Source organism: Massilia sp. LjRoot122 (genome assembly GCF_964252725.1).
In the GTDB taxonomy this organism is placed as follows: Bacteria; Pseudomonadota; Gammaproteobacteria; order Burkholderiales; family Burkholderiaceae_D; genus Telluria.
Genome location: NZ_CAXUPB020000001.1, coordinates 1,700,656 through 1,756,569, shown reverse-complemented (window position 1 = coordinate 1,756,569; position 55,914 = coordinate 1,700,656). Strand labels below are relative to the sequence as shown.

General features: G+C 65.0%; 50 protein-coding genes, 3 tRNA genes and 1 pseudogene (2 of these 54 cut by a window edge). 22 read left to right on the top strand and 32 right to left on the bottom strand.

The genetic code is table 11. The annotated features are described in order from the left end of the window. Together ACSQ25_RS07730 and ACSQ25_RS07725 are read right to left on the bottom strand one after the other, a co-directional pair. On the bottom strand, window positions 1-719 hold the 5' portion of the coding sequence (locus ACSQ25_RS07730) for an ABC transporter substrate-binding protein (RefSeq protein ID WP_436105120.1). 274 nt of this gene lie to the left of the window's left edge; the window shows 719 of its 993 coding nt (coding positions 1-719); it begins with the start codon at window positions 717-719; its stop codon lies beyond the left edge, outside the window. A 26-nt stretch (window positions 720-745) separates the two neighbouring features. Then, window positions 746-1,621: a TauD/TfdA dioxygenase family protein gene (locus ACSQ25_RS07725; protein WP_436105119.1), complete on the bottom strand. Its 876-nt coding sequence runs from the start codon at window positions 1,619-1,621 to the stop codon at window positions 746-748. Between the two features lie 213 nt (window positions 1,622-1,834). On the opposite strand from ACSQ25_RS07725, the gene ACSQ25_RS07720 reads away from it, so the two are divergent. From ACSQ25_RS07720 to ACSQ25_RS07700, 5 genes are all read left to right on the top strand, one after another. Continuing rightward, a complete protein-coding gene (locus ACSQ25_RS07720; RefSeq protein ID WP_436108039.1) occupies window positions 1,835-2,404 on the top strand; it encodes an RNA polymerase sigma factor in 570 nt (189 codons plus the stop codon). Further along, a complete protein-coding gene (locus tag ACSQ25_RS07715) occupies window positions 2,401-2,802 on the top strand; it encodes a DUF3619 family protein (RefSeq protein ID WP_436105118.1) in 402 nt (133 codons plus the stop codon). The genes ACSQ25_RS07720 and ACSQ25_RS07715 overlap by 4 nt, the downstream gene beginning before the upstream one ends. After that, complete coding sequence (locus ACSQ25_RS07710) at window positions 2,799-3,551, top strand: DUF3106 domain-containing protein (protein ID WP_436105117.1); 753 nt, start codon at window positions 2,799-2,801, stop codon at window positions 3,549-3,551. Before ACSQ25_RS07715 ends, ACSQ25_RS07710 begins: the two co-directional genes overlap by 4 nt. Next, window positions 3,529-4,047: an RDD family protein gene (locus tag ACSQ25_RS07705; RefSeq protein WP_436105116.1), complete on the top strand. Its 519-nt coding sequence runs from the start codon at window positions 3,529-3,531 to the stop codon at window positions 4,045-4,047. Before ACSQ25_RS07710 ends, ACSQ25_RS07705 begins: the two co-directional genes overlap by 23 nt. A gap of 98 nt (window positions 4,048-4,145) precedes the next feature. Further along, window positions 4,146-5,117 (top strand): SDR family oxidoreductase, encoded by a 972-nt coding sequence (locus ACSQ25_RS07700; RefSeq protein WP_436105115.1) that lies wholly within the window; start codon window positions 4,146-4,148, stop codon window positions 5,115-5,117. 145 nt (window positions 5,118-5,262) lie between these two features. Here ACSQ25_RS07700 and ACSQ25_RS07695 read toward each other — a convergent pair whose 3' ends face one another. From ACSQ25_RS07695 to ACSQ25_RS07640, 12 genes are all read right to left on the bottom strand, one after another. Next, complete coding sequence (locus ACSQ25_RS07695; RefSeq protein ID WP_436105114.1) at window positions 5,263-5,994, bottom strand: rRNA pseudouridine synthase; 732 nt, start codon at window positions 5,992-5,994, stop codon at window positions 5,263-5,265. Further along, on the bottom strand, window positions 5,994-7,022 hold the full coding sequence (gene ltaE, locus ACSQ25_RS07690; RefSeq protein WP_436105113.1) for a low-specificity L-threonine aldolase: 1,029 nt from the start codon (window positions 7,020-7,022) through the stop codon (window positions 5,994-5,996). The genes ACSQ25_RS07695 and ltaE overlap by 1 nt, the downstream gene beginning before the upstream one ends. Before the next feature lie 8 nt (window positions 7,023-7,030). Continuing rightward, entirely contained in the window at window positions 7,031-7,909 is an 879-nt protein-coding gene (locus tag ACSQ25_RS07685) for a class I SAM-dependent methyltransferase (protein ID WP_436105112.1), read from the bottom strand. Next, the gene (gene iscX, locus ACSQ25_RS07680) at window positions 7,896-8,090 is read right to left on the bottom strand and encodes a Fe-S cluster assembly protein IscX (protein ID WP_436105111.1); all 195 of its coding nucleotides are present in this window, start codon (window positions 8,088-8,090) and stop codon (window positions 7,896-7,898) included. Before iscX ends, ACSQ25_RS07685 begins: the two co-directional genes overlap by 14 nt. Window positions 8,091-8,103: 13 nt before the next feature. Then, window positions 8,104-8,445, bottom strand: a complete 342-nt coding sequence (gene fdx / locus ACSQ25_RS07675) for an ISC system 2Fe-2S type ferredoxin (protein WP_159703604.1) — start codon at window positions 8,443-8,445, stop codon at window positions 8,104-8,106. 138 nt (window positions 8,446-8,583) lie between these two features. After that, entirely contained in the window at window positions 8,584-10,473 is a 1,890-nt protein-coding gene (gene hscA, locus ACSQ25_RS07670) for a Fe-S protein assembly chaperone HscA (RefSeq protein ID WP_436105110.1), read from the bottom strand. Window positions 10,474-10,623: 150 nt separating this feature from the next. Then, window positions 10,624-11,142, bottom strand: coding sequence for a Fe-S protein assembly co-chaperone HscB (gene hscB / locus ACSQ25_RS07665; RefSeq protein ID WP_436105109.1), 519 nt, complete (start codon window positions 11,140-11,142; stop codon window positions 10,624-10,626). 3 nt (window positions 11,143-11,145) lie between these two features. After that, window positions 11,146-11,469 carry an iron-sulfur cluster assembly protein IscA gene (gene iscA / locus ACSQ25_RS07660; RefSeq protein ID WP_027867668.1) on the bottom strand — a complete coding sequence of 108 codons (324 nt, stop codon included), beginning with the start codon at window positions 11,467-11,469 and terminating at the stop codon, window positions 11,146-11,148. A gap of 28 nt (window positions 11,470-11,497) precedes the next feature. Next, a complete protein-coding gene (gene iscU, locus ACSQ25_RS07655) occupies window positions 11,498-11,887 on the bottom strand; it encodes a Fe-S cluster assembly scaffold IscU (protein ID WP_436105108.1) in 390 nt (129 codons plus the stop codon). A gap of 25 nt (window positions 11,888-11,912) precedes the next feature. After that, window positions 11,913-13,169, bottom strand: a complete 1,257-nt coding sequence (locus ACSQ25_RS07650) for an IscS subfamily cysteine desulfurase (protein ID WP_436105107.1) — start codon at window positions 13,167-13,169, stop codon at window positions 11,913-11,915. Continuing rightward, window positions 13,169-13,657, bottom strand: coding sequence for a Fe-S cluster assembly transcriptional regulator IscR (gene iscR, locus ACSQ25_RS07645; protein ID WP_436105106.1), 489 nt, complete (start codon window positions 13,655-13,657; stop codon window positions 13,169-13,171). The genes ACSQ25_RS07650 and iscR overlap by 1 nt, the downstream gene beginning before the upstream one ends. 178 nt (window positions 13,658-13,835) lie before the next feature. Next, entirely contained in the window at window positions 13,836-14,606 is a 771-nt protein-coding gene (locus ACSQ25_RS07640) for a uracil-DNA glycosylase (protein WP_436105105.1), read from the bottom strand. 154 nt (window positions 14,607-14,760) lie between these two features. On the opposite strand from ACSQ25_RS07640, the gene ACSQ25_RS07635 reads away from it, so the two are divergent. Continuing rightward, complete coding sequence (locus tag ACSQ25_RS07635; RefSeq protein WP_436105104.1) at window positions 14,761-15,207, top strand: CBS domain-containing protein; 447 nt, start codon at window positions 14,761-14,763, stop codon at window positions 15,205-15,207. A 148-nt stretch (window positions 15,208-15,355) separates the two neighbouring features. On the opposite strand, the gene maiA is transcribed toward ACSQ25_RS07635, so the two are convergent. After that, the gene (gene maiA / locus ACSQ25_RS07630; protein ID WP_436105103.1) at window positions 15,356-16,000 is read right to left on the bottom strand and encodes a maleylacetoacetate isomerase; all 645 of its coding nucleotides are present in this window, start codon (window positions 15,998-16,000) and stop codon (window positions 15,356-15,358) included. Then, window positions 15,997-17,022, bottom strand: a complete 1,026-nt coding sequence (locus ACSQ25_RS07625) for a fumarylacetoacetate hydrolase family protein (protein ID WP_436105102.1) — start codon at window positions 17,020-17,022, stop codon at window positions 15,997-15,999. The genes maiA and ACSQ25_RS07625 overlap by 4 nt, the downstream gene beginning before the upstream one ends. 95 nt (window positions 17,023-17,117) lie before the next feature. Between ACSQ25_RS07625 and ACSQ25_RS07620 the strand changes: the two genes are divergently transcribed. From ACSQ25_RS07620 to ACSQ25_RS07610, 3 genes are all read left to right on the top strand, one after another. Continuing rightward, window positions 17,118-18,017 carry a LysR family transcriptional regulator gene (locus ACSQ25_RS07620; RefSeq protein WP_436105101.1) on the top strand — a complete coding sequence of 300 codons (900 nt, stop codon included), beginning with the start codon at window positions 17,118-17,120 and terminating at the stop codon, window positions 18,015-18,017. A gap of 21 nt (window positions 18,018-18,038) precedes the next feature. Then, window positions 18,039-18,617, top strand: a complete 579-nt coding sequence (locus ACSQ25_RS07615) for a gamma-glutamylcyclotransferase (RefSeq protein WP_436105100.1) — start codon at window positions 18,039-18,041, stop codon at window positions 18,615-18,617. Between the two features lie 89 nt (window positions 18,618-18,706). After that, a complete protein-coding gene (locus ACSQ25_RS07610) occupies window positions 18,707-22,873 on the top strand; it encodes a CheR family methyltransferase (RefSeq protein WP_436105099.1) in 4,167 nt (1,388 codons plus the stop codon). A gap of 107 nt (window positions 22,874-22,980) precedes the next feature. Here the strand turns inward: ACSQ25_RS07610 and ACSQ25_RS07605 are convergent, their stop codons facing one another. Beyond that, complete coding sequence (locus tag ACSQ25_RS07605) at window positions 22,981-24,387, bottom strand: cytochrome P450 (protein WP_436105098.1); 1,407 nt, start codon at window positions 24,385-24,387, stop codon at window positions 22,981-22,983. 87 nt (window positions 24,388-24,474) lie between these two features. Here ACSQ25_RS07605 and ACSQ25_RS07600 point away from each other — a divergent pair, with 87 nt between their 5' ends. From ACSQ25_RS07600 to ACSQ25_RS07590, 3 genes are read left to right on the top strand one after another with little or no spacing between them, the layout of a single operon-like run. Next, window positions 24,475-25,413 carry an AraC family transcriptional regulator gene (locus ACSQ25_RS07600; protein ID WP_436105097.1) on the top strand — a complete coding sequence of 313 codons (939 nt, stop codon included), beginning with the start codon at window positions 24,475-24,477 and terminating at the stop codon, window positions 25,411-25,413. A gap of 29 nt (window positions 25,414-25,442) precedes the next feature. Next, window positions 25,443-26,060 (top strand): hypothetical protein, encoded by a 618-nt coding sequence (locus tag ACSQ25_RS07595; RefSeq protein WP_436105096.1) that lies wholly within the window; start codon window positions 25,443-25,445, stop codon window positions 26,058-26,060. A gap of 39 nt (window positions 26,061-26,099) precedes the next feature. Next, a complete protein-coding gene (locus ACSQ25_RS07590) occupies window positions 26,100-26,573 on the top strand; it encodes a YciI family protein (protein WP_436105095.1) in 474 nt (157 codons plus the stop codon). Between the two features lie 27 nt (window positions 26,574-26,600). Here ACSQ25_RS07590 and ACSQ25_RS07585 read toward each other — a convergent pair whose 3' ends face one another. Continuing rightward, complete coding sequence (locus ACSQ25_RS07585) at window positions 26,601-27,731, bottom strand: PA0069 family radical SAM protein (RefSeq protein WP_436108038.1); 1,131 nt, start codon at window positions 27,729-27,731, stop codon at window positions 26,601-26,603. Window positions 27,732-28,013: 282 nt separating this feature from the next. Between ACSQ25_RS07585 and ACSQ25_RS07580 the strand changes: the two genes are divergently transcribed. Continuing rightward, a complete protein-coding gene (locus ACSQ25_RS07580) occupies window positions 28,014-28,454 on the top strand; it encodes a hypothetical protein (protein ID WP_436105094.1) in 441 nt (146 codons plus the stop codon). 819 nt (window positions 28,455-29,273) lie between these two features. Next, window positions 29,274-31,127, top strand: a complete 1,854-nt coding sequence (locus ACSQ25_RS07575; protein ID WP_436105093.1) for a serine hydrolase — start codon at window positions 29,274-29,276, stop codon at window positions 31,125-31,127. 259 nt (window positions 31,128-31,386) lie between these two features. On the opposite strand, the gene ACSQ25_RS07570 is transcribed toward ACSQ25_RS07575, so the two are convergent. The 4 genes from ACSQ25_RS07570 to ACSQ25_RS07555 are packed head-to-tail and all read right to left on the bottom strand — an operon-like array spanning window position 31,387 to window position 36,141. Beyond that, window positions 31,387-32,013 carry a tRNA-uridine aminocarboxypropyltransferase gene (locus ACSQ25_RS07570; RefSeq protein WP_436105092.1) on the bottom strand — a complete coding sequence of 209 codons (627 nt, stop codon included), beginning with the start codon at window positions 32,011-32,013 and terminating at the stop codon, window positions 31,387-31,389. Then, a complete protein-coding gene (locus tag ACSQ25_RS07565; RefSeq protein WP_436105091.1) occupies window positions 32,010-33,377 on the bottom strand; it encodes an efflux transporter outer membrane subunit in 1,368 nt (455 codons plus the stop codon). Before ACSQ25_RS07565 ends, ACSQ25_RS07570 begins: the two co-directional genes overlap by 4 nt. Next, complete coding sequence (locus ACSQ25_RS07560) at window positions 33,374-34,459, bottom strand: HlyD family secretion protein (protein WP_436105090.1); 1,086 nt, start codon at window positions 34,457-34,459, stop codon at window positions 33,374-33,376. The genes ACSQ25_RS07565 and ACSQ25_RS07560 overlap by 4 nt, the downstream gene beginning before the upstream one ends. 11 nt (window positions 34,460-34,470) lie before the next feature. Next, the gene (locus ACSQ25_RS07555) at window positions 34,471-36,141 is read right to left on the bottom strand and encodes an MFS transporter (protein WP_436105089.1); all 1,671 of its coding nucleotides are present in this window, start codon (window positions 36,139-36,141) and stop codon (window positions 34,471-34,473) included. Window positions 36,142-36,375: 234 nt separating this feature from the next. Between ACSQ25_RS07555 and ACSQ25_RS07550 the strand changes: the two genes are divergently transcribed. Together ACSQ25_RS07550 and ACSQ25_RS07545 are read left to right on the top strand one after the other, a co-directional pair. Next, window positions 36,376-37,635, top strand: coding sequence for a dienelactone hydrolase family protein (locus ACSQ25_RS07550; protein ID WP_436105088.1), 1,260 nt, complete (start codon window positions 36,376-36,378; stop codon window positions 37,633-37,635). 180 nt (window positions 37,636-37,815) lie between these two features. Then, entirely contained in the window at window positions 37,816-39,021 is a 1,206-nt protein-coding gene (locus tag ACSQ25_RS07545) for an esterase/lipase family protein (protein WP_436105087.1), read from the top strand. A gap of 181 nt (window positions 39,022-39,202) precedes the next feature. Here ACSQ25_RS07545 and ACSQ25_RS07540 read toward each other — a convergent pair whose 3' ends face one another. Continuing rightward, complete coding sequence (locus ACSQ25_RS07540; RefSeq protein WP_436105086.1) at window positions 39,203-41,110, bottom strand: PAS domain S-box protein; 1,908 nt, start codon at window positions 41,108-41,110, stop codon at window positions 39,203-39,205. A 182-nt stretch (window positions 41,111-41,292) separates the two neighbouring features. On the opposite strand from ACSQ25_RS07540, the gene ACSQ25_RS07535 reads away from it, so the two are divergent. Next, window positions 41,293-43,545, top strand: coding sequence for an ATP-binding protein (locus ACSQ25_RS07535; protein ID WP_436105085.1), 2,253 nt, complete (start codon window positions 41,293-41,295; stop codon window positions 43,543-43,545). A gap of 9 nt (window positions 43,546-43,554) precedes the next feature. After that, window positions 43,555-44,010 carry a response regulator gene (locus ACSQ25_RS07530; protein WP_436105084.1) on the top strand — a complete coding sequence of 152 codons (456 nt, stop codon included), beginning with the start codon at window positions 43,555-43,557 and terminating at the stop codon, window positions 44,008-44,010. Here the strand turns inward: ACSQ25_RS07530 and ACSQ25_RS07525 are convergent. Further along, the gene (locus ACSQ25_RS07525) at window positions 43,992-45,662 is read right to left on the bottom strand and encodes a response regulator (RefSeq protein WP_436105083.1); all 1,671 of its coding nucleotides are present in this window, start codon (window positions 45,660-45,662) and stop codon (window positions 43,992-43,994) included. The genes ACSQ25_RS07530 and ACSQ25_RS07525 overlap by 19 nt on opposite strands. Window positions 45,663-45,803: 141 nt before the next feature. Between ACSQ25_RS07525 and ACSQ25_RS07520 the strand changes: the two genes are divergently transcribed. Next, window positions 45,804-46,133, top strand: a complete 330-nt coding sequence (locus ACSQ25_RS07520; protein WP_436105082.1) for a hypothetical protein — start codon at window positions 45,804-45,806, stop codon at window positions 46,131-46,133. A 292-nt stretch (window positions 46,134-46,425) separates the two neighbouring features. Here the strand turns inward: ACSQ25_RS07520 and ltrA are convergent, their stop codons facing one another. Then, window positions 46,426-47,787, bottom strand: a complete 1,362-nt coding sequence (gene ltrA / locus ACSQ25_RS07515; RefSeq protein WP_436108037.1) for a group II intron reverse transcriptase/maturase — start codon at window positions 47,785-47,787, stop codon at window positions 46,426-46,428. A 426-nt stretch (window positions 47,788-48,213) separates the two neighbouring features. Then, a tRNA-Asn gene (locus tag ACSQ25_RS07510) sits at window positions 48,214-48,289 on the bottom strand. Between the two features lie 126 nt (window positions 48,290-48,415). On the opposite strand from ACSQ25_RS07510, the gene purT reads away from it, so the two are divergent. Beyond that, window positions 48,416-49,624, top strand: a complete 1,209-nt coding sequence (gene purT, locus ACSQ25_RS07505; RefSeq protein ID WP_436105081.1) for a formate-dependent phosphoribosylglycinamide formyltransferase — start codon at window positions 48,416-48,418, stop codon at window positions 49,622-49,624. Between the two features lie 82 nt (window positions 49,625-49,706). Here purT and ACSQ25_RS07500 read toward each other — a convergent pair whose 3' ends face one another. Further along, complete coding sequence (locus ACSQ25_RS07500; protein WP_436105080.1) at window positions 49,707-50,597, bottom strand: LysR substrate-binding domain-containing protein; 891 nt, start codon at window positions 50,595-50,597, stop codon at window positions 49,707-49,709. A 98-nt stretch (window positions 50,598-50,695) separates the two neighbouring features. Here ACSQ25_RS07500 and ACSQ25_RS07495 point away from each other — a divergent pair, with 98 nt between their 5' ends. After that, the gene (locus ACSQ25_RS07495; protein ID WP_436105079.1) at window positions 50,696-51,406 is read left to right on the top strand and encodes a glutathione S-transferase family protein; all 711 of its coding nucleotides are present in this window, start codon (window positions 50,696-50,698) and stop codon (window positions 51,404-51,406) included. Between the two features lie 51 nt (window positions 51,407-51,457). Here ACSQ25_RS07495 and ACSQ25_RS07490 read toward each other — a convergent pair. From ACSQ25_RS07490 to ACSQ25_RS07470, 5 genes and pseudogenes are all read right to left on the bottom strand, one after another. Further along, window positions 51,458-51,533 (bottom strand) — tRNA-Asn (locus ACSQ25_RS07490). Window positions 51,534-51,601: 68 nt separating this feature from the next. Further along, complete coding sequence (locus ACSQ25_RS07485; RefSeq protein ID WP_436105078.1) at window positions 51,602-52,360, bottom strand: alpha/beta fold hydrolase; 759 nt, start codon at window positions 52,358-52,360, stop codon at window positions 51,602-51,604. Window positions 52,361-52,442: 82 nt separating this feature from the next. After that, window positions 52,443-53,723 (bottom strand): annotated as a pseudogene (locus ACSQ25_RS07480) (IS3 family transposase). A gap of 90 nt (window positions 53,724-53,813) precedes the next feature. Then, window positions 53,814-53,889 (bottom strand) — tRNA-Asn (locus ACSQ25_RS07475). Window positions 53,890-54,004: 115 nt separating this feature from the next. Further along, a complete protein-coding gene (locus ACSQ25_RS07470) occupies window positions 54,005-55,216 on the bottom strand; it encodes an amino acid aminotransferase (RefSeq protein ID WP_436105077.1) in 1,212 nt (403 codons plus the stop codon). A 115-nt stretch (window positions 55,217-55,331) separates the two neighbouring features. On the opposite strand from ACSQ25_RS07470, the gene uvrB reads away from it, so the two are divergent. Continuing rightward, window positions 55,332-55,914, top strand: partial view of an excinuclease ABC subunit UvrB gene (uvrB, locus tag ACSQ25_RS07465; RefSeq protein ID WP_436105076.1) — the 5' portion only. The gene runs 1,514 nt beyond the window's last position; only the first 583 of its 2,097 coding nucleotides appear in the window; it begins with the start codon at window positions 55,332-55,334; the stop codon falls past the right edge of the window.

The following is a 55,914-nucleotide window of genomic DNA, read 5'->3' as shown; positions in this document are numbered from 1 at the left end:
TAGGTTTTCGGGTTTTCCTTGACGTATTTTTCTGTTGCGTAGAGCACGGTGGCCGAACTCGGCCCGCCCAGCACGTCGTAGGAGTTCAGCACGATGTGGGCCTGCGGATTGCCGGCCAGTTCCTGGTCCTGGAACGGCGGGTTGCCGAAGTGGGCGTTCAGTTCCGTCTTGCCGGCGATGATGGCGGCGGCGGCATCGGGATGCGGCACGGTCTGGGTGATCGGGTCGAGCTTCTTGAACTCGGCCTTGCCCCACTGCTTGGCCGCCGCCATCTGCAGGATGCGCGCCTGCACCGACACCGTCACGGCCGGCAAGGCGATGCGGTCCTTCTGGCTGAAGTCGGCGATGGTCTTCACCGCCGGGTTGGTGCTGACGAGGTAGTAAGGAAAATTGCCGAGCGAGGCGACGGCGCGCACGTTCTGGCGGCCGGCCGTGCGGTCCCAGATGGTGAACAGCGGCCCCAGCCCGGCGCCGGCCACGTCGATCGAACCGGACAGCAGCGCATCGTTCACCGCCGAGCCGCCCGACAGCTTGACCCAGTCGACGTCGATCTCGACGCCCTGCTTCCTGCCGTGCTTTTCGATCAGCTTCTGGTCCTGGGCCACATTCAGCAGCAGGTAGACGATGCCGAACTGCTCGGCGATGCGGATCTTGCCTTCCGCCTGGGCGGTCGACGACACACCGAGGGCCAGCGCGGCCGCGGCGGCCGCGATTTTCATTTTCAATGTCATATTTTTCTTTCAGATCAGAACGGGACGTCGCCCTCGATGGTGGTGCGGTACAGCTTGCGACGCTGGTCTTGCGGGAAGGCCGTCGCCAGGTGCATGGTCGAGCGGTTATCCCAGAACACCATGTCGCCCGGCTTCCATTGGTGGCGGTAGACGAATTCCGGGCGCGTGCCGTGCGCGAACAGCTGGTCCAGCAATTCGCGGCTGCGCTCCTCCGGCAGGTCGAGGATGCGGGTGGTGAAATGCTCGCTGACGAACAGGGCCCGGCGCGCCGTCTCCGGATGGGTGCGCACCACCGGGTGCACGGCCGGCACCACTTCGTCGATCTGCTCCTGGGTGAGCTTCGGGCGCCACGGGTTGCGCTGGCGCAGTTCTTCGTACTTGGCCAGGTAGCTGTGCTCGGCGCGCAGGCCGGCGATCTCGCGCTTGAGTTTTCCCGGCAGCGCATCATAGGCGGCGTGCTGGTTGGCGAACAGGGTGTCGCCGCCCTCTTCCGGCAGCTCCTGGGCATGCAGCATCGAGCCCAGGCTGGGCACCGCCTTGTACGACAGGTCGGAATGCCAGAAATGGCCGGCGTCGCCCAGGCCGATCGGCTGGCCGTTTTCGCGGATGTTCGATATCACCAGCACTTCCGGATGCCCGGCCAGCTGGAACTGGCGCAGCACGTGGATCTGCAGGCGGCCGAAGCGGCGGCTGAACTCGACCTGCTGCCGGGGGCTGAAGCTCTGGTCGCGGAACACCAGCACATGGTGCTCCAGGTGGGCGCGGTGCAGGCGGTCGAAATCGTCGATGCTCAGCGGGAGCGCCAGGTCGAGACCGAGCACTTCCGCGCCGAGCGGCTGGTTGACGAGCGGGCGGATGTCGAAATCCTGACGGGTGGAATCGAGCGGCATGATCAATATGCTTGAGTGAAGATGATTCCAGATTAGCCAGCTCCCGCAGGCCCAACAACGAATCATTTCGACTAACTTCATGCACTTTTTGAAAGCAGCGCGGGCCTCCCCGGGGCGGCCGCTGCGCGATTTCGATGCGTGAAGGATGGTTTTTTGCTAGGATTCGATAGTTTTCCTCACGGCATTCGCATCAAGGCGCCTTTCCAACAACGCATGGCCACAGACAAAGAACTCAACGACTTCCTCGAGAATGTCGAACGGCGTGCGTTCAAGCAGGCGGTATATGCGGTTCGCAAGGACGAATCGGCGCTCGACATCGTGCAGGACGCGATGATCAAGCTGGCCGAGAAGTACGGCGACAAGCCGGCGGCCGAGCTGCCGATGCTGTTCCAGCGCATCCTGCAGACGACCATCCTCGATTACTTCCGCCGCGAAAAGGTCCGCAATACCTGGATCAGCCTCTTTTCGGGCTTCAGCCGGCCGGATGGGGACGATGAGGAATTTGATATACTTTCTTCCTATGAAGCGGAAGCGGGAACGGCCGCCGCGGAATCCAGCGCCGACCAGTTTGAGCGCGCACAAACGCTACGCCTGATTGAACAGGAAGTAGAAAAGCTCCCACCGCGTCAACGGGAAGCCTTCCTCATGCGTTACTGGCAGGATATGGACGTGGCCGAGACGGCCGAAGCGATGGGTTGTTCCGAGGGAAGCGTCAAGACACACTGCTCGCGCGCGACCCACGCACTCGCCGAGGCGCTCAAGGCCAAGGGAATCAAGCTATGAACACGGACGACATCAATCTGGCGTACAAGGTACGCCATGCCCTGAACGAGAACCTCGACGCGCTGTCGGTTTCGACGACCGAGCGGCTGGCTGCGGCGCGCGCGCTCGCCTTGTCACGCAAGAAAGCGGACGCACCCCGTCAGGCCCTGCCGGCCAAGCGCCCCTTGTTCGACATCAAGGCGCTGTTTAGCGGCCCGGCACTGGCGCGGATCGCCGTGGCGGCGCCGATGCTGGCCCTGGTCATCGGCATGGGCGGCGTCTACCAGTACGAACAGCAGCAGCGCCTCGCCGCGATGGCCGAGATCGACGCCGCCGTGCTGGCCGACGAACTGCCGCTGACCGCCTACCTCGACCATGGCTTCAATGCCTATGTGGAGTCGCAACAGCGCCAGCAATGACGAAAACCGCGCCGAAGCCCCGCATCGCCGTCGTTGCAACAGCGGCCGCGGTCTTGATTGCCGGGGCCGCGACCTGGGCGGTCTACAACAAATCCGAATCGACGGCGCCCGCCGCCCGCGGCGCAGGCGCGCCCCCCACCATCGCAGCCGGCGCCAAGCCGCCTGCCAAGACCCTCGACAAGCCGCTCTGGCGCGAACTGAGCCGTAACCAGCAGCGCGCACTCAAACCCCTGCAGCCCGAATGGGACGGCATGGACGGCATGCGCAAGCGGCGCTGGCTCGAGATGTCGCAGCGTTTCGCCTCGATGAACCCGGCCGAGCAGCAGCGCGTGCACGAGCGCATGCGCCAGTGGATGCGCCTCACGCCGGCCCAGCGCAATCTGGCGCGCGAAAACTACAGCAAGACCCGCAAACTGGCGCCAGGCCAGAAGGCCGCTACCTGGGAGAGCTACAAGCAGCTGTCCGAGGAAGAAAAGCGCCGGCTGGCGCGCTCGGGCACGTCCCAGGGTGCGCCCTCCCTGCCGCATTCGCCGATCATCGACACGCCGACCAGCTGTCCGCCGGGCGCGACGCGCCGCGGCACCGCCTGCATCCTGCCGACGCCGGCAAGCCCCGCCGGCGCCGCCACCGTACCGACCACGATCACGTCGACGCCGCCAGCCGCCGCTCCAGCGGCAACGGCGCCGGCGCCTGCTGCCCCTTCACCTGCCGCCCAGTCCGCTCCAAATGCCAGCAACGCAAGCAACTAAGGCCACCCCGACCATCCTGCGCCGCGTCACCGTGATGCTGTACGAAGCGCTGCTGCTGATCTCGGTCGAGATGCTGGCGATCGCCTTCTACATGCTGGTGACCCTGAACAGCCAGCACCCGCTGGCCAAGGAAGGAATGAAAGCCTGGCTGTTCCTGGTGACGGGCGCCTACTTCACCTGGTGCTGGATGAACACCGGGCATACGCTGGCCATGAAGACCTGGCGCATCAAGGTGGTCAAACCCGGGCACCACCAGCTGCCGTTCCGGACGGCCGCCCTGCGCTTCCTGCTGGCCTGGGGCTGGTTCCTGCCGGCGCTGGCCGCGTGCTGGGCCTTCGGGCTGCACGGCAAGGGACAGATCGCGGGGGCCTGCGCGGCCGGGATCGTGGCCTGGGCCATGACGGCGCTGTTCGACAAGGATCGGCAGTTCCTGCACGATCGCCTGGCCGGCACCCGCCTGATTGCCCTGCCGAAGGCCGCCCGCAAGGTCGCGTAAATAAGCTTGTCCTTGCCGTAAGGCATTCGAACGCGGCACGAACGAAAACAGCGGAATAATCGACGGCTTCCATCCTCATCCTTGCAGAAAGGTGAACCATGAAGCTATCGGACACCCACGTCGTGATCATGGGCGCATCCAGCGGCATCGGAGCGGCGACCGCAATCGCCTTCGCGCGCCAGGGTGCGCAGCTGGTACTGGGCGCGCGCGGCAAGGAAGGCCTGGAGGACGTCGCGCGGCGTTGCCGCCAGGCCGGCGGCCAGGCCGAGGCGCTGGTCGTGGATGCGACGGACGCCGACGCGGTCGCGGCATTCGCACGCAGGGCGCGCAGCATCCTGGGACGGATCGACCTGTGGTACAGCAATGTCGGCAGCGGCGTGATCGGCAAGTATGCCGAGGTGCCCATGGTCGACCACCGGCGCGTGGTCGAGACCAACCTCCTCACGCACATGAACGACGCCCACGCGGTCATGCCGATCTTCCTCGAGCAGGACCACGGCATCTGGGTCAACATGATCTCGGCCGGCGGCTTCGTGGCCGCGCCCTACGCCGCCGCCTACTCGGCCAGCAAGTATGGCCTGCGCGGCTTCAGCGAGGCCTTGCGCGCGGAACTGGGCAAGCGGCCGCGCATCCACGTCTGCGACGTGTATCCGACCTTCGTCGACTCCCCCGGATTCAGTCACGCGGCCAACTACACGGGCGCGAAGCTTTCCTATCCGCCCGGGGCGGTAAGGCCCGAAAAAGTGGCCGACGCCATCGTCGAACTCGCCCGGCACCCGCGCGACACCACGGCGCTCGGTGCACCGGCTGGTTTGCTCAGACTGGGGAATTTCGCGGCGCCGAACCTGCTCGCGTCAGGCATGAACCGATTTCTGGATGCCTGGGCGAGAAAGGCCGATCGCGCACCCGAGACACGCGGCGCGCTGTACGAACCGCCGCGTGGGGCCAGCGGCATTCATAGTGGGCAGCGGCGGCTGGAGCAGCCGCAGCACAATAAGGCGCTTGTGGTTGGGGTGGCGGCGCTTGCTGCCGCGGTTGGGGTGCAGTTGTGGCGGCAGCGGGTTAAGTAATAGCGGTCACACTGCGGTACGGAATTGGATCCCGGCCTTCGCCGGGATGACGGCTCAAAGGTAGCAGGTGCTAATACCGTTAGCAGCTGCCCGTCGTTCCGGCGAAGGCCGGAACCCAATTTCGCTTGCAGGCAGCTAGCGCAAATCAGAACCGCTCGTAATCGAGCAGATACCGCCACTGCCCTGCCTGCAGCCCCGCCATCGGCACGCGCCCGATACGGATGCGGCGCATCTCGACGATCTCCAGCCCCACTTCGCGGCACATGTGATCGATCAGCCCCGGCCGCACGTCCTTCAGCGCGAAGCGCAGCCGGTGCTCGTTCTGCCAGCTCACCTTCATCGGCGCGATCGGCTTGCCGCTGAACGTCAGGCCGTGATTCAGCAGCGCCAGCCCGCCTTCCTGGATGGTGCCGCTGACGTCGACGATGAACTCCTGCTCGACGCGCGACGCTTCGTCCACCAGCTTGCGCGCCACCCGGAAGTCCTGCGTATAGACCACCAGCCCGCTCGCATCCGTCTCCAGCGGCGAGGTCAGCGTGAGCTTGGTCAGGTGACGCTTGAGGAAGCGTGGCTGCCCGTGCCCGGGTGCTAGCGTTTCGGGCGTGAGGCAGGCCAGCGCCGGCTCGCCGCGCGCGCCGACGCCGGAGTTGAATCCGGCCGGCTTGTGCAGCAGGATCGTGACCGGCGGCGCTTCCTCGCCTGACGCGCCGGGCAGCAGGCGGACGTCTTGGGAAGGCAATACACGGCTGGCCGGATCTTCGACGACCTGGCCGTCGACACTGATCCCGCCGCCGGCGATGTAGCGCTCCGCTTCGGCGCGTGAGCAGCCCAGCTGCGCGGCGACGCGCTTGGCCAGGCGGATGGCGTCGTCGGTCATCAGGCGCGCCAATCCGAGAAGAAGGTCTTGAACACCTCGACGGCGCGCGCCACGTCGGCGGCAGACACGTCCAGGTGGGTCACCAGGCGGGTGCGCGGGCCGATCGAGGCGCGGATGTGCGCGCGGGCCAGGTGCTGGCGCAGCGGCTCGCAGGCGGCGGCCGGGACGTCCATCCAGAAGATGTTGGTCTGCGGGCTGCCGACCTTCAAGGCGGCGATCTGCGACAGGCCTTGCGCCAGCGCGGCGGCGTTGTCATGGTCCTCGGCCAGGCGCTGCACGTTGTGCTCGAGTGCATACTGCGCGGCCGCGGCCAGCACGCCGGCCTGGCGCATGCCGCCGCCCAGCATCTTGCGCCAGCGCTTGCCCTGCTCGATGAAGGCCTTGGGGCCCAGCAGCACGGAGCCGACCGGCGCACCCAGGCCCTTCGACAGGCAGACCGAGACGGTATCGAAGCCTTGCACGGCGTCGCGCAGGCTGATGCCGTTCTTGACGGCCGCGTTGCAGATGCGGGCGCCGTCGAGGTGGGTGGCCAGGCCTTTGCCGTGCGCGAGGCTGGTCGCCGCCTTGACGTAATCCTGCGGCAGCACACGGCCGCCGATGGTGTTTTCCAGCGCCAGCAGGCGGGTACGCGCGAAGTGCATGTCGTCGGGCTTGATGTAAGCCTCGATGTCGCTCAGGGCGATCGAGCCGTCCGCCTGGTTGGCGATCGGCTGCGGCTGGATCGAACCCAGCACCGCGGCGCCGCCGCCTTCGTACTTGTAGGTGTGCGCTTCCTGGCCGACCAGGTATTCATCGCCGCGGCCGCAGTGGGCCATCAAGGCGATCAGGTTGGTCTGGGTGCCGGAGGGCGCGAACAGGCCGGCCTCAAAGCCGAACAGCTCGGCGGCGTAATCCTGCAGGCGGTTGACCGAGGGGTCGTCGCCGTACACGTCGTCGCCGACTTCCGCCGACGCCATCGCGGCGCGCATCGCGTCGGACGGTTGGGTGACGGTATCGCTGCGCAGGTCGATCCAGTGCTGCTTGCTCATATTCGTTCTCAGTCTGCTGTGACAGGGGTATAGAAACGCTGCTTCATTTCGTCGAGGCCCAGTTCGGCCATGACTTCCTGGAGGCGCTCGGTCGGACGGCGGCGCGGCAGGTTTTTGTAGGTGGCCACGATGAGTTCATTCTTCATCGAGTGCTCCCAGCCCACCAGTTCGGTGACGGTCACCTGGTAGCCGTGCGCCTCCAGCTGCAGGCAGCGCAGCACATTGGTGACCTGGCTGCCGAACTCGCGGGTGTGGATCGGGTGGCGCCAGATCTCGGTCAGCGCGCTGCGGCCCAGGTCCTTGCCCTTGTTCTTGCGCAGGACGGTAGCCACTTCGGCCTGGCAGCAGGGCACCAGCACCATGTGCTTCGCCTTTTTCTTAAGGGCGAAGTCGATGGCGTCGTCGGTGGCCGTGTTGCAGGCGTGGAGTGCGGTGACGATGTCGATGGTGGGCGGCAGCTTGCTTGATGTCGTCGATTCCGCCACCGACAGGGGCAGGAAGGACATGCCCGTGAAGCCCAGGCGCGCCGCCAGCTCGGTCGACTTCTGGACCAGCTCTTCGCGCGTCTCGATGCCGTAGATGTGCGACCCGTCGTCCAGGCCCTTGAAGAACAGGTCGTACAGGATGAAGCCGAGGTAGGACTTGCCGGCGCCGTGGTCGACCAGGGTCACGCCCGGCTTCTCGTCGCGGACGTCCTTCAGCAGCGGCTCGATGAAGTTGTACAGGTGGTAGACCTGCTTCAGCTTGCGGCGGCTGTCCTGGTTCAGTTTGCCGTCGCGCGTGAGGATGTGCAGTTCCTTCAGCAGCTCGATCGACTGGCCGGGGCGGACCTCGGATGGGAGTTCGGGCGCTGCCGTCGGTTTGGTGGTGTGCTTAGCGTGCTTCATCGATCCATGCTGCCTGAATGGCTTCCAGTACGCGTTCGCCGCCGCGGCTGCGGTCGTCGTCGAAGCCGTCGAGCTCGACGACCCAGTTGTGCAGGTCGACGAAGCGCACGGTGGCGGGGTCGACGTCCGGGTATTTTTCGACCAGTGCTTCGGCGATGCTTGTTACCTCAGTCCACTTCATGGCAGGCTCCTGCTCAGTGGTTTTTCTCTGCTGCGTGGTTGATGGTGTACTTCGGGATCTCGACGACCAGATCTTCCTCGGCGACGATCGCCTGGCAGGACAGGCGCGAGTTCGGCTCCAGGCCCCAGGCCTTGTCGAGCATGTCTTCTTCTTTTTCTTCCTGCTCGTTCAGCGAGTCGAAGCCTTCGCGCACGATCACGTGGCAGGTGGTGCAGGCGCAGACGCGGTCGCAGGCGTGTTCGATCTCGATGTCGTTTTCCAGCAGGACGTCGCAGATCGACTTGCCGGCCGGGGATTCCAGCACGGCGCCGTCAGGGCAGAAGACCGGATGAGGGAGGATGACGATTTGTGGCACTTGATAACCTCGTTATTTGTTTTCGTAGGGTGGTCGGCTTCGCCGACCGCGCGTTCAACTCTCGGTCGCGTCGTGGCAACGCACACCGGAGCTGAACGCGCGGGCGGGAGACCCGCCCACCCTACGTATAGATGATGCTTAAACCTCGTCCAGCGACTTGCCCGCCAGGACCTTGCGCACGCTCTTGTCCATCCGGCGTGCCGCGAATTCTTCCGTGCCCTTGGCCAGCGCCTGCACCGCCGCGTGCAGCGCATCCTGGCGCTGCCCTGCTTCGATCGACGTGTCGTTCGAGCGGTGGATCGCGTCGCGCACGCCGTGCACCAGCTTCGCCACTTCGTCCTGCTCGGCGTCGCTCAGCAGCTCGGTATCGGCATCCAGCGCCGACTGGGTCGCCAGCAGGATGCGCTCGGCCTCGACCTGCTCTTCGCGCAGGGCGCGCATCTGCATGTCGCCCTGGGCCGAGCTGTAGGAATCCTGCAGCATGCGCGCCACCTCGTCGTCGCCCAGGCCGTAGGACGGCTTGACGGTGATCGAAGCTTCCACGCCCGAACGGGTCTCGCGTGCCGACACCGACAGCAGGCCGTCGGCATCCACCTGGTAGGTCACGCGGATACGCGCCGCGCCGGCCGCCATCGGCGGGATGCCGCGCAGCTCGAAGCGCGCCAGCGAGCGGCAGTCCGACACCAGTTCGCGCTCGCCCTGCACCACGTGCACCGCCAGCGCGGTCTGGCCATCTTTAAACGTCGTGAATTCCTGGGCGCGCGCGCACGGGATGGTCGAATTGCGCGGGATGATCTTCTCGACCAGGCCGCCCATGGTCTCGATGCCGAGCGACAGCGGGGTCACGTCCAGCAGCAGCCAGTCGTCCCCTTCGGCGCGGTTACCGGCCAGCAGATTGGCCTGGATGGCGGCGCCCAGCGCCACCACCTTGTCCGGGTCGATGTTCGCGTGCGGGATGGTGTGGAAGAACTCGGACACGGCACGGCGCACGTGCGGCATGCGGGTGGCGCCGCCGACCATCACGACGCCGTCGACGTCCTCGACGCTCACGTCGGCATCGCGCATCGCCTTGCGGATCGCGTTCATGGTCTTGCCGACCAGGTGCCTGGTGATCTCGGCGAAGGTGTGCGCCGTGATGGTCACCTGCACGATCTCGCCCGACTTCAGGATCGCTTCGATGGTGGTTTCTTCATTGGTCGACAGCAGTTCCTTGGCCTGGCGCGCCTTGACCATCAGGGTCGCGGTGTCCTGCTCGGACAGCGGCGCCAGCTTGGCCTGCTCGGTGATCCAGCAGAACAGGCGGTGGTCGAAGTCGTCGCCGCCCAGGGCCGAATCGCCGCCGGTGGACAGCACTTCGAACACGCCCTTGGACAGCTTGAGGATCGAGATGTCGAAGGTGCCGCCGCCGAGGTCGTAGACCGCGTAGACGCCTTCCTTGCCGTGGTCGAGGCCATAGGCGATGGCGGCGGCGGTCGGCTCGGACAGCAGGCGCAGCACGTTGATGCCGGCCAGCTGGGCCGCATCCTTGGTGGCCTGGCGCTGGGCGTCATCGAAATAGGCCGGCACGGTGATGACGGCGCCGACCAGGTCGTCGCCGAGCGAGTCTTCGGCGCGCTGGCGCAAGGTGGCCAGGATCTGGGCCGAGGTCTCGACCGGGCTTTTTACGCCGGCGACGGTGTTGATCTGCACCATGCCGGGAGCGTCGACGAAGTCATACGGCAGGTTCTCGGCGTGGGCGATGTCCTTCAGGCCGCGGCCCATGAAGCGCTTGACCGAGACCACCGTGTTCTTCGGGTCGGTGGTCTGGTGCGCCTGCGCCTTGTAGCCGATGTTGGCATTGCCGTTGGGGAGGTAGCGCACGACCGATGGCAGCAGCGGACGGCCGTCCTCGTCGCTCAGCACTTCCGGACTGCCGCTGCGGACGGTGGCAACCAGCGAGTTGGTGGTGCCCAGGTCGATGCCGACCGCCAGGCGGTGCTGGTGCGGGGCGGTGGACATGCCGGGTTCGGCGATTTGGAGTAGTGCCATTGTCGTGTTACCTGTTTATTTTTTTGTACCGCTTCATGTAGGGTGGGCGGGTCCCCCGCCCACGCGTTCAACCAACATGTGCGTCGCCGCGATGCATGCCATGTTTGGACGCGTGGGCGGGAAACCCGCCCACCCTACAAAATCATTCCGTTATGTGTCCAATGCTTCGAACGCGTACTGTACCTCTTCACCGAACTTATCGAGGAACATCATGGCGCGCACGCCCTGCGCGGCGCCCTGATAATCGCCCGCGTCGAGCTGCTTGCCGACCTGCTCCAGCATCCCCTTGCGTTCACGGCGCACCTGCGCGTCGAGATCGTCCAGCGCAGCGGCATCCTTCGCGGCGCGCGCATCGTCGAGCGCTTCGCGCCATTCCATCTGCTGCATCAGGAAGCTTGCGGGCATCGCGGTGTTCGACTCGGTCTGCAGGTCGACGCCGTTGATCTCGCAGAGGTACTGCGCCCGCTTCTGCGGATTGCGCAGGATTGCATAGGCCTCGTTGGCGCGCGTCGCCCACTGCATCGCCACGCGCTTCTCGGCGTCGGTCGCGCTCACGAAGCGGTCCGGATGCACGCGGCCCTGGATCTCGCGGTAGGCCGCGTCCAGCGCGTCCTGGTCGACCGCGAAGGTCGCCGGCAGCTGGAACAGCTCGAAGTGGTTTTGCTTCATCAATTAAATGCGGAAGCTTTCGCCGCAGCCGCAGTTGTCCTTGACGTTCGGGTTGTTGAAGCGGAAGCCCTCGTTCAGGCCTTCGCGGGCGAAGTCCAGTTCGGTGCCGTCGATGTAGGGCAGGCTTTTCGGGTCGACGAAGACCTTCACGCCATGCGATTCGAAGACGTTGTCGTCCGGGGTCGCATCATCGACGTACTCGAGCTTGTAGGCCAGGCCGGAGCAGCCGGTCGTGCGCACACCGAAGCGCAAGCCGATGCCCTTGCCCCGGCGTTCGAGGTAACGGTTGACGTGTTTCGCGGCTTTTTCAGTCAGGGTGATTGCCATGGGGCTTGCTCCAGTTCTGTCTTACGTATTACGCCTTCGCGGCGTGCTTGCTCTTGTAGTCGGCCACGGCGGCCTTGATCGCGTCTTCCGCCAGGATCGAGCAGTGGATCTTCACCGGCGGCAGCGCCAGTTCTTCCGCGATCTGGGTGTTCTTGATCGACAGCGCCTCGTCCAGCGACTTGCCCTTGACCCATTCGGTCACGAGCGAGCTGGATGCGATGGCCGAACCGCAGCCATAGGTCTTGAACTTCGCGTCTTCGATCAGGCCCTGCTCGTTGACCTTGATCTGCAGCTTCATCACGTCGCCGCAGGCCGGTGCGCCGACCATGCCGGTGCCGATCGCATCGTCGCCCTTGTCGAAGGCGCCGACGTTACGCGGGTTTTCGTAGTGGTCCAGTACTTTGTCCGAATATGCCATGGTAGTGCTCCTTGAGATTCTGTAATTAGTGGGCTGCCCACTGGATGGAATTGAGGTCAATTCCCTCTTTGAACATGTCCCACAGCGGCGACAGTTCGCGCAGTTTGCCGACCTTCGACTTCAGCAGCTCGATCGCGAAGTCGATGTCCTGCTCGGTCGTGAAGCGGCCGATGGTGAAGCGGATCGAGCTGTGCGCCAGCTCGTCGCTGCGGCCCAGGGCGCGCAGCACGTAGGACGGCTCCAGCGAGGCCGAGGTGCAGGCCGAACCGGACGACACGGCGATGTCCTTGATCGCCATGATCAGCGACTCGCCCTCGACGTAGTTGAACGAGACGTTCAGGTTGTGCGGCACGCGCTGGTCCATGTCGCCGTTGATGTAGACCTCTTCGATCTCCAGCAGGCCCTTGGCCAGGCGGTCGCGCAGCGCCTTCACGCGTTCCAGCTCGCTGTTCATCTCTTCCTTGGCGATGCGGAAGGCTTCGCCCATGCCGACGATCTGGTGGGTCGGCAGCGTGCCCGAACGCAGGCCGCGCTCATGGCCGCCGCCGTGCATCTGCGCTTCCAGGCGCACGCGCGGCTTGCGGCGCACGTACAGGGCGCCGACGCCCTTCGGACCATAGGTCTTGTGCGCGGTGAAGGTCATCAGGTCGCACTTGGTCTTTTCCAGGTTGATCTCGACCTTGCCGGTGGCTTGCGCCGCGTCGCAATGGAAGATGATGCCCTTCGAGCGGCACAGTTCGCCGATCTCGTCGATCGGCTGGATCACGCCGATCTCGTTATTCACCAGCATGACCGAGACCAGGATGGTGTCCGGACGGATCGCGGCTTCCAGCTGGGCCAGCGTGATCAGGCCATTGTCCTGCGGCTCGAGGTAGGTCGCCTCGAAGCCCTGGCGCTCCAGTTCGCGCACGGTGTCCAGCACCGCCTTGTGCTCGGTCTTGACGGTGATAATGTGCTTGCCCTTGGTCTTGTAGAAGTGGGCGGCACCCTTCAGGGCCAGGTTGTTCGATTCGGTCGCACCCGAGGTCCAGATGATCTCGCGCGGATCGGCGCCGACCAGGGCCGCCACGTTGGCGCGCGCTTCTTCGACCGCCGCTTCCGCGCTCCAGCCGTACATGTGGCTGCGCGATGCCGGATTGCCGAACTGCTCGCGCAGGTAGGGAATCATCTTGTCGGCGACGCGCGGATCGATCGGCGTGGTCGCCGAGTAATCCATGTAGATCGGGAAATGCGGCGCAGTCACGAAGCTCTGTTCGATTTGTTTGTCCAAGGGCGCGTTCATCAGTTCACTCCGGTTTCAATATTGGCGGCTGCGGGGGTGCGGTGCACCACCACGACGTTCTGTTCTTTCTGCTTCTGCTGGTCGACCAGGTCTTGCAGCGAGACCGAATCGAGGTAGTCGACCATCTTGGCGTTCAGCGTGGTCCACAGCTCGTGGGTCATGCAACGGGTGCCGGAAGCAGCGTCGGCGCCGTGACAATTTTCTTTGCCGCCACACTGGGTGGCATCGAGCGGCTCGTCGACCGCGATGATGATGTCGGCCACCGTCACCTTGTCGGCGGACCTGGCCAGGCTGTAGCCGCCGCCGGGGCCGCGGATCGACTCGACGATCTCGTGGCGGCGCAGCTTGCCAAACAGTTGTTCCAGGTAGGACAGCGAAATGGCCTGGCGCTGGCTGATGCCCGACAGCGTGACCGGACCATTCCCCTGACGCAGGGCGAGGTCGATCATCGCGGTAACAGCAAAACGGCCTTTGGTGGTCAGACGCATCACAACCCCGGTTAATGTTAAAATATTGCTTCTTTTCAACCCATCGGTGCAGCGCAACAATCAATTCTGTTGAGTGCCGCTGTCTGGATAACCCGATTAGTTGATCGATTTAGTCAAGTATAGCAAATCCTGACTGGCTTGTCTTGGAGCCCCCCAAAAACCGCGGGGTGCCAGCGCCTTATCGCAGTCGCAACAATTCCATTGGCCCGAACAGCTCCTGCATCCCCCTGTGCTGGATGAATGACAGGTTATACGGATGCTCGGCATGAATCTGCGGCAGCCGCCCCGCCTCCGGCAATTTCTTTAACTGCTCAGCAATCTTTCCCCACAGCACCAGTGTCGGCGGCTGGGGCTGGCTCGCCAGTGCAGCCAGCACCGTCTGCAGGAAAGGCAGCCACGCACGGGCGTCGATGGAGGGTGGCACGTGCTTGCGAAACACCAGCGCCGCATTCAGCAGCAAAAAGCCGTGGCCGAGCAGATTGTCCTGCAGCTGGGCCAGGGTCTGGATCGAGCCCTTGCTGCGGGCTCGCTGGGCAACCGGCACCAAGGCGCTGCCGCCGGTGTCTTCCGCCTGCAGCTGTCCATCCGCCACCAGCAGCATCTTCATGAAATTGCGCAGCGAGGTCGCCCGGTTGACCGGCTTCGACAGCCCGGTCTCCGACCACAGGGCGCCCACCGCCCCGTCCATGAAGCAGACCCCGGTCGCGCTCTCGGCGCGCGGGTACGGCCCCTCCCCCACCAGCACGTGCTTCACCTTGTCCAGCGGCTGGGAGAAGGCGGCGAAGATGCGGCCCTCGGTGGGCAGGTAGTCGTCGACGGCCAGCGCCGGCAGGTAGGCGGGATCGGCCGCGGCGACCGCCTGCAGTCCGGCTTCGAGGACCGGGCGCCAGGAGGCGTCGGCACGGTCGAGGGCGGCGATGAGGGGGGCTGGAATCGGATGCTTGGACATGGCAAAGTGGCATTCGTGGGGAGGCGGAATTGTAGCGCAGCCAGACTGCATTCCTACCGTCAATCTAGCGTCCGCTTTTGCGGATTCAAGGCATGATTTTCCTGCAACCCGATCCACCCGATCGGGGCTTTCGACCAACCAAGCAGGAGGAACCATGCAAACGATCCGTGAAGTGATGACGTCCGACGTGCAAACGATCTCGCCGAAGGAAACCGTGCAGCGCGCGGCCCAGATGATGGATGACCTCAACGTCGGCGCGATCCCCGTCTGCGACGGCGAGCGCCTGGTGGGCATGATCACCGACCGCGACATCACCGTGCGCTCGGTGGCCGCCGGGCAATCGCCGGACCAGTGCTTCGTCGGCGACGTGATGAGCACCGATGTGCGCACCTGCTACAGCAACCAGGATGTCGGCGAAGTGCTGGACAAGATGGGCGACGTGCAGATCCGCCGGGTGCCGGTGATCGACGAGCAGTCGAAGCAGCTGGTGGGTATCGTGTCGCTGGGGGATATCGCGACCAAGTCGCACGGGTCGGCAGACCAGGCACTGGACGAGATTTCGTCGCCGTCGGAGCCGGATCGGACGGAGACGCGGCATTAATTGAGTTAGTGGCTGCGGCGCGAAAATTGGATCCCGGCCTGCGCCGGGATGACGGTCTTCAGGCCAACATACTAAGCACGTCGTTCCGGCGCAGGCCGGAACAATGCCACTGGCATTGTTCCGCCTAATTTGACTTTCGCCGTTCAGCTCACTCCGCGTCCGGCTGATGACTCGGATGCGCCGCCTTAAACGCCGGCAAATCCACACACAAATCATTGATCCGCGCGATGGTCGGATACGCCGTCACGTCGATATCGAAGCGCTTCGCATTGAAGACCTGCGGCACCAGGAAGCAGTCGGCGATGGTCGGCGTGTCGCCGTGGCAGAAGCTGCCGGTGCCCGGGTTGCGCGCCAGGTGGGCTTCGAGCGAGCGCATGCCTTCGATGACCCAGTGGCGGTACCAGTCGGTCTTCGCTTCTTCCGGCTGCCCCAGGTGCTTCACCAGGTACTTCAGCACGCGCAGGTTGCAGATCGGGTGGATGTCGCAGGCGATGATCTGCGCCAGCTCGCGCACCCGCGCCCGGCCGACCGCATCCCTGGGCAACAGCGGCACCATCGTATGCACCTCTTCCAGGTACTCGATGATCGCCATCGACTGGCTCAGGACGATGGCATCGTCTTCCAGGGCCGGCACCAGGCCGCTCGGGTTGACCTCCAGATAGGGGTCCAGCAGGTGCTGGCCGCCGTCGCGCAGCAGGTGCACCGGCACCGCCTCGTAGTCCAGCCCTTTCAGGTTCAGGGCGATGCGCACCCGGTACGCGGCCGAGCTGCGGAAATAGGTATAGAGCTTCATGCCTGCCTCCTGTGATAGCGTGCGACCTCCTGGTCGATCGCGCCGAAGATGCTGGCGCCGTCCTGGTCGACCATTTCGATGCGCACGGTGTCACCATACGCCAGGTAGGGCGTCGCCGGCTTGCCCTGTTCAATCGTCTCGTACATGCGCACCTCGGCCAGGCAGCAGTAGCCGACGCCGCCGTTGGCGATGCTCGAGCCATGCAGGCTGCCCTGCTTGTTCGATACCGTGCCCGAGCCGATGATGCTGCCCGCGCCCAGTTCGCGCGTCTTGGCCGCATGCGCCACCAGCTGGGCGAAGCTGAAGGTCATGTCCTCGCCCGCGTTGGGACGGCCGAAGGGCTGGTCGTTGAGGGTCACCAGCAGCGGCAGGTGCAGCTTCGAATCCACCCAGGCCTCGCCCAGCTCATCCGGCGTCACCGCCACCGGCGAGAAGGCGCTGGCCGGCTTGGACTGGTAGAAACCGAAGCCCTTGGCCAGCTCGTTCGGGATCAGGTTGCGCAGCGAGACGTCGTTGACCAGCATCACCAGGCGGATCGCCGCGGCCGCCTCTTCCACCGAGGCGCCCATCGGCACGTCGCCGGTCACCACCGCCACCTCGGCTTCCAGGTCCACGCCCCACTCTTCCGACAGCACCGCGATCGGGTCGCAGGGACCGACGAAGGAATCGGAACCGCCCTGGTACATCAGCGGATCGGAATAAAAGGATTCCGGCACCTCGGCATTGCGCGCCTTGCGCACCAGCTCGACGTGGTTGATGTAGGCCGAACCGTCGCACCACTGGTAAGCGCGCGGCAGCGGCGAGTGGCATTCTTCCTCGATGAAGGACTCGGCCTTGTCGGCGGTCCCCAGGTTCAGGCGCTCGTACACCTTCTTCAGCTGCGGCGCGACTTCTTCCCAGTGGTCCAGTGCGCACTGCAGGGTGCGGGCAATCTTGGGGACGGCCTGGCAGGTGACCAGGTCGCGGCTGACGACGACCAGCGTGCCGTCGCGGCCGCCGGTCTTGAGGGTGGCGAGTTTCATGGGATTCCCTTTGCAAATAATGACTCTTCGCCATTAAAGAACAAATCGTACTATCATTCAAACAGTATTTTTCACCCGATTTATTAGATTAGCTTATGAATCCGACTTTACGCCAGATGCGCGCGTTCGTGGCCCTGGCCAAGACGGGTAACTTTACGCTCGCCGCCCAAAGCATGCACGTGACGCAATCCGCGCTCTCGGGTTTGATCAAGGAGCTCGAGCAGACCCTGGGCGCCAAGGTCGTCGACCGCAGCACCCGCCGCGCCCTGCTCACCGACATCGGGCGCGAGCTCTACCCCTTGTTCAGCCAGATGATCGACGACCTCGACGGCGCCCTGGCCAACGTCGCCGATCATACGCAGCTGAAAAAGGGCATCGTGCGCATCGCCGCGCCCCAGCTGCTGTCCTGCACCCTGATGCCGCAGGCGATCGCCGCCTATCGCGCGCTCCACCCCGACATCGAGGTGCGGCTGGGCGACACGGCGGTGGAAAGCGTGATCGCGCGGGTCCTGTCGGGCGAGGCCGACTTCGGCATCGGCCCGGAACGCGAACCGGCCCCGCCGCTCGATGCGCAGCTGCTGTTCGAGATGCCCTTCGCGCTGGTCTTCCCCAAGGGACATGAGCTGGAAGGACAGGAGCGCATCAGCTGGAAGGACGTCGCGCGCTATCCGCTGATCTCGCTGCAGGGCCAGTTCACCGAGCGCCTGCTCGACGACGTCCACGCCTCCCTGCGTGAAGTCCCGGTGAAGCCGGCCAACGAAGTCACCTTCATGACCACGGCCCTGGCCATGGCCGCCGCCGGGCTCGGGGTGACGGTGTGCATGCCCTACGCGGCGCCGCTGGCCGCGCTGTACGGCCTGGTGATGCGCCCGCTGGAAGCGCCGGTCCTGAGCCGCCGTTTCTTCATCTATACGCGCCCGGGACGCTCGCTGTCGCCGGCGGCGGAAAGCTTCATCGGTTTCCTGCAAGAGTTCGTCGCCAAGGCGAAGGATTAGCGGCCACGCTACAATCCGTGGATGTCCCTCAACACCATCGAAATCAACCGCCTGATGGACCGTTTCGACAGCCACGCCAGCGTCTGGCTGTTCGGCTACGGCTCCCTGATCTTCAAGGCCGACTTCCCCTTCATCGAACGCCGCCCCGCCAGCATCCAGGGCTGGAGCCGCCGCTTCTGGCAGGGTTCGCACGACCACCGCGGCACCGAGCACGCCCCGGGCCGGGTCGTGACCCTGGTGCCCGATGAAGGCGCCACCTGCCACGGCATGGCCTACCTGGTCACACCGGAAGAATTCGCCCACCTCGACCACCGCGAGAAAAACGGTTACCTGCGCCTGGCCACCGAGATCGCCTTCGAGGACGGCAGCGCCGCCGAGGGCATCGTCTACATCGCCACCCACGAGAATGCGGCCTTCCTCGGCCCGGCCAGCGAGCGCGACATTGCCCGCCAGATCGCCACGGCGCAGGGTCCGAGCGGCCCGAACAGCGAATACCTGCTGGCGCTGGCCCGCGCCCTGCGCGAACTCGGCAAGCATGACGAGCATGTGCATGCGATCGAGCGCCACCTAGCCGAGCTCATCGGGCAAGCTTCACCGTGACCGTGGGAAATAGATTAATTTTTCACTTTTCAACTTAACGCGGTCGGATGGACTAAACTCGTAGTTCACCTCCACCTTTACGTAGAACGATGTCCGACTCGTCTTCCGCTGCCGAATCACTGCCCACGCCTCCCGATGTCGTCCAGAGTGGACTGAACTTCCCGGTAGTCGGCATCGGTGCGTCCGCCGGCGGCCTGCCCGCCCTGATGCACCTGTTCGAAAACATGCCGGCCGTGAGCGAGATGGCCTTCGTGGTCATCCTGCACCTGTCGCCCAAGCACCCGAGTTCGGCCGCGGAGATCCTCCAGCGCGCCACCCGCATGCCGGTGATCCAGGTCAGCAGCAAGGTGCAGATCGAGCCCGGCCACATCTATGTCATCGCACCCAACCTGCACCTGACCATGATGGACGGGCTGCTGCTGGTCGACGAACTCGAACGTCCGCGCGGCCAGCACGTGGCGATCGACCTGTTTTTCCGTACGCTGGCCCAGGTGCACCGTGAGCGTGCCATCGCCATCGTGCTGTCGGGCACCGGCTCGGACGGCGCGGTGGGCATCGCCCGCGTCAAGGAACAGGGCGGCGTCACGCTCGCGCAGTCGCCGGGCGACGCCGAGCACGAGGGCATGCCGCAGGCCGCGATCCGCACCGGCGCGATCGATTTCGTGCTGCCGGTGGTCGACATGGCGCAGAAGCTGATCGACCTGTGGAACAACGCCAAGACCATCCAGCTGCCCCATTCGGCCGACAAGGAAATCTTCGCCGAGCCGCCGCCCTCGCCGGCCGACATCGCGAACGCCGAGGCGGCGCTGCAGGACATCATCGGCGAGCTGCTGGGCCGCACCGGCCACGACTTCCGCCACTACAAGCGCGCCACGGTGCTGCGCCGCATCGAGCGCCGCATGCAGGTGCGCCAGGTGCACACCCTGCCCGAGTACCACGGTGTGCTGGAAGCCGACGAGCACGAATACAAGTCGCTGCTCGACGACATGCTGATCGGCGTTACCAACTTCTTCCGCGACCGCGAGGCCTTCGAGGCGCTCGAGCGCGACATCATCCCGGAACTGTTCAAGGACCGCGTACCTGGCGACGAGGTGCGCGCCTGGGTCGCGGCCTGCGCCACCGGCGAGGAAGCCTATTCGCTGGCGATGCTGATGGCCGACCAGGCCGCCCTGATGGAGCATCCGCCGAGCTTCCAGGTGTTCGCCTCGGACCTCGACGACAACGCGATCGACAAGGCGCGCTCCGGCACCTACCCGGCCTCGATCATCACCGACGTCGCCCCGACCCGCCTGCGCCAGTACTTCAACAAGGAAGACGACCACTACCGCACCCGCAAGTCGCTGCGCGACCGCATCCTGTTCGCCTCGCACAACCTGCTGCGCGACCCGCCGTTCTCGCGGCTCGACATGATTTCGTGCCGCAACCTGCTGATCTACCTGAACCGCGACGTGCAGATGCGCGTTCTGCAGACCTTCCACTTCGCGCTCAAGCCGGGCGGCTACCTGTTCCTGGGCAGCTCCGAGTCGGCCGAGTCGGTGTCGGACTATTTCATCACGGTCGACAAGAAGAACCGCATCTACCGCGCCCGCGGCGGCGGCCGCCTGCTGCACGCCCAGAGCGCCTCCTCGGCCATGCTGGGCCCGCGCCTGCCCGAGGTCATCCGGCCCAAGCCGCCGGGCAAGCGCCAGACCACCTATGCCGAGCTGCACCAGCGCGCGCTGGCGCAGGTGGCGCCGCCCTCGACGGTGATCGACCGCGAAGGCAACCTGGTGCACATGTCCGAGCAGGCCGGCGTCTTCCTGCGCATGGCCGGCGGCGAACCTTCGCGCAACCTGCTGGCCCTGGTCCTGCCCGAACTGCGCCTGGAACTGCGTTCGGCGATCTACCAGGCGATCCAGGCCGACACGACCATCGACTGCCGGCCGGTCGAGCTCACCGAGCACCGCGAACTGGGGACGGTCGCGATGTCGGTGCGCCCTTTCCGCGACGACGAGTCGGAAAGCGATTTCCTGCTGGTGCTGTTCAATCGCGCTGAGCAGGCACCCGACCGGGCACCCGCGCTGCGCTCCGACGGTACCCATGACGTGGTGCTCGGCCAGCTGGAGGCCGAGCTGCAGCGCAAGCGCGAGCAGCTGCAGGAGACCATCGAGAACGCCGAGATCTCGACCGAGGAGCTGCGCGCCTCGAACGAGGAACTGCAGGCCATCAACGAGGAGCTGCGTTCGGCCACCGAGGAACTCGAAACCAGCAAGGAAGAGCTGCAGTCGGTGAACGAGGAACTCGTCACCGTCAACTACGAGCTCAAGGTCAAGGTCGAGGAAACCGGCAAGGCCAACGACGACCTGAACAACCTGATCGCCTCGACCGACATCGCGACCATCTTCGTGGACAGCGGCCTGCGCATCAAGCGCTTCACGCCGCGCGCCGCCGACCTGTTCTCGATCATCGCCTCCGACGTCGGCCGCTCGCTGCTCGACCTCACGCACAAGCTCGACTACGACCAGCTGGCCGAGGACGTCAGCGCCACCTTCGACACCCTGCGCCTGGTCGAGCGCGAGGTGCGCAGCAACGACGGCCGCTACTACATCGTGCGCCTGCTGCCCTACCGCACCAACGAGGACCGGATCGAAGGCGCGGTGATGACCTTCTTCGACATCACGCTGCGCCGCCATGCCGAGGAGCAGGCGCGCGCCAGCGAGGCGCGCATGCAGATGGTGGCCGAGAGCGCCAACGACTACGCCATCATCACGCTCGACCACGAGGGCCGCACCACCAGCTGGAACAAGGGCGCGGAAACCGTGTTCGGCTACAGCGCCGACGAGATGCACGGCCACACCATGGAGCACCTGTTCACTCCCGAGGACATCGCCGCCGGCGTGCCGGCGGAAGAACTGCGCCGCGCACGCGAAGACGGCCGCGCCGAGGACGAGCGCTGGCACGTGCGCAAGGACGGCAGCCGCTTCTTCTGCAGCGGCGTCACCACGCCGCTGCACAATGGCGATTTCTACGGCTACGCCAAGATCGCGCGCGACGTCACCGGACGCGCCCAGCAGGAGCGCGAGCGCCAGCGCACCCTGGCGCGCGAAGTGGCCGACCGCGACACCGCCGTCCAGGCCGCGGCGCTCAAGGACGAGTTCCTGTCGGTGATGGCGCACGAGCTGCGCCATCCGCTGAACATGATCCACATTAACGTGGAACTGCTGTCGCGCATGCCCGAGCTGCGCCAGTCGGCCAACTTCATGCGCGCCGCGGCGATCATCCGCGGTTCGGTCATGTCCCAGGCCAAGATCATCGACGACCTGATGGACATCTCGCGGGTCCGCACCGGCAAGCTGTCGCTGACCATGTCGCCGGTGGTACTCGACGCCGTCCTGCAGGGCATCGTCGACGTCACCCGCGCCGACCCCGCGGCACGCGACATCGCCATCGGATTCAGCGGCGACACCGCGGGCGTGGCCGTGCTGGCCGACCTGGTCCGGATCGAGCAGGTGGTGATGAACCTGCTGAGCAACGCGATCAAGTTCACCCCCGCCGGCGGCCGCATCGAGCTGCGCACCGCGCGCGAGGAAGGCTACGCCCGGGTCGACGTGGTCGACAGCGGCCAGGGCATCGCTCCGGCCTTCCTGCCGCACGTGTTCGACATGTACGGCCAGAGCGCGTCGGTGACCACCCGCGCGAAAGGCGGCCTGGGGATCGGCCTGGCGCTGGTGCGCGAGATCGTCGCCCTGCACGGCGGCCGGGTCGAAGCGGCCTCCGAGGGCATCGGCAAGGGCGCGCGCTTCAGCTTCTGGCTGCCGGTGCTCGACCGGACGGTCCCGCTGCCCGGCGCCGAGGACGACGCGGACGACAACCTGTCCGACCTGCGCATCCTGCTGGTGGACGACATGGAAGACATGCTGCAGTCCTTCCAGTCCCTGCTGGAGCTGAGCGGCGCCCGCGTGTTCGCCGCCGGCAGCGCCCAGGCCGGCCTGGAGATCCTGGCGCGCGAAGACGTGGACCTCTTGATCTCGGACATCTCGATGCCCGACGTCGACGGCTACGAATTCCTGCGCATGGTGCATGCGATGCCGAAGTATGCGCAGCTGCCCGCGATCGCCATCACCAGCATGCGGCGCGACAGCGACATCGCCAGGGCGCGCGATGCGGGCTATGTGGCCCACCTGGGCAAGCCGGTGTCGGTGGAACGCCTGAACGCCATCGTGCGCGACCTGCTGCCGCGCCGTGAAAACGGGCCAGCGGATCAAGCGGTTTCGTAGGGTGGGCGGGTCTTCCCGCCCGCGCGTTCAAACTTCGGTAATGCCGCCAGCGCGGCTATTCCACGATTAGCTGAACGCGCGGCCGGCGTAGCCGGCCACCCTACGAATCAGCACCGCGCCAGCTTCAGGCAGAGCGGCGCGCGCGGCCGCAGCGAAATGTTCTGCACCGCCTCCGGCGCCCCCTGCCCTTCCGGCACCGACATTGTGTAGTGCTGCAGGATCATGGCGGCGATCACGGTCAGCTCGGCCAGCGCCAGGTGCTGGCCGAGGCAGACGCGCGGCCCGGCCCCGAAAGGCAGGAAGGCGCCGCGCGGGATCGGCGGCGCATCCGGGGCGAAGCGTTCCGGCCGGAAGATCTGCGGCTCGGGAAAGCTGCGCGCATCCTCGTGCAGCAGGAAGATCGGCACCATGAACATGGTCCGCGCCGGCACCATCCAGCCTCCCAGCACGATCTCGCGGGTCGAGCGCCGGCTCATCAGGACCGGCGCCGACGGATACAGGCGCAGGGTTTCATTGAGCGTCTGCGCCAGGTAGCCGAGCGCGGGCAGGTCGGCCTCAACCGGCGCCCTCGCTCCCAGCACGGACCGTACTTCGCGTCGCGCGGTTTCCTGCGCCTCCGGGTTGGCCGCCATGCACCAGGCCCACCACGCCAGCGTGGCGGCGGTGGTCTCGTGGCCGGCCAGGAAGGCGGTCATGCATTCGTCGCGCACCGCGGACAAGGGCCAGGCGGCCGGGTCGGCGCGGTGCAGCCGCAGCAGGCGGTCCAGCAGGTCGGCCGGCCAGGCCTCGACCGGCAGGGCGAGGCGCGCTTCCACGTGGCGCGCGATCAGGCCCTTCAGGGTGGCCAGCATCGCACGCTTGCGGCGCTTCCAGGGCATCCAGTCCGGCCAGCTGGCGGGCCAGTACATCTCGGCGTTGCCGATCACGAGGGCCTCGTGCACCGCCGCTTCGGCCGCGCGGGCGTCTTCCCCGATCTCGCTGGAGAACATCATGCGCATGATCACGTCCATGGTGAGCGCGGTCAGCGCGCTGTCGATCGGCTGACTGGCGGATGCGGCCGGCCAGCCGTCGAGCGCGCGCGCGGTGGCCGCGGCGATGGTATCGACGAAGGCCTTCACCGGACGCGGCGCGAACTCCGGCTGCAGGGCCTGGCGTTTCGCGCGCCAGGCGGCGCCTTCCGCGATCATCACGCTGTGGCCCTGGGTCTGGGCGAAGATGCGCACGCCGCGCTCCCACCGCAGCAGCGCGTCGTGGTGGTTCACCAGCAGCTCGCGCACCAGCGCCGGATCGCTCACGACCAGCTGGTGCTCGGGCCACATGCGCAGGTGCACCAGGTCGCCGTAGTCGGCACGCCAGGCGCGCAGGGCCGCAGGCAGGCCACGCGCCATGTGCGCGATCAGGCCCCAGCCGGTCAGGCCGGACGGCGGGCCGGGCGGCCACGCGCCGGCGGGATGGCTGGCCGGCGGCGTGGCGCCGCCGTGGAAGGGGCATTGGGGAGAGGTCGGGGTCGTCATACCCCGCATTTTTCCCGGCTTCGCTGCTCGCGTCTTGAACCCAAACGACATCGACAGCTGCTACGCACTTGCCTATACTGCAAGACCATGGTCCCCGACAGCGCCGCACCCCTCCTGCCCACGTCAAGCTGCCCGCCACTGCAGGCCCGCGCGCCGCGCGCCGCCGCCGCGGGCCGGCATCCGATCGACCGCCTGCTGCTGGCGCCGCCCGCGCTGCAGGGCGCGCTGCTGGCCCTGGTCAGCCGCGACACCCGGCAGCTGTTGCTGTCCGACGCGCAGCGGCTGTCGCACTTCCCCGCCTCGCCGATCGTGACCCTGTCCTGGTTCCACGACGTCGACATGGGCCTGGTGGATGCCGATACCGGCTGGCGCCCGTTCGGCGCGCGCATGATGATCTCGGGCAGCTTCTCCCGTCCGCTCGCGACCTGGTCCCCGACGAGCGGCCGTGGCTACATGGCCTGCTTCCCGCCCGATGCGGCCCAGGCCCTGTTCGGCCTCGACCTCGCCGCGGTGCAGGACCGCTTCGTGCCGGCGCACACGGTGCTCGCGCCGGAGTGGCAGCCCTTCCTCGACGCGCTGCTGGAGGCAAGCGACGATGCTGCCGCCCTGCGCGTGCTCGAGGACCATCTCGGGCGGCGCTGGCGCAGCGTGCAGGGTCGCCCGTCAGAGCGGCCCTCGCTGCGCGAGATGGGGCGGCACTGGGTGCAGCGGCTGGCCTGGAAGGCACACGGCTGGCGCAGCACGCACAGCGCACGCCAGGTCGAGCGCCGCATCAAGTCCTTCAGCGGGCGCTCGCTGCGCGAATGGCAAAGCCTGACGCGTACCGAAGGCCTGTTCTTCGCCGCCCGCGACCGCTACGAGAATGGCCAGCCCTTCGACTGGGCCACGCTGGCGCTGGACGAGGGCTTTTCGGACCAGGCCCACCTGAGCCGCGTCACCCGCCAGGTCTGCGGTTTTCCGCCGACCGAGTTCGCCGACCGCTACATCGAGGACGAATCGTTCTGGATCTATCGGCTGTGGGTATGACAGCCATCCCTTATCAACCAGGAGCAGCGATGAAGATCTTCACAAGCATCCTGGCGGCGCTCGTACTGGCCGCCCCTGCCGCCACGGCCCTCGCCGATGCGCCAAGCGAGTTCAAGAACCAGACCGCCGGCATCGCACTCACCAGGCCTGCCGGTTGGCACACCATCAGTGCGGCCCAGAACATGGAGAACATCAAGGCGATGAAGCTCCGCGACGAGGAGCTGCATGCCATGTTGAAGCAGTACGCGACTGCACCACTGCTTGCAATGACGAAGTACAAGGAGCCATTCGACGACGTCAATCCGAGCTTCAAGATCAACCTCAAGCCCTACGGCAATCTGAAGGGCATCCCGGCGCCGGAACTCATCAAGCTGGTGCTGCCCCAGTTCCAGAGGGCGTTCAAGGATTTCGTCGTGGTCCAGGTCCCTACCGAAGTACGGGTGTCAGGGATACAATCGGCCTACGCCCGGATCAGCTACACCATGGAACTTCCCGATGGCCGCAGCTTTCCCACCGCGTCCGAACTCTGGATTGTGCCCCACGGAGATTATTTCTTCATGATTGGCGCGGGAACGAGGCAGGACGAGAAAACGGGGACACGGGCGGAAATACAAAGCATCCTGGACACCATCAGGATTACACAATAAGCGCCAGGACATACGCGCATGCCAAACGGAGGGAATACGATGGGAATGATGAAAACGATGGCGGCAGCTTGCTGCGGATTGCTGCTTGCCTCTTCGCTGCCGGCGGCCGCCCAGGCCCCGGCCCCTGCGGCCGCTGGCTATGACGCCGCACTCGCGACATCGCTCGGCGCCGACGAGCGCGGCATGCGCAGCTACGTGCTGGTCATCCTGAAGACCGGCCCGAAGAAAGTCGAGGACAAGGCCGAGCGCGCGAAAATCTTCGAGGGGCACTTCGCCAACATGGGCCGCCTCGCCGCCGAGAAGAAGCTGGCCCTGGCCGGCCCGCTGGACGGCAAGGAAGGCCGCCGCGGTATCTTCGTGATGGCCACGCCGGACATCGACGAGGCCAAGCGCCTCGTCGATACCGACCCGGTTATCATCAGCGGGCTGATGGAAGCCGAGTACCACAAGTTCTTCGCCTCGGCCGGGCTGATGATGGTGAACGAAGTGCACAACAAGATCCAGAAGAAGTAAGTCCGTCACACCGGACGGGGCAAGGTCTTAAAACAGGTCCATCTGCCCCGCCGCCTTCCCGCCTCCTTTGGCGGACGAGGGCGCCGAAGCCGGCACCACCAGCGGCTTGCGGAACTGCGAGCCATCGAGCCTGCCGAAGCGCCCGCGAATGTTGCCCATCCCGAGCCGGTCGACCGCCTTGGTAAAACGCTGGCGTATCAGGTCGGCCCACACGCCCTCCCCCTGCATGCGCTTGCCGAACTCGCTGTCGTAATCCTTGCCGCCGCGCAGGTCACGGATGCGATTCATCACCCGCTGCGCCCGATCGGGGAAATGGGCTTGCAGCCATTCCTGGAACAGCGGATTGACTTCCCAGGGCAGGCGCAGCACGGTGTAGTGCGCGCCGATGGCGCCGGCATCGTGCGCCGCTTCGAGGATGCGCTCGATCTCCGGCTCGGTGACGAAAGGAATGATGGGCGCCACGCTCACGCTCACCGGGATGCCGGCCTCGGTCAGGGTACGGATCGTGCGCAGGCGGCGTGCCGGCGCCGCCGCGCGCGGTTCCAGGGTGCGTGAAATGGCCGGGTCGAGCGTGGTCAGCGTGATGGCCGCGCAGGCCTGGCGCTGCTCGGCCATGGGCGCGATCAGGTCGATGTCGCGTTCGATCAGCGAGGACTTGGTGATCAGCCCGACCGGATGCCGGCATTCGCGCAGCACTTCCAGCACCTGGCGCGTCAGGCCCAGTTCGCGCTCACAGGGTTGATAGGCGTCGGTGTTGACGCCGATGGCGATGTGCTCGGGCACGTAACCGGGCTTGGCTAGTTCGCGCCGCAGCAATTCGGCCGCGTTGACCTTGGCGAATAAACGGCTTTCGAAATCGAGCCCCGGCGACAGGCCGAGGTAGCTGTGGGTCGGCCGCGCGAAACAATAGATGCAGCCGTGCTCGCAGCCCCGGTAGGGATTCAGCGAGACATTGAAGGGGATGTCCGGCGAAGTGTTGCGGGTCAGGATGCTCTTGGCGACTTCGTCGGTGACCACGGTCTTGATGTTGACGGCGTCCTCTTCGTCACGCTCCCAGCCGTCGTCGAATTCTTCGCGGCCATTGACTTCATACCGGCCCTGCACGTTCGAGACCGCCCCCCGCCCCTTGTGCGACGCGAGCGGACGCGGGCCGAGCATGGGCTGCTCGTCCACGGGCTGGCGCTGGATGGGTTTGCGATCGGGCACGTCGGCTCCATACTGTATGTTTATACAGTATTGTACGCCACTGCCCGGAAGGCTTCAAGTAGCCCCGTTAGGGTGATCAGGGTATGAGGTCATCACTAGGTGAATAAAATTTTCATTGGATGAATTAATACGTTACTTGCTCTAATGAAAACTTCACTCGTACACTGTACGCTCGCCAACGTCCGCAATCGGCTAGGAGCGGAAGTTGAGCGAGTCAACCCCTAATGGAGCATCATGCCAAAGCACGTGAACATTTTTCTGGTCGCCGGCGCGCTGCTTAGCGCAAGCGCAGCAGTCCTTCATCTTTGCATTATTGTTGGCGGTCCGGACTGGTATCGTTTCTTCGGCGCGGGTGAACGCTTTGCTGTGGCGGCCGCAAACGGTCACTCTTATCCGGCCTTCGTCACGGCCGGTATCGCAGCCATACTAAGTGTGTGGTCCATCTACGCTTTGGCAGGGGCAGGTGCTATTCAGCGATTGCCGCTACTCAGAACAGTGCTGGTTGGTATCACTACCATCTACATGGTCCGCGGGATCGCGTTCGCACCTGCGGTGATAGCTGCAGGTGGGCCAATTACGCCATTCGTGCTCTGGAGTTCGGTCATTTGTCTCGGGCTCGGCATTGTCCATTTAGTGGGAATGATCCAGAATTGGCGCGCACTTCGACCGAGGTAAGGGCGTTATAGCTTCGTCCGCTTCGAGTCGTAAGCAGACGCTAGAGAAGGACCGCAATCGGACAAAAGAATCGTCACAACTGATTGACTGAGAAACACCGATGGAACTGTCTAAACCGATCGACCTTCTATTTACACGTGACTCAGTGATTCGTGTTCTTAGCTATGGTGCTAATCCAAAGGCTAGCCCGTACAGCCACAAGCAGATCGCTGAGTGGTGTGATCGTTTTTGATGTCAGTACCTGGATATCGACGCTGAACCAGCAATAGAAGAGTTGCTACCTGTGTTAACCGATGTCGAAACGCAATGGGACCTCTACCTCGTGAACACATATTCGATTGACGAGTTATGTTCGAAATCGTTTGATGACGTGACGATGCCCGTGCAATGGTTTCACGACTGGCTGAAGGAAATCGAAAAGTAAAGCACTGAAGGTCTGCTCCGGGTCGGAAGCGGACACTACAACTCGGGCCATTTGATAGTTTTATTCGGTCACGGCGTGATCGCCGGCGCAAAGATTTTTCGGGTCTGGTGAGAATTTTCTCGACGTGGTCCGCTGATGTGCACATGTCGATTCAGGGTAGGCGTTCTCGGCCAGTCGTGACATTCCGTGGATTTTCTATCTCGGCGAGCAGCTATTCTCTGCGACAGATCGGTTTCGACCAGCGGGCACAAATTTTTTGCCGGCACAACGGGCACCTCTAATCGACGTCCATTAGATCAGTTATGCATGTTCGACAATTAAGCTGCGTTGACGACGCGGCCAATCTATGACAACTGCTCTTTACGGAGCGAAACTATACAACGGAAGGTTCTTACATGGTTTTTAGCTGGCGGTTGTCTTGTCCCACGCGCAATAGCATCATCCCTATCCTATTGCTAGGTTCCAGTGCTGCTCTTGCACAGCAAGCTACGCCTCATTGCGCATTCCCGAATTCGCGTCTTGGTGGCCCTGTTAACGCGCACACGCGCTTCGTTGAGGAAAACCTGCTGCCGACGATTGTCACAGCGGACACCAAGCCCATCGCGTTGGAAGAGCGCATGCGGGCTCATGGAGTGCCTGGAGTGAGCGTTGCGGTCATCCACAACGGGAAACTTGAGTGGGCCAGAGGCTGGGGGGTGCGCGACACAAACACCTGTGCCCCCGTCACGCCCCAAACGGATTTCCAGGCAGCGTCAATCAGCAAGGTTGTCACGGCGCTAATCGCACTGCGGCTTGTTGAGCAAGGCAAGCTTGACCTCGACAAGGACATTAACAGCTATTTGACATCGTGGAAGCTGGCGCGGCACGAGAAGCTGGCACCAAAGTCCGTCACGCTACGTGAACTGCTCAGCCACACAGCCGGTCTCAACGTTCACGGCTTTCCTGGCTATGCGGTTGGGAGACCGGTTCCCACTGCCATGCAGGTACTGGACGGCAAAGCGCCTGCAGTCACGGAAGGAGTGAAGCTAGTACTGCCAGCCTCGCAACAGTGGCAATATTCGGGCGGCGGCTATGTCATGGCCCAGGTCGCGATGAGCGACGTGACAGGGCTGCCATTCGAGCAGCTTGCAGAACAGGAAGTGCTGCGCCCGCTCGGAATGCGTCGAAGCTCTTTTGCTCAACCCCCCACCCCGAAGGTCTTGCGCAATGCCGCCTTTGGCCATGCTGATTGGAAAGTCATTGCCGGGGGCTACCACATCTATCCGGAACTAGGCCCAGCCGGGTTATGGGCAACGCCAGCTGACCTTGCTCGACTGCTCCTCGACATCCAGGCCTCGGCCAACGGCCGCCCGTCCAAAATACTTTCACCGACAATGACAGCACAAATGCTGACGTCCGTGAAGGGAAACTGGGGCTTGGGCCCGGCCCTCTTCGGGGCGGGGGCGGACCGTCGGTTTGGGCATGACGGGGTCAACGAAGGCTTCCAATCCACGATGGTAGGTTATGTCCACAAAGGTAGCGGCATAATCGTGATGACGAACGGAGCGGGTAAGCGTCTGGCCGATGAGATCGTCCGCGCCGTTGCTACCGACTACGGTTGGAATGACCTTGCTGTCAAGCCTATCGTTGAAGCATCCTTATCCCCAGCTGCGCTCACCCGCTTGGCCGGCCGATATGCAGGGAGTGGCATGTCTGTCTATCTAGACCTCAGAGACGGCCATCTATTTGCGCAGACCGGCGGTCCCGAGCCGGAGCGTCTTATCGCACTGGCACCAAAGCAGTTTAAAACCCAAGTCAGCGGCATCGTCGTCGAGTTTCAGGATGGGCAAGACGGCGGGGTCAAGGGATTCCGAATTTTAGAAGGCGGGCCGCCGATCGAACTCGCGCGCACGGCTGACGTTGCCTCCGATCCATTTGCCTCGCCACTTTTCCTGCGAGGCTCGATGAACGGCTGGAACCTATCGCAACCCATGACAAAGACTGCGGACGGCACGCTCGCGGTTGAAATGCCGCTTGTAGCGGGGGACTACCAGCTCAAATTCGCGTCTGAAGACTGGCAGACTGCCGAATTCGGAAGTACTGGCACGACGCCAATCAATGGAGTGGTCAGTGCCCTTCCGCTTATACCGCACGGCGCCAACATTCGGGTGACGATCACAACACCGGGCACCTATCGCTTTGAGCTGAAGCGAGCAGGTTCTAATGCCGCCTTCACCCTGAAGAAGGTCGGTCCACACAGTGGAATCTGATATCGGGTACGCGCTGTCTGTCGGGTAGTGGGCATATAACCATGCAAAGTTACCTTCTACGATTGCAGTAAGCCCACAACCCCACCCAGGAGACGGTCACCATGCAGGAGCAAGCGACTACGCCATGCGGCTTCCTTTGAGGTGTCAGGTTCCAGCTTGTCCATGTCCTGCTCCGTGTCGTTGAACTCGAAGAGAATTGTGCCAGCTTGAAAAGTCGAAAGATATAACGCCGCTCGGGAACCGGTTACGATTCAGGGACCTACGTGGTCACGTAGTGACGATTTAACTCATCCTCTACAGCGGGAACGTAGGCGGCTTGTTGCTGCACAAAACCGTCGAAGGCATCCAGCAAGGGCTGCATGCCCCCTCCCCCACCCTCCAACTGCGCCAGCGCCAGGGCGGCCGCTTCCAGCGAGGACAGCTGGTGCGGGGCATGCGCCTTGCGGATGCGGTAATTCGACGGCGCGACCTCGCGCAGCGCCAGCCGCGGCAGGTCTTGCAGGGCCGGATTCAGGTACAGCATCTTGCGGCTCTTGCGCCAGGTCGCATCCAGCACCGCCAGGCGCAGCCGGTCGGCCTCAACAGGTTCGAACGCAGGCGGCGCCGGCAAGTTGGCGCCGCCCGGCGTGTCTGGATACAGCAGCACCGGCACACGCCCTTCCGCATGCAGCAATGCGGACAGCTGGTCCGGATCGAAGCGCTCACCCACCGCCAGCACGCTGCCTGCCACGCTCAGGTGCAGCAGGCGCGCGCTGTTCTTGGCGTTGGCCACCTCCAGCGGATGCTGCAGCACCAGCAGCGCCGCACGCGCCTCGACGCGCGTGATCCAGCGGCAGATGCAGGCCGACTGCGCACGCAGGCAGGTCGCGCAACTCGCGCGCTTCATGGTGCCGGCGTCCAGCCGCCGCCCAGCGCCCGGTACAGGTCGACGTGGGCCGCCAGCAGGCTGGCACGCAGTTGCAGCACTGTATTCTCGGCGCTGAAGGCATTGCGCTGCGCGTCCAGCTCCTCGAGGTAGGACGCATAGCCATTGCGGTAGCGGTTATGCGCCACCCGCAGCACCTCATTGGCGGCAAGGCGGCGCGCCTCGGCTTCCGTCAATTGGCGCCGCAAGCTGTCGATCGCGGCCAGTGCATTCTCGGTCTCGGCAAAGGCACCGCGCACCACGTTCTCGTAGGCAAACACGGCGCGGTCGCGCACGGTCCCCGCGATTTCGGCCTGCGCACGCAGGCGGCCGGCGTCGAACAACGGCGCCAGCACGCTGCCGCCGATGCTCCACAGCTCGACCGGAGAACGCAGCAGGCGCGCGACGCTGGCGCCTTCCACGCCAAGCGATGCCGTCAGCCTGATCGAGGGCAGCAACTGGTCGCGCGCCGCCGCCAGGCTGGCGTCGCTGGCCGCCACCGCGCGCTCGGCCTGGGCGATGTCCGGACGCCGCCGCAACAGCTCGGACGGCAGGCCGGGACTTGGCGCCGGCATACGCAGCGCGAACAGCGGAACGCCGCGCGCCACCGGGCCGGGGCTCGCGCCGACCAGCAAATTCAGGGCCTGCTCCTGCTGCGCGATCGCGCGTTCCAGCTGCGGCAGCACGCCGCGGGTGGCGTGCAGCTCGGCCTCGGCCTGCGACATCTCCAGGCGCGAACTGTAGCCGACTTCGAACTGGTGGCGCGCCAGCGCGAACGAGCGCTCGCGCGAGGCCAGCGTCTCGCGCGCCAGGGCCAGCTGGGCGTCGAGGCCGAGCAGATTCAGATAGCCTGACGCCGTGCTCGCCGCCACCGACAGCGCCGCCGCATCGAGCGCGGCTTCCTGCGACAGGGCCTCGAAGCGCGCGGCCTGCGTGACGCTGTCCATGCGTCCGAACAGGTCGAGCTCATAGGCCGCCTGCACCGCACCGACCAGCGAGGTCACTTCGACCGGCTGGCCGAGCGGGCCAATGGTGCGTGCCCGCGTCGGCGCGAACGAAAGATTCAGTGCAGGCTGCTGCGCGCTGCCGGCGACACGCACGCGCGCCGCGTATTCCTGCAGGCGCGCACGGGCGATGCGCAGTTCGCCATTGTTGTCGAGCGCACGCCGCACCAGCGCGTCCAGCTGCGGATCGCCGAAGGCCTTCCACCAGTCGCGCGCGACGGCGGCGTCGTGCGTGGACGCGGTGCGCCACGCGGGCGGTACCTGCAGGGTCGGCGCGGGCGCCGGCTGGGGCGTCATCGCGCAGCCGGCCAGCAGCAGCGCTGCGAGACAGGCCGCCCTCATTGCGCATCCTTGCGTGCGGATGCCGTATCGATCGTGGCCACCACCGACATGCCCGGCCGCAGGCGACGGGCCAGCGGCTGGCTCGGATCGATGCTGATCCGCACCGGGATGCGCTGGGCGATCTTGACGAAGTTGCCGGTCGCGTTATCCGGCGTGATCACCGAAAACTCGGAGCCGGTCGCCGGCGCGATCCGCTCCACGCGGCCGCGCAGGCTGGCGTTGTTCAGCGCGTCCACCGTGAAGCTCACCGGCTGGCCCAGGCGCACGTCGGCCATCTGCGTTTCCTTCATGTTGGCGATGACCCAGAACTGCTCCGGCACCAGGGCCGTGAGCTGGGCGCCGGCGTTCACGAAGGCGCCCTGGCGCACCGTCACCTGCCCCAGCTTGCCGTCGCGCGGCGCCAGGATGCGGGTGTTCGACAGCTCGATCTCGGCCAGCCGCACCTGCGCTTCGGCATTCGCCACCGCGGCGTCGAGCGACGCGCGGCTCACGCCCACCGAGCGCAGGTTCTGGCGCGCGATCTCGAGCGCCGCCCTGGCCTGGTCGCGCGCGGCCACCGCCTGGGCGCGGGCGGCGCGCGCGGCATCGCGCTCGCGCGCCGATAGCGAGCCGTCGGCCGCCAGTTCCTCCACCCGGCGCAGGTCGGCCTCGGCGCGGCGCGCCTGGGCTTCGCTAGATGCCAGGGTCGCCTGGTTCTGCGCGATCGTGGCCTGGGCGCTGCGATTGGTCTGCGCGTAGTTCTCGAGTGCGGCGCGGCGCGTGGCCAGTTCGGCACGCGCCTGTTCCAGCCGTTGGGTCGGGATGCGGTCGTCGATGCGCACCAGCAGTTCGCCCTGGCGCACCGCCTGGAAGTCCTGGACCGCCACCTCCACCACGTAGCCGCTCAGCTGCGGGCTGATGATGGTCACCTGCCCGCGTACCAGCGCGTTCTCGGTACTCTGCAGCGCGCTGCGGAAGGGCGGCAGCTTCCAGGCGTAGAGCACGACCAGCACGCCGACCAGGGCGATGGCGCCGAAGGCGAGTGCGCTCAAGAGGATGCGGCGCGAACGTGGGACGGCGGGGGATGTGGATGGTTCGGGCATATCAGTCGAGGTCAGTCAGTTACCGGTTCGGGTGGCGGGGGCGCCCCGGGCGGCGGCGGCGCCGGTACGGCCTGGGGGACGGGGAAGTAATGCAGCCACACGGCGTGCAGGAAGATCCATGCGGCGCTGGCGGCGGCGAGTACCGACAGGACGAGGAAGACGTCGTTGTAGGCCAGGATGTTGGCCTCGCGCGTGGCGCTCGCGGCGAGCGAGGCCACGCCCTGGCGGGTGCGCGCGGCCGGATCGGCCAGCAGCTGGCCGACGGCGGCGGCGCCTTGCTGGATGCGCCCGGCCACCAGCGGATCGAGGCTGCTGAGGTGCTCGACGATGATGGAAGAATGGTACTTCTCGCGCAGCACCTGGAAACTGCCGACGATCGCGGAACCGAGCAGGCCGCCCAGGTTCTGCGTCAGGCCGAACAGTACCGAGAAGCTGATCAGGTTGGCCGGATTGGCGATCACGGTGCCGATCAGCGAGATCACCAGCGGCCCCAGGAAGAGCGTGCCGCCGAAGGCGAGCAGGCTCTGGCTCAGGTACATCTGTTCCGGGCGGGTCTGGTTGGTGGCGTGGGCGTCGAGCCAGGCGCCGAGCGCCATGATCAGGAGCGAGATGACCTGCGGCGCCATCAGGTGCTTGACGTTGACCGTCAGCGCCGAGACCACGATGCCGGCGATGGTCGCGCACAGCACGATGCCGTACAGGGTCTGCAGCTGGTCGTTGTCGAGGCCCACCAGGCGCAGGAAGCCGACCGCGCCGACACTCTGTTCGGACAGGACGATGCGCACCAGGATCATCGACAGCGCCAGGCGCAGGATGTTCGCGTTGGTGAACCAGCGCAGGTTCAGCAGCGGGTTGGCGCGATTGTGTTCGACGCACAGGGCCGCCGCCAGCAGGACGATCGCAGCGGCCAGCGCGGCGCCGATCCAGGGCGTTTCGAACCACCACAGCACGCGGCCGAAACTCAGCGCCGCGCACAGCAGCGCCATGCCGGGTGCGAACAGGACGAAGGTGACGAAGTCCATCGGCCGGAAGGCCTTGAGCCGGTCGCCCGGCGGCAGTTTCAGCAACAGCACCGCGCCGAGCGAGACCACGGCCAGGCCCAGCTCGAACATGTACAGGCCGCGCCATTCGGCGATCTGCAGCAGGTCGTTGGAAAAGATGTAGGCCAGCGGCAGCGCCAGCTGGGCGCAGCCGAGCGCCAGCGCCACGCCGCGCAGCCGCCATTCCTTCTTGAAGGCCTGCAGCACGTAATACAGGCCGAGCGGCGACACCGCCGCCGCCAGCATGCCGTGCGCGGCGCGCACCGCGATGGCCGAGCCGAGATCGTTGACGAACAGGTGGGCAAAGGTCACCAGCGCGTACAGCACCAGGAAGAACTCGGTGAACAGGCGCAGCCCGAACTGCTGGCGGAACTTCACCAGCAGCAGGTTCATGGAGGCGTTCGCCATCACGTAGGCGGCCGGCAGCCAGGCGGTCTCGGTGGAATAGGCGCCGAGGGTGCCCTGCAGGTTGACCAGGTTGACGGCCACCAGCGCATTGCCGAGGCCGCCAGTGATGGTGATCAGGATGCCGACGAAGAGGTAGGCGAAACGCAGCGGTGTCGGATGGGCGGGCGTGGAGGGCGAGCCCGGAAGCATCGGCTTCTCATCGGGCGCCCACTCGCGCGGCGCGTACTTGCTCATCCGATCATTCTCCCTTTCCTTGCAAGCTACACATGATAACCGCTCACGAAAAACCGCGTCGGATGGTCACGAACACAAGAATGGCGTAGTCACTTTGGCATGCCACGAAAATTTACCTCCGGAATTGCTATTACGAGTATTGCCCTGCCTTTTCTACGTACCTAGAATCAACTTATGCCATGCGGAAATTGTTCCGTATTTTGTTTCACCCGGTACGTAGTCGAGACAGTCAACATGGTCCCACGCTTCACGCTCCGCAACCTGCTGGCCGCCGCCCTGGCCGCCGCCGCCATGATCCCCGGGATCGCCGTGCAGCAGGAGTTGCAACTTGATCACCGCATGAACGAACACATCGAGCAGGTGCCTGCCGGCCCGCAGGGCCGCGCCATGCTCGAAACCACGGTGTTCCAGCCGAATGGCCCGGGCCCCTTCCCGCTCATCATCATCAACCACGGCAAGGATCCGGGCCGCCCGAATCTGCAGCCGCGCGACCGCTTCTACCACATGGCCACCGCCTTCGTGAAACGCGGCTATGCGGTGATGGTCCCGATGCGCCAGGGTTTCGCGAATTCGACCGGCCGCTACCGCGACTACGGCTGCAACATGACCGCCAACGGTTACGCCCAGGCGGAAGACATTGCCGCCACCCTTGCCTATGCGCGCCGGCAGAACTGGGTCGATACGAACCGCATCGTGGTCGCCGGCCAGTCCTACGGCGGCCTGGCGACCATCGCCCTCGGCACCCAGGAACAGCCGGGCGTACGCGGCCTGATCAATTTCGCCGGCGGCCTGCGCGACGACAGCGACCGCTGCGCCTGGCGCTCGGCCCTGGTGTCGGCCTTCTCCGAGTACGGCGCGAAAGCCAAGCTGCCGACGCTGTGGATGTACGGCGAAAACGACTCGCTGTTCGGCCCCGAGCTGGCCAGCCGCATGCATGCGGCCTTCGAACAGTCCGGCGGCCGCGGCCGCCTGGTCGAGTTCCCGGCCTTCAAGCGCGATTCGCACGGCATGCTGGCCAGCCGCGACGGCGAAAAAGTATGGCTGGACGACACCATGCGCTTCCTGGCCCAGATCGGCATGCCGACCAAGGTACTCCACGACGTGCCGGCGCCGCCGACCCCGGCGCGCACCGACTACGCGCAGGTGGACGACATCGAGGCCGTGCCCTTCCTGTCCGAGAACGGCCGCCGCGCCTACCAGGAATACCTGACCAAGATGACCCCGCGCGCCTTCGCGGTGTCGCCGAGTGGCGCCTGGACCTGGGCCGAAGAAGGCGAAGACCCGGACGGCCGTGCGCTGGCCACCTGCACCGCCAAGAGCAAGGAGCCGTGCCGCCTGTACTCGGTGGACGACTACGTCGTGTGGAACGGCGACCTCGGCCAGGCAGAGAAGACCTCGGTCACGGCCTCGGTCACGCCGGCGCCGCAGCCGGCAGCGGATGCGGTCAACTCGACGCCGACCACCTCGATCGGCTCCAACAAAGCAACGAATTAGTAGGGTGGGCGGCTTTGCCGCCCACGCGGTGATAGTTAGCTGCAATCTGACGGACGGGTTGATCTTGCTCCGTTTGAACGCGTGGGCGGCGAAGCCGCCCACCCTACGAATCCGACGCAGCGCAAACCGGGCCTCGCCCCTAACTCCGACAATGGCCTTGACGCCATCTCGGAGAATTGCATGTTTCGCATCATCCACGCCCTGCTCGCGCTGGCCGCGCTGTGCACCTGGGTGCCGGCTCCCGCCGCAGTGGCGGACCACGCAAATAACCATCCCGTCATCCTGGTCCACGGCTTTCTCGGCTTCGGGCCGGACAGCTTCGCGCACAGCGGCTTCAACTACTGGGGCGGCTATGGGGACATCGCCAAACACATGCAGGTCTACCGCGGCCCGCGCACCGTGTTCGCGGCCGCGGTCGGCCCGGTCAACTCCAACTGGGACCGCGCCGCCGACCTGTACGCCCAGATCAAGGGCGGCTGCGTCGACTACGGCGCGGTCCACGTGCGCAAGGTCGGCCTGCCGGGCCAGCAGCAGAAACCCGCCGGCAAGTGCTGGGCCGCCGACCCGAAGAACAACCCGGACAACTACCCGCTCGCGCTCTACCCCGTCTGGGACGAGAAGCATCCGCTTCACTTCATTGGCCACAGCCAGGGAGGCACCACCATCCGCGCCCTGGTCGAGCTGCTGGAACACGGCTCGCCCGACGACGAAGGGGATCACACGCTGTTCAAGGGCGGCAAGCTGGGCTGGGTGCGCAGCGTGACGACGATCTCGACGCCCCACAACGGCACCACCTTCGCCGATGCCGTGCTGAACGTGGCGCCGCCCTTACAGACGCCGCTCGGCGAGCTCTTCAAACACCGCTGGGCCAACTGGGAGATGTCGCCGGACGGCGCGCGCGAATTCAATGCCTGGGCGCGCACCTCGCCGCACATCTACTGGTACTCGGTGGGGACGGTGGCGACCGAAGCCGGCAGCTGGTGCTGCAACGGCACCGACCGCGTGATCGCGCCGGTGCAAACCACCTTCCACCAGTACCCGCGGCTCGACATGATCCCGGCCTTCAAGGGCACGGCGGGCGAATGGATCGTGCCCTCGGTCCTGCAGAACGGCCTGGGCGGCTATACCCAGCAGGGAGCCGGGCGGGTGCGCGTCGACAGCGAGTGGTTCGCCAACGACGGGGTGGTGAATACCGCCAGCATGCGGGCGCCGGCGGGACATGCGGTGCGGGAGTACGACGGCAGGTCGGTGAAGGGAGCGTGGAACTTCCTGGGGAATTACCGGGGGTACGACCACTTCGATATCCTGAACTGGCCGAATCCGGGGCCGTCAGCGAATCCGGTGTACGAGCGGATCAGCGACATCATTTTTGAGCTGCCTCCTTGAGGCCGTTAGCGCTGAACCCGACCGGCAACCTAAAAACCGTCATCCCGGCGAAGGCCGGGATCCAATTCCGTCGCGCAGTGATGGCGCTTCGCGGATGCGTTAACGATCACTCAGCAAACTTGGATCCCGGCCTGCGCCGGGATGACGGCTCTACTGCTAACGGTGAAATGTGCAAGCACCCTCAATTCACGCTGCGCAGCCCCCGCGCCAGGTCCGACAGGCGATACGGCTTGCTCACGAAGGTGAAGTCGCCCAGCCGGTACTGGTCCAGCTTGAGCGCCGGCTGCGGATAGCCCGAGGCCAGCATCACCTTGATGTTCGGGTAGTTCTCGCGCGTGTACTCGGCCAGCTCGATGCCGTTCACCCCGTTCGGCATGACGATGTCGGTAAACAGGATGTCGACGTCGCGGCTGGCCAGCACGCCCATGGCTTCCTGGCCGCTGGCCGCGGTGGTGACTTCGTAGCCCATGCTCATGAACAGTGCCGAGGCCACGTCCAGCAGGTCCGGCTCGTCCTCGACGATCAGCACCGTCTCTGAATCGCCGTGCGCCAGTTCGCGGTCTTCCGACGTCACCGCCGGCAGGTAGATCGCGATCGTGGTGCCCTCCCCCAGCGTGCTCTGAATGACCACTTCGCCGCCCGACTGCTTGATGAAGCCGTACACCTGCGACAGGCCCAGGCCCGTGCCCTTGCCGGTCTCCTTGGTCGTGTAGAAGGGCTCGAAGGCGCGCTGCACCGTTTCCGGCGTCATGCCGGTGCCGGTGTCGGTCACCGACACGCACACATAGAGCCCCGGCGCCAGCTGCGCCACTTCGCCTTCCTGCAGCGTGAGCTGGGCGGTGTCCAGCACCAGCCGGCCGCCCTCGGGCATGGCATCGCGCGCGTTCACGACCAGGTTGAGCAGCGCCGATTCGAAGCGGGCGCCGTCCACCACCGCGCTGCCGGCCTGCGGGTCGAGGTTGAACTCGAACTCGATGCCGGTATGCCCGGCACGGCGCAGCACCGACTCGAAGCCCGAGATCAGGCGGTTGATGCTGCGCGTCTCCGGCTGCAGCGGCTGCTGGCGCGCAAAGGCGAGCAGCTGCTGGGTGAGCGTGGCGCCGCGGTCGATCGCGCGCCGCATGCTGTCGAGCGTCTTGGCGTCGCCGCTGCCCTGGCGGCTCATACCCAGCACTTCGAGGCCGCTGGCCAGCACCGACAGCAGGTTGTTGAAGTCGTGCGCGACGCCGCCGGTGAGCTGGCCGATCGATTCCATCTTCTGAGACTGGAACAGGGCCAGCTGCGCCTGCTCGAGCGCTTCCTCGGTCCGCTTCTTCTCGGTGAGGTCGCGCGTGATCTTGGCAAAGCCCAGCAGCTTGCCCTCGTCGTCATGGACCGCGTCGATGATGACGTGGGCCCAGAAGCGGGTACCGTCCTTGCGCTGGCGCCAGCCTTCGGCCTCGTAGCGGTCCTCGCGCCCGGCGGTGGCGAGCGCGCGCTGCGGCAGGCCCTTGCTGCGGTCTTCCTCGGTATAGAAGCGCGAGAAGTGGTCGCCGACGATCTCGTCGTAGGAATAGCCCTTGATGCGCTCGGCGCCCACGTTCCAGTTCGTCACCACGCCTTCGGGCGACAGCATGTAGATCGCGTAATCGGTGACGCCCTGCACCAGCAGGCGGAAGCGCTGCTCGCTCTCGCGCAGCGCATCCTCGGCCTGCTTGCGCTGGGTGACGTCGCGGGTGATCTTGGCATAGCCCAGCAGGTTGCGGTGCTCGTCGTAGATCGGGTCGATCACCACGTGGGCCCAGAAGCGGGTGCCGTCCTTGCGCACGCGCCAGCCCTCGGACTCGTATTTGCCGTGCTCGAGGGCGTGCGCCAGGGCCCGCGCCGGCAGCCCGTCCTCCTGGTCTTCCGGCGTATAGAAGCGCGAGAAATGCTCGCGCAGGATCTCGTGCGGCCGGTAGCCCTTGAAGCGCTGGGCGCCGGCATTCCAGCTGGCGATGTGGCCGGACGGGTCCAGCATGTAGATGGCGTAGTCGCTGATGCCGGCGATCAGGTACTGGAACCGTTGTTCGTCGGTCAAGGGGGGCTTGGCAGGATGTTGCGTGTTCATGGGCCGAGACGCTTCCGATCAGGTGCGGCAAATATCCTATCATACCGATACTCAGCAATAACAGCCTGCCCGATTGACTTGTATAGATGAGGCAAGCTTGAAAATTCTGCCACCAAAAGCTTGATCTGCCGAATTTGACGCTACAATATCGAATTGTATCTTCCGCAGGCTTTTTGTTTGCAATGACCCAGGCCCCCACCGCCACTCTCGACCTCAGCCGCTGTGCGGACGAACCGATCCGCACCCCGGGCAGCATCCAGCCGCATGGCTTCATGCTGACGCTGTCGCCTGGGCCGGGGCTGAGTCTGCCCGTGCTGCAGGCCAGCGCCAACCTCGAACGCTGGACCGGCATCCCGGCACATGGCGCTCTCGGCCGTCCGCTGGCGCAGGTGGTGGGCGCCGACGCGGCCGCACGCATTGCCGCCGAGCTCGAGGCCAGCCCGGCGGTGTCGCGGCCCGCCTATATCGGCACGGTCACGGCCGGCAACGGTGCCCACTTCGATGTCCTGGTCCATGCCTGGGACAGCCTGCTGATCCTCGAATTCGAAGCGGTGGAGCGCCGCCGCGCCGCCGACTTCCGCAACCTGTACCCGCTGATCGGCGACTTCCTGCTCAAGGTGAACCAGCCGGCCACGATCCCGGAAATGTCCGAGCTGGCCGCCCGCCACGTGCGCGAAGTGACCGGCTACGGCCGCGTGCTGGTCTACCAGTTCGACAGCGACGGCCATGGCCGGGTGCTGGCCGAATCGAAGGAAGACGGCTACGAGTCCTATCTCGGCCAGCACTTCCCGGCCAGCGACGTTCCGGCCCAGGCGCGCGCGCTGTACACGCTGTCGCCGATCCGCGTGATCCAGGACGCCAACTACGAGCCGGCGCCGCTGCTGCCCGAGCTGAACCCGGTGACCGGCCAGCGCAACGATTTGTCCTTCGCGGCGCTGCGCAGCGTCTCGCCGGTGCACCTGCAATACATGCGCAACATGGGCACGCTGGCCTCGATGTCGGTGTCGATCATCGTCAAGGGCAAGCTGTGGGGCCTGATCTCCTGCCACAATGCGGCGCCCTGCCCGGTTTCGGTCGAGAAGCGCACCGCCTGCGAGCAGCTGGGCCAGATCCTGGCGCTGTGCATCGGCTCGCGCGAGGACTCCGGCGAACTGCAGTTCCGCCTCGAGGTGCGCCGCATCATGGTCGAGATGCTGGGCCACCTGACCAAGGGCGCCGACTTCATCGAAAACATGAGCGGCGTGTTCCCCGAGCTGCTGCGCTTCGCGCGCGCGGGCGGGGTCGCCATCGTGGTGGACGAGCGCGTGCTGACCTACGGCGACACGCCGGACGAGCCGCAGATCCGCGCCCTGGCCGACTGGCTGTCGCTGCAGGGGAATACCGAAGTGTTCCACACCGACCACCTGACGGACATTTATCCCGCGGGCGCGGACATGGTGCGCAATGCCAGCGGCCTGATGGCCCTGCCCATCTCGCGCATCCACCAGCACTACCTGCTGTGGTTCCGCCCTGAGGTGGTGCAGACCATCGAGTGGGCCGGCAACCCGCACGGCAAGCAGGCCGCGCCCGGCGATCCCGCGCAGCTGACGCCGCGCATGAGCTTCCAGGTCTGGCGCGAGACCATCCACGGCCGCAGCCAGCCCTGGCACACGGCCGAGATCGAACTGACGGTCGAGTTCCGCAGCGCGCTGCTGGGCATCGCGCTGGAGCGCGCCGAACAGATGGCCGAGCTGGCCGAGGAACTGGGGCGCGCCAACAAGGAGCTCGAAGCCTTCTCGTACTCGGTCTCGCACGACCTGCGCGCGCCGCTGCGCCACATCGTCGGATTCTCCGACCTCCTGATCGAATCGGCCGGCGCCGAGGACCTGGAGCGGCGCCAGCGCTTCCTGAAGAACATCAAGGAATCGGCGCGCCTGGCCGGCAAGCTGGTCGACGACCTGCTGTCGTTCTCGCAAATGGGCCGCGCCGCGCTGCGCCCAACCCGGGTCGACATGAACGACCTGGTGGCGGCCTGCATCGACAAGCTCGGCACGGAGATGCAGGGCCGCAACGTCGACTGGCACATCGAGCCGCTGCCCGTGGTCTGCGCCGACCCGAGCTTCCTGCACCTGGCGGTATTCAACCTGCTGTCGAACGCGGTGAAGTTCACCGCCCAGCGCGACCCGGCGGTCGTCACCATCACGTCGGAAGAAGACGCCGATTTCACGGTGTTCCACGTGGCCGACAACGGCGTCGGCTTCAACATGGAGTACGTGCACAAGCTGTTCGGCGTATTCCAGCGCCTGCACCGCCTGGAAGACTTCCAGGGCACCGGCATCGGCCTGGCCAACGTGCGCCGCATCATCGAGCGCCACAACGGCCGCGCTTGGGCCAACTCCGTACCGGGAGAAGGCGCGACCTTCTCCTTCAGTATTCCGAAACACCCAGCTCACTGAGGCAACGCAATGCTCAAGCCCATCCTCCTGGTCGAAGACAACCCGCACGATCTCGAACTGACGCTGATCGCGTTGTCGAAGAGCCAGCTGGCCAACGAGGTCGTCATCGTGCGCGACGGCGCCGAGGCGCTCGACTACCTGCACCGCCGCGGCGAATTCGCCGAACGCGCGGTCGGCAACCCGGCCGTGATCCTGCTCGACCTGAAGCTGCCCAAAGTGGACGGGCTCGAAGTGCTCAAGGAAATCCGCGAGACCGAGGGGCTCAAGAGCGTCCCGGTGGTGATGCTGACCTCGTCGAAGGAAGAGCAGGACGTCGTGCGCAGCTATTCACTGGGCGTGAATGCCTACGTGGTCAAGCCGGTGGACTTCACTGAATTCCTGAAGGCGATTGCCGACCTGGGAATGTTCTGGGCGGTCCTGAATGAACCGCCGCCGGGCTCGCGCCGCTACGTCAAGCCCAAGTGATTCTGCTGGCCCGGCTGCCTGCCTGAGGCGGCGGCCACCTGGGCGCCATGCTGCTCGCGCCTGGCCCGGCGCAGCAGGTGGCGGATGCGCGCGCTGAGCGCTTCCGGGTGGTAGGGCTTCTGCAGCAGGTGCACCGAAGCGTCCAGCTTGCCCTCGTGCGACAGCACGCCTTCCGCATAGCCCGAGGTGTACAGCACCTGCGCATCCGGCAGGCGGCGCCGCACGATTTCCCCGAGCTGCAGGCTGCTGACCGGTCCCGGCATGATCACGTCGGTGAACACCAGGTCGATGTGACGGCCGCTGTCGATGATCTCCAGCGCGCTTTCCGCATCTTCCGCCTCCAGCACCTGGTAGCCCAGCGCCGACAGGATGCCGCAGGTCGAGTCGCGCACATCGGGCTCGTCCTCGACCACCAGGATGGTCTCCAGGCCGCCGGCCAGCGGCGCGTTGGCCACCTGCTCGACCGCCACCGGCGCGGCATCGCTGCGCGGCAGGTAGATGCGCACGCTGGTGCCCTGTCCCGGTTCGCTGCGCAGCACGATCTCGCCGCCCGACTGCTTCACGAACCCGTAGGCCATCGACAGGCCCAGGCCCGTGCCCTGCCCGGTCGGCTTGGTGGTGAAGAAGGGCTCGAAGGCGCGCAGCAGGACTTCCTGCGGCATGCCCTGGCCGGTATCAAGCACCTCGATCATGATGAAATTCCCCTGCGGGACCTCGGACGGCAGGTCCGGGCCGGGGCCGACATTGCTGGCGCGGATGGTCAGGGTGCCGCTGCCGGCCATGGCGTCGCGCGCATTGATGGCCAGGTTCAGCAGCACGTTGTTGAGCTGGCTCGGATCGACCATGGTGCTGCCCAGTCCGGGCTCGATCTCGGTGACGATGCGCGCGTTCGGTCCCAGCACGCGGCGCATCATGTCGTCCATGTCGCGCAGCAGGTGGCCGGGATCGACCACCACCGACTGCAGCGGCTGGCGCCGGGCGAAGGCCAGCAGGTGGGCCGCCAGCTTGGCGCCGCGCTCGACCCCGCCCAGGGCCATGTCGACACGGTTTTTCGCGCTGTCGTTGAGGTTGCCTACCAGCTTGAGCAGCTGCAGGTTGCCGCCGATGATCTGCAGGACGTTGTTGAAGTCGTGCGCCACGCCCCCGGTGAGCTGGCCGATCGCTTCCATCTTCTGCGCCTGGTGCAGGGCCGACTGGCTGGCGGCGAGCTGCTCCTGGCTCACGCGCAGCGAGGCAAAGGCGGCGTCGCGCTGGCGCCGCGCGACGCAGGCGCCGCTGTGGTAGCGCACGCGCGCCACCAGCTCGCGCGCATCGGGCCACTTGACCAGGTAGTCGTTGGCGCCGACGGCGAAGGCACGCGCCTTGATCTCGGGGTCGTCTTCGGAAGACAGGACGATGACGGGAACGTCTTCGGTGTCGGGATGGGCGCGCAGGCGCGCGGTGACTTCGAAACCGTCCAGGTCGGGCATGCGCAGGTCGACCAGCACCACCGTGGCGCGCACCTCGCGCGCCACCTCGACCGCACGCGCCGGACTCGACTCGTAGCACAGGGTATGACCGCTGCAATCCCGCAGTCCATGCGCGATGATGTCCTGGGCAAAGGGCTCATCGTCGATGAGGAGAATGGAGCATTCGGGACGTTCGTCAATCATTGCGGCAGGCTCGAGGACAAGTCACGATCTTGCAAAAAGGTAAGCATTGATTCTACTACATTATATAAAACGCGAGCACAACTGACAGATTTGACGGGTGCGCGCCTTGCAAGCGGCGTGTAGCAGCGCCATATCGGAGGCATGCCCAAGCGCCGCGCCGAACCGATGACCGAGGCTCCCGTGCCTGACGTATGCTGCCCGCTGTGCGGCCGCGTGCTCGGGACGGTCAATATCGACCGCCATCACCTGATTCCCAGGACGTTCAAGGGCAAGGAGCAGTTCCCGATCCATAAGATCTGCCACCGCAAGATCCACTCCGCCTTCACCGAGCGTGAGCTGCTGCAGACCTATCACACCTGGGAAGCGCTACGCGGGCACGACGACATCCGCAGTTTCGTCGATTGGGTGGCGAAGAAGCCGCCCGGCTTCTATACGCGCACGTATACCTCGAACAAGAAGAAGTTCCGCTAGACGCCGAAGCCAGCTTTGCGTGACTTCCCTCAGCCCTGTACAACGTCATCCCGGCGCAGGCCGGGATCCAATTCCGTCGAGTAGTGTCAGCGCTTCGCGGATACGATCGCGGTGAGGATGAGAACTTGGGTCCCGGCCTTCGCCGGGACGACGGTTTGAGTGTGCGGGAATGGAGTCATTAGCGCCGCATTCGAACGCCGGAATCGGGATAGGGGCGGCCATTGAGCCTGGCCGGGCCCCTCCCACACCACCCGGCATGCGGGTCCGCACCGGGCGGTTCGAGTAGTTGAGGTTAAGTGAGCCGAGGCATGCCAAGGCGGTCGAAGTAGGCAATCGTCAGCACGTTGTTCAGGGCGAGTCGGCTGTTGTGCCACCAGCGACGGCCATTTCTGGCCACCAGCAGCGCGACGTTCGGTTTGGCCCCTAGCTTCAGTAGCTCCCGGTGGATTGTCGTGCCTCGCCTCCAATGCTTGAGATGAATCGCACGCATTCGGTGACGCATCCATTCATCCAGCTTGCGCAGGACGCCTGATGTTTGTGCCAAGCCGAAATAGCCTTTCCATCCCAACACGTAAGAGCGCAGACGTTCAATTACTTCGCGAATACTGCGTCCACCAGTCCGGCGAGTAAGCTGCCTGATCTTCTGCCGGAACGTCTCCAATGCCTTCTTCGACACGGCGCGTTTAACCTCGCCTTTCGGGGCAGCCCATAGGGCATAGCCCAGAAATTTTCGGCCGAACGCACTGGCTACCGCACTCTTTGATTCATTGATCTTCAAGTGCAGCTTGTCGTATTGGCGCTTGAGCAGGGCCATCACCCGCTCGCCTGCCTTCTGGCTGCGCACATATACATTGCAGTCATCGGCATAGCGGGCAAAGCGGTGTCCCTGTCGTTCCAGCAACCGATCCACCTCGTCGAGAAGCACATTGGCCAATAGCGGCGAGAGCGGACCGCCTTGCGGCGTCCCTTCGCTCCGCTCGACCACCATGCCGCCATCCATGATGCCCGCGTTCAGGTAGGCGCGCACCAGCCGGATGATTCCAGCGTCGTGCACACGTTTCCTTAGGCGGTCGATCAGGATGTCGTGGTTGACCCGATCAAAGAACTTCGACAGATCGACGTCGACCACTGTGCGGTAGCCTTCCTGCACGTACTGCTGTGCTGCAAGCACGGCATCACGCGCACGCCGGCCGGGCCGGAATCCGTGGCTGTGCTCACTAAAGGTGGGATCGATCAGCGGTTGCAGCACCTGCAATAGTGCCTGCTGAATCAGACGGTCGGTCACGGTGGGTATCCCCAGTTCACGTTCGCTTCCATCTGGCTTCGGAATGCCCACGCGCCGTACCGGCATGGGCCGGTACGTGCCATTCATCAGTTGCTGCCTGATGAGGGGCCAAGCGTGCTTCAGGCGCTGTCCGGTCCGGGCAATGTCCAGGCCATCGACACCTGCAGCTCCCTTGTTCGCCTTCACGCGTTTCCACGCGCGTTGCATGTTCTCTCTAGCGAGCGCTTGCGCAAGCAAGTCTCGCCCTGTGCCTGCCAAGTCTTGTCGCGGGAATCGTGTTTCATCGCTGATCGCTTTGGACGAGGCTTCACCCCGCCTTGCCGCGACCTGCCCCGCTTGAGCGGGCATCTGATGCCGTACACGATTCATCGACAAGTTGTTCGACACTCCTACTCGTTCGGCCCTTCGCCCACACTGCGACTACTACGGCCTCTGCTGACTTCTCGCTCCGATTTTTTTTTTTCGTCGCCCTTTCAGGCACAAGACGAGATCTCCCCAGGTAAGAACGCACTCCTTCCCTGCACAACCGCCGGATTTACGCCACTTCACCTTGACCACAAGAGCTTCGCGGTTGTTTGCCCGCTCGCCCTGCTCGGCAGCGCCTCATATCCGATTCTTGTTCATCGGCTCGCAGTTTCGCTCCACACTTCCTCCCCACACTCGGTCGCCCTTATGCAGTTGTGCTTCGCTTCGCTCGCTGTGGTCAGCTCGCGGCGGGACTTTCACCCACAAGAGTGCGCCCATGCTGGGCGCACAAACAAAAAGGGCTGCACTTGCATGCAGCCCTTCGTATTCTGGCTCCCCGACCTGGACTCGAACCAGGGACCTGCGGATTAACAGTCCGTCGCTCTACCGACTGAGCTATCAGGGAAAAGAGGCCGCATTATAGCGGCCCGATTCGGATTTGACCAGTGCTTCGCGAAAACAGGCCGCCGGCGGCAGGCTGCAGGCGCCTTTGCTATAGTCGCGGCTTCCCCATCGACTCCGGCCAGACCCCATGACGACTCCACGCCTCTTCGGCACGCCCCTCTCCCCTTCCGCCACCAAAGTGATGCTGCTCGGCTCCGGCGAGCTCGGCAAGGAAGTGATCATCGCCCTGCAGCGCCTGGGCGTGGAAACCATCGCGGTGGACCGCTATCCGAACGCGCCGGGCCATCAGGTCGCGCACCGCGCGCACGTGATCGACATGACCGACGGCGTGGCCCTGTCCGCCCTGATCGCCCTGGAAAAGCCCGACCTGGTGGTGCCTGAAATCGAAGCCATCGCCACCGAAACCCTGGTCGCCCTCGAGGAAGCCGGCCGGATCACCTGCATCCCGACCGCGCGCGCCGCGCTGCTGACCATGAACCGCGAAGGCATCCGCCGCCTCGCCGCCGAGGAACTCGGCCTGCCGACCTCGCCCTACCGCTTCGCCAGCAGCCTGGAAGAACTGGAACAGGCCTGCGCGGCGGTCGGCTTCCCCTGCGTGGTCAAGCCGGTGATGTCCTCGTCCGGCAAGGGCCAGTCGAAACTCGACAGCGCGGCGGACGTCGCCGGCGCCTGGGAATATGCGGCCAGCGGCAGCCGCGTCGACGCCGGCCGCGTGATCGCCGAAGGCTTCATCGACTTCGACTACGAAATCACCCTGCTCACGGTGCGCTCGATCGGCGCCGACGGCCAGGTCGAGACCAGCTTCTGCGCGCCGATCGGCCACAAGCAGGTGCAGGGCGACTACGTGGAATCCTGGCAGCCGCACCCGATGAGCCCCGCCGCGCTGGCGAGCGCGCGCGACATCGCGGCCAAGGTGACGGCAGACCTGGGCGGTTGCGGCGTGTTCGGCGTCGAGCTGTTCGTCAAGGGCGACATGGTGTGGTTCTCGGAAGTGAGCCCGCGCCCGCACGACACCGGCATGGTGACCATGGCCAGCCAGGTGCAGAGCGAATTCGAGCTGCATGCGAAAGCCGTACTTGGCCTGCCGGTCGACGTGGCGCTGCGCGCCCCCGGTGCCTCGGCCGTCATCTATGGCCAGCACGAGGCTGCGGGCATCGCCTTTGAAGGCGTAGCCGACGCCCTGCGCGTGCCGGGTGTCGACCTGCGCCTGTTCGGCAAGCCGGAATCCTTCGCGCGCCGCCGCATGGGCGTGGCGCTGGCAACCGCGGATGATGTCGAGACGGCGCGCCAGCGTGCGCTGGAAGCGGCCTCGCGCGTCAAGCCGGTGATCCGCTGACGCGCGCCGCGCCGGTGTAAGGAAACCTGCCCAGGCGCAGGCTCTGAGAGAAGCTCTACGGTGAAACGATCGCTGCAGGGCTTCATCGAAGCAGCGGTATCCGTTCCGCCAGCACGTCCGCCACTGCCCTGACGGATGGCAGTTGACCGCGCCGGTGCGGTATCAGCAAGCTGGTCGTCACCTGTCCCGCCGTCCATTCAGGCAGCACCCGCAGCAGCTGGCCGGCCTGCAAGGCCGCGCCGCACAGCTTGCGCGGCAGGCAGGCAATGCCCATGCCGCCGGCGGCCGCAGCCAGCAGGATGCTCGACTCGTTGGCTGACAGGCGGCCGCGCGGCAGCACCTCGACCACTTCGGCGTTGCGCTGCAGGCGCCAGGGTGCCGCCTGCGGATGAACGAGCAATCCCTCATGCCCCGCCAGCTCGGCCGGCGCCGCAGGCATGCCGTGGGCGGCCAGATAATCCGGCGCCGCCACCAGGTACACGGGATCCACGCACACGGTGCGCTGGATGAGGCCTGAATCCGGCAGCGGCGCGAAGTGATCGCGCACGGCGATATCGATGCCTTCCTGGATGATGTCGACGAAGCGGTCGGCTGCCTGGACGGCCACATGCAGCTTGGGATACCTGCGCGCGAGTTCCAGCAAAGGCTGCGCCAGCGCGGCCTGCGCCGTGGGAATCGAGGCGGTGATGCGCACGATGCCGCTTGGTTCGGCCAGCCGCTGGCGCACTGCGTTTTCGGCCGCCTCCGCCTCGATCAGCATGGCGACAGCGTGCCGGTGAAACTCCCGCCCCAGATCGGTCACCGTGAAGCGGCGCGACGAGCGCTGGATCAGGCGTACGCCCAGCTCTGCCTCAAGCGCCGTGATGCGCTTGGACAGCGTGGATTTCGGCGTTCCCGTGACGCGGGCGGCAGGCGCGAAGCCGCCATGGTCGATGACCTGGGTGAAGAAATACACGTCATTCAGATTCAGCATCATCGTCTCCATTTATGGACGCTGATTCTACTTTAGACCGTCTATCGCCGCATCGTCCACGAAACTATAGTTCATGTACTTTCACTCAGGAGATCAACATGGAACAGGTCCTTTTCTACGGCGTACCGAGCGGCTGCTCGCTGGCATCGATCATCGCGCTCGAATGGCTTGGACAGCCTTACAAGCTGTGCCGTATCGAGATGCTCGAACACCCGTGGCCGGCCACCTTTGCGCGCGCCAACCCACGGATGAAAACCCCGGCGCTGATGCTGTCGCCGCAGGTGAGCCTGACCGAAAGCCTCGCGATCCTCCAGCACATCGGTTCGCGTGGGATCGACGCCGGCCTGGGCTTCCGGCAAGGCACGCTGGAATTCGACCGCCTGGCCGAAACCTTGTCCTATCTGACGACCGACTTTTTCGCGTCGTTCGCGCCACTGTGGAAGCTGGTTGAAACCACGGGCTTGCCGGAAGACCTGCGCCAGCGCATGCGTTCGGAAGCAGTGGCGCAGGTGAACGTGGAACTCGGCCACGTCGAGCGCGTGCTGGCCGACCGCGCATGGCTGCTGGGAGGCGCCAGCCCAACGGTCGCGGATGCCTATCTGTTCGCAGTCGGCCGCTGGGCGGCGTATCACGAAGTGAGCGACATTGCGAGCACCTACCCGGCCGTCTTCGCCCACGCCGAACGCATGAAGGAGCTGCCGGCCGTGCGTTTCGCGCTGGGCATCGAGGCGAATGAACCGGTGCAAGGGGGCAGCGGGTTCCGGGGCCATGTGAGCCTGGCCACGCTGCAGGAATCAGGCGTTCTTTGACACGCTGAAATGAAAACAGCCCTGCGATTTCTCGCAGGGCTGCATTTATTCTGGCTCCCCGACCTGGACTCGAACCAGGGACCTGCGGATTAACAGTCCGTCGCTCTACCGACTGAGCTATCAGGGATTAGAGGCCGTATTATAGCAGTGCTTTTCCATTCCGCGAAGCCCCGTGCTATCGAAAGGAAAGATTTCCTACACCTGGACCCGCTTGACCAGCTTCGCCAGTTCGTCCAGCACCAGCCGCGGCTCCGACATCTGCGGGAAATGCGCGCTGCGCGGCGCGATCACCCGCTCGCCCAGCGGCGACAGGCGCGCCAGCTCCAGCTGGGTGCGCTCGCGTTCGCGTTGCGCCTCGCTGGAGACCATCCAGCGCGGCAGCCGCTTGCCGCCCGACAGTACGGTGAGGGGAATCGGCGGGAACGGCGGCGCTTCCGCGATTTCCTCGACGGTCTCCGCTTCGTTGCTGATCTCGTCATTCGGATCCAATGGCGAGACACGGTCCAGCAGGCTGGCCACGGCGCGCTGCAGGACGGAGCGGTAGCGCTTCATGTTGTGCACGTCGCTGGGTGCCGTCGCCTCCAGGAACAGCACGCCGCAGGTCTCCTCGGGATACACGCGCGCGAACAGGTTGGCATGCAGGCCACCGAAGGAATGCCCGACCAGCAGGAAAGGCGGCTTGGCGCCGATCTCGCGCAGCAGTGCGCGCAATTGCAGGATGACGGTGGTGCCCATTTGGGGCTCGCGCGGACGCCCACTGCCGCCGAGGCCGGGCCGGTCGTAGGTCATCACCGTGCCCAGCGCCTCGATCTCGGGAAACAGCTTGATCCAGCCCTCCAGGGCGGCGCCGGCGCCGCCCAGCATGACGATGGTCGGGCTGCCCTTCCCCGACAAGGAAAACCGGAACACCTGTCCGCCGACGGCGAGCCTTTTGCTCGATGGTAGATGTTTCACTGTTCGTCCTGAAGAGTTTGCTGCCGCCAGCGTACCGCGTGTACGTGCCACCTTGCAACCAAAAGTGTGGTTTTGCGCATGACTAGTCCTGGAATAGGTTGACAGTTATAAGTTCCAAAAACTGTTCCTTCCTGTCTTCATAACGCCCGGTGAATCTCATCGGGCGTTTTGTATTTCAGGGCTTGGTGCGGTCGTTCTCGGTTATAGATTGCCACTGACTGTGCAACCATACGCTTTGCTTCCGCCAAGTCATGAGGGCGGTGCAAGAGGAACTCGGTTTTCAAGATGCCATTGATGCGTTCAGCCAGCGCATTCTGATAGCAGTCGTACCCATCGGTCATTGAGCAAGTAGTGCCATGTTTGGCATGCAAGGCCTGATAGGTACCCGCACAGTACTGGATGCCGCGGTCAGAGTGGTGGATCAACGGGAGACAGCTTCGCCTCGAGTGCAAGGCCATCTTGAACGCCTCGGCTACCTCTTCGGTCTGCAAGCTCGCGTGGACGTAGTAGCCAACAATCTTGCGTGAGTAAGCGTCGGTCACCAAGCTCAGATAGACGCATCGCTCACGCGTCGGGACATAGGTGATGTCGGCTACCCAGACCTGCTCCGGACGGTGAACGTCAGCTGTGTCCATTCCCGGCTTGAGCAAGTTCGGATGCTTGTAGAACCGATAGAAGCTGTCGGTGGTCTTGTGGTAGGCACGCGCTTTTGGGACGAGCAAGTGTGCTCGTTTGAGGGTAGCGAACATACCGTCGCGGCCCAGTTTGATGTCCTTGGCTGCCAGACGCCGACGCAGCATGTGATGCAGTTTTCGCACGCCAATCCTGGGCTGGCGCCGCCTGACTTCCCGCACCAGCTCCACGACCTTCTCATCGCGCTCATGCAAGTCCGTTTCAGACTTGACCTGCTGGTAGTACGCCTGACGGCTACAACCGAAAAATTTGCAAGCTCGGGCGAGACTCAAGCCGGCTACCTTCTTTTGCTCGATGACTCGCCGGAATGCTTTTTTGGCAGTTTGACCCCGTATTCCGTACGGATTACTTCCAGCATCGCTTCGAAAAGCTGAGCCTTTTGATTCGCTTCCTTGAGCTGCGTTTCCAGTTCCTTGATGCGCTGCTCCGGCGTTTGGGGCATTGTCTGCTTGCTCACGGGATCACTCCTGCGTCGGCCTAACATGCTCAGGCTACCCCAATCCTGCCGTCCGTGCTTACGCAACCAGACCAAGACCGTCGAGCGCCCCTGGATCCCGTAGCGCTTTTGCGCCTGCTTGTACGTCAGCTCGCCTTTTTCTACCTCATCAACTACCGCCAGCTTAAAAGCCAGCGTGTAATCGCGCTGCGTCCGCTTTTCCCTCTTGTCCATGTCAACACTCCTGGAAGTGTCAACCTATTTCAGGACGGGTCAGCAACAACAAAAAAGGCCACATCTCGCGATGTGGCCTTTTAAAAATTCTGGCTCCCCGACCTGGACTCGAACCAGGGACCTGCGGATTAACAGTCCGTCGCTCTACCGACTGAGCTATCAGGGAATTGATGACAGCATTATATGTTTGCGGTGACAGCGTGTCAAATTCACGTCATGTCGCGCAGCCATTTTTGCTGCTCTTCGGCAATGACTCTCGTCAGTTCCGAAGAGCCGCGATTTTAAAGAACTTTCGCAACGGCGTCAACGACGCGGTCGATGTTGGTCGAGTTCAGGGCGGCGACGCAGATACGGCCGGTGTCGACCGCGTAGATCGACTGTTCGCGCAGCTTGCCGACCTGCTCTTTCGTCAAGCCCGAGTACGAGAACATGCCCACCTGCTGGCGCACGAATTCGAAATCGTGGCCCGGCGCTTTCTCTTTCAGCTTCTCGACCATCACGTTACGCATTTCGCGAATGCGCACGCGCATGCCGGCCAGTTCTTCTTCCCACAGCTGGCGCAGTTCCGGCGTCGCCAGCACGGTGGCGACGACCTTGCCGCCGTGGGTCGGCGGGTTCGAGTAGTTGGTGCGGATGACGCGCTTGAGCTGCGAGAGCACGCGCGCGGTTTCTTCGGCGCTGGTGCCGACGATCGACAGTGCGCCGACGCGCTCGCCGTACAGCGAGAAGGATTTCGAGAACGAATTCGACACCAGCAGCGGGATGCCGGTCTCGGCGAAGCGGCGCACCACGGCGCCGTCTTCGGCGATGCCGGCGCCGAAGCCCTGGTAGGCCATGTCGAGGAAAGGCACCAGGCCGTTGGCGACCACGGCTTCGATCACCTGGCCCCATTGGTCCTGGGTCAGGTCGGCGCCGGTCGGGTTGTGGCAGCAGGCGTGCAGCACCACGATCGCGCCGCGCGGCATCGCGTTCAGCGCGGCCAGCATGCCGGCGAAGTTCACGCCGTGGGTGGTCGGATCGTAATAGGTGTAGTTGTTGACGGCGAAGCCCGCGCTCTCGAACAGCGCCCGGTGGTTTTCCCAGCTCGGGTCGCTGATGTAGACCTCGGAATCCGGCGAGAAACGCTTGAGGAAGTCGGCGCCCAGCTTGAGCGCGCCGGTACCGCCAATGGCCTGCGCGGTGATCGCACGCTTCTCTTGAATTACGGCGCTGTCGGCCCCAAATACCAGCTCTTGCACGGCCTTGTCGTACGCAGCCAGCCCTTCGATCGGCAGGTAGGTGCGCGGTGCCGGCTGTTCCATCAGCTTCGCTTCCGCCTTCTGCACGCACTGCAGCAAAGGCACCTTGCCATTATCATCATAGTAGACGCCGACGCCGAGATTGATCTTGGCCGGATTGGTATCTGCATTGAATGCTTCGGTAATGCCCAGGATAGGGTCGCGGGGCGCCATTTCAATGGCGCCGAAAAGGCTGGCGGAGGCTGTGGAAGTCATCGTGATAAACTGAGTTTTGTCGGTGGGTTCGCAGCGGTTTCATGGAACGACACTGCTTGTATAGTCATGCTGCAGTGCCGCAAGCGGATTCCCATTCTAGCAAAGGTCTGAAAGTATGGCAGATTTATCCATCGCAAATGCCCCGGAACCGACGGTCATCACCTACCCGGACTCGCCCTTCAAGCTGCACCAGCCCTTCCCTCCGGCCGGTGACCAGCCGACCGCGATCGCCGGTCTGATCGAAGGCATCAATGACGGCCTGATGTACCAGACCCTGCTCGGCGTGACGGGCTCCGGTAAAACCTACACGATGGCGAACGTGATCGCGCAAGCGGGCCGCCCGGCCATCGTCTTCGCGCCGAACAAAACGCTGGCGGCCCAGCTGTATGCGGAGTTCCGCGAATTCTTCCCGCAGAACGCGGTCGAGTATTTCGTCTCCTACTACGATTACTACCAGCCGGAAGCCTATGTGCCGCAGCGCGACCTGTTCATCGAAAAGGACTCGTCGATCAACGAGCACATCGAGCAGATGCGCCTGTCCTGCACCAAGTCGCTGATGGAGCGGCGCGACGTGGTCATCGTGGCCACCGTGTCGGCCATCTACGGTATCGGTAATCCGAACGAATACCACAAGATGGTCCTGACGCTGCGCCATAAGGACAAAGTGGCGCAGCGCGACATCATCGCGCGCCTGATCC

Bases quoted from the DNA above. Each gene is read 5' to 3' on its own strand.
- ACSQ25_RS07500 (WP_436105080.1), bottom strand. From the start codon at position 50,597: ATGCTGAATCTGAATGACGTGTATTTCTTCACCCAGGTCATCGACCAT.
- ACSQ25_RS07685 (WP_436105112.1), bottom strand. From the start codon at position 7,909: ATGAAGCACGCTAAGCACACCACCAAACCGACGGCAGCGCCCGAACTC.
- ACSQ25_RS07650 (WP_436105107.1), bottom strand. From the start codon at position 13,169: ATGAACGCGCCCTTGGACAAACAAATCGAACAGAGCTTCGTGACTGCG.
- ACSQ25_RS07605 (WP_436105098.1), bottom strand. From the start codon at position 24,387: ATGACGACCCCGACCTCTCCCCAATGCCCCTTCCACGGCGGCGCCACG.
- ltaE (WP_436105113.1), bottom strand. From the start codon at position 7,022: ATGAGCAAGCAGCACTGGATCGACCTGCGCAGCGATACCGTCACCCAA.
- ACSQ25_RS07595 (WP_436105096.1), top strand. From the start codon at position 25,443: ATGAAGATCTTCACAAGCATCCTGGCGGCGCTCGTACTGGCCGCCCCT.
- ACSQ25_RS07615 (WP_436105100.1), top strand. From the start codon at position 18,039: ATGTCCCTCAACACCATCGAAATCAACCGCCTGATGGACCGTTTCGAC.
- ACSQ25_RS07620 (WP_436105101.1), top strand. From the start codon at position 17,118: ATGAATCCGACTTTACGCCAGATGCGCGCGTTCGTGGCCCTGGCCAAG.
- ACSQ25_RS07550 (WP_436105088.1), top strand. From the start codon at position 36,376: ATGGTCCCACGCTTCACGCTCCGCAACCTGCTGGCCGCCGCCCTGGCC.
- ACSQ25_RS07635 (WP_436105104.1), top strand. From the start codon at position 14,761: ATGCAAACGATCCGTGAAGTGATGACGTCCGACGTGCAAACGATCTCG.
- ACSQ25_RS07720 (WP_436108039.1), top strand. From the start codon at position 1,835: ATGGCCACAGACAAAGAACTCAACGACTTCCTCGAGAATGTCGAACGG.
- iscU (WP_436105108.1), bottom strand. From the start codon at position 11,887: ATGGCATATTCGGACAAAGTACTGGACCACTACGAAAACCCGCGTAAC.
- maiA (WP_436105103.1), bottom strand. From the start codon at position 16,000: ATGAAGCTCTATACCTATTTCCGCAGCTCGGCCGCGTACCGGGTGCGC.
- hscA (WP_436105110.1), bottom strand. From the start codon at position 10,473: ATGGCACTACTCCAAATCGCCGAACCCGGCATGTCCACCGCCCCGCAC.
- ACSQ25_RS07525 (WP_436105083.1), bottom strand. From the start codon at position 45,662: ATGATTGACGAACGTCCCGAATGCTCCATTCTCCTCATCGACGATGAG.
- ltrA (WP_436108037.1), bottom strand. From the start codon at position 47,787: ATGAATCGTGTACGGCATCAGATGCCCGCTCAAGCGGGGCAGGTCGCG.
- ACSQ25_RS07530 (WP_436105084.1), top strand. From the start codon at position 43,555: ATGCTCAAGCCCATCCTCCTGGTCGAAGACAACCCGCACGATCTCGAA.
- ACSQ25_RS07725 (WP_436105119.1), bottom strand. From the start codon at position 1,621: ATGCCGCTCGATTCCACCCGTCAGGATTTCGACATCCGCCCGCTCGTC.
- ACSQ25_RS07625 (WP_436105102.1), bottom strand. From the start codon at position 17,022: ATGAAACTCGCCACCCTCAAGACCGGCGGCCGCGACGGCACGCTGGTC.
- iscX (WP_436105111.1), bottom strand. From the start codon at position 8,090: ATGAAGTGGACTGAGGTAACAAGCATCGCCGAAGCACTGGTCGAAAAA.
- purT (WP_436105081.1), top strand. From the start codon at position 48,416: ATGACGACTCCACGCCTCTTCGGCACGCCCCTCTCCCCTTCCGCCACC.
- ACSQ25_RS07695 (WP_436105114.1), bottom strand. From the start codon at position 5,994: ATGACCGACGACGCCATCCGCCTGGCCAAGCGCGTCGCCGCGCAGCTG.
- ACSQ25_RS07565 (WP_436105091.1), bottom strand. From the start codon at position 33,377: ATGAGGGCGGCCTGTCTCGCAGCGCTGCTGCTGGCCGGCTGCGCGATG.
- ACSQ25_RS07600 (WP_436105097.1), top strand. From the start codon at position 24,475: ATGGTCCCCGACAGCGCCGCACCCCTCCTGCCCACGTCAAGCTGCCCG.
- ACSQ25_RS07705 (WP_436105116.1), top strand. From the start codon at position 3,529: ATGCCAGCAACGCAAGCAACTAAGGCCACCCCGACCATCCTGCGCCGC.
- ACSQ25_RS07710 (WP_436105117.1), top strand. From the start codon at position 2,799: ATGACGAAAACCGCGCCGAAGCCCCGCATCGCCGTCGTTGCAACAGCG.
- ACSQ25_RS07555 (WP_436105089.1), bottom strand. From the start codon at position 36,141: ATGAGCAAGTACGCGCCGCGCGAGTGGGCGCCCGATGAGAAGCCGATG.
- ACSQ25_RS07520 (WP_436105082.1), top strand. From the start codon at position 45,804: ATGCCCAAGCGCCGCGCCGAACCGATGACCGAGGCTCCCGTGCCTGAC.
- ACSQ25_RS07580 (WP_436105094.1), top strand. From the start codon at position 28,014: ATGCCAAAGCACGTGAACATTTTTCTGGTCGCCGGCGCGCTGCTTAGC.
- ACSQ25_RS07470 (WP_436105077.1), bottom strand. From the start codon at position 55,216: ATGACTTCCACAGCCTCCGCCAGCCTTTTCGGCGCCATTGAAATGGCG.
- ACSQ25_RS07560 (WP_436105090.1), bottom strand. From the start codon at position 34,459: ATGCCCGAACCATCCACATCCCCCGCCGTCCCACGTTCGCGCCGCATC.
- ACSQ25_RS07535 (WP_436105085.1), top strand. From the start codon at position 41,293: ATGACCCAGGCCCCCACCGCCACTCTCGACCTCAGCCGCTGTGCGGAC.
- ACSQ25_RS07540 (WP_436105086.1), bottom strand. From the start codon at position 41,110: ATGAACACGCAACATCCTGCCAAGCCCCCCTTGACCGACGAACAACGG.
- ACSQ25_RS07700 (WP_436105115.1), top strand. From the start codon at position 4,146: ATGAAGCTATCGGACACCCACGTCGTGATCATGGGCGCATCCAGCGGC.
- ACSQ25_RS07570 (WP_436105092.1), bottom strand. From the start codon at position 32,013: ATGAAGCGCGCGAGTTGCGCGACCTGCCTGCGTGCGCAGTCGGCCTGC.
- iscA (WP_027867668.1), bottom strand. From the start codon at position 11,469: ATGGCAATCACCCTGACTGAAAAAGCCGCGAAACACGTCAACCGTTAC.
- ACSQ25_RS07585 (WP_436108038.1), bottom strand. From the start codon at position 27,731: ATGCTCGGCCCGCGTCCGCTCGCGTCGCACAAGGGGCGGGGGGCGGTC.
- hscB (WP_436105109.1), bottom strand. From the start codon at position 11,142: ATGAAGCAAAACCACTTCGAGCTGTTCCAGCTGCCGGCGACCTTCGCG.
- ACSQ25_RS07495 (WP_436105079.1), top strand. From the start codon at position 50,696: ATGGAACAGGTCCTTTTCTACGGCGTACCGAGCGGCTGCTCGCTGGCA.
- ACSQ25_RS07575 (WP_436105093.1), top strand. From the start codon at position 29,274: ATGGTTTTTAGCTGGCGGTTGTCTTGTCCCACGCGCAATAGCATCATC.
- ACSQ25_RS07715 (WP_436105118.1), top strand. From the start codon at position 2,401: ATGAACACGGACGACATCAATCTGGCGTACAAGGTACGCCATGCCCTG.
- ACSQ25_RS07545 (WP_436105087.1), top strand. From the start codon at position 37,816: ATGTTTCGCATCATCCACGCCCTGCTCGCGCTGGCCGCGCTGTGCACC.
- ACSQ25_RS07610 (WP_436105099.1), top strand. From the start codon at position 18,707: ATGTCCGACTCGTCTTCCGCTGCCGAATCACTGCCCACGCCTCCCGAT.
- iscR (WP_436105106.1), bottom strand. From the start codon at position 13,657: ATGCGTCTGACCACCAAAGGCCGTTTTGCTGTTACCGCGATGATCGAC.
- ACSQ25_RS07640 (WP_436105105.1), bottom strand. From the start codon at position 14,606: ATGTCCAAGCATCCGATTCCAGCCCCCCTCATCGCCGCCCTCGACCGT.
- ACSQ25_RS07590 (WP_436105095.1), top strand. From the start codon at position 26,100: ATGGGAATGATGAAAACGATGGCGGCAGCTTGCTGCGGATTGCTGCTT.